At 57.8% G+C, this 57,671-nt stretch carries 49 protein-coding genes and 2 tRNA genes (1 of these 51 running past the window's edge); 17 read left to right on the top strand and 34 right to left on the bottom strand.

Annotated elements, in window-relative coordinates:
- Nucleotides 1-987, top strand: the 3' portion of a protein-coding gene (acs, locus tag C0039_RS14835; RefSeq protein ID WP_076002100.1) for an acetate--CoA ligase. The gene continues 945 nt to the left of window position 1, outside the view; only the last 987 of its 1,932 coding nucleotides appear in the window; the start codon falls outside the window, past its left edge; it ends in the stop codon at nucleotides 985-987.
- Nucleotides 988-1,107: 120 nt separating this feature from the next.
- Here acs and pnp read toward each other — a convergent pair whose 3' ends face one another.
- From pnp to rlmE, 15 genes are all read right to left on the bottom strand, one after another.
- On the bottom strand, nucleotides 1,108-3,255 hold the full coding sequence (gene pnp, locus C0039_RS14830) for a polyribonucleotide nucleotidyltransferase (protein WP_101518490.1): 2,148 nt from the start codon (nucleotides 3,253-3,255) through the stop codon (nucleotides 1,108-1,110).
- 60 nt (nucleotides 3,256-3,315) lie between these two features.
- Nucleotides 3,316-3,585 (bottom strand): 30S ribosomal protein S15, encoded by a 270-nt coding sequence (gene rpsO / locus C0039_RS14825; RefSeq protein ID WP_075999018.1) that lies wholly within the window; start codon nucleotides 3,583-3,585, stop codon nucleotides 3,316-3,318.
- 92 nt (nucleotides 3,586-3,677) lie between these two features.
- The gene (truB, locus tag C0039_RS14820) at nucleotides 3,678-4,607 is read right to left on the bottom strand and encodes a tRNA pseudouridine(55) synthase TruB (protein WP_101518489.1); all 930 of its coding nucleotides are present in this window, start codon (nucleotides 4,605-4,607) and stop codon (nucleotides 3,678-3,680) included.
- Nucleotides 4,608-4,610: 3 nt separating this feature from the next.
- Nucleotides 4,611-5,009: a 30S ribosome-binding factor RbfA gene (gene rbfA / locus C0039_RS14815; protein ID WP_101518488.1), complete on the bottom strand. Its 399-nt coding sequence runs from the start codon at nucleotides 5,007-5,009 to the stop codon at nucleotides 4,611-4,613.
- A gap of 24 nt (nucleotides 5,010-5,033) precedes the next feature.
- Nucleotides 5,034-7,709, bottom strand: a complete 2,676-nt coding sequence (gene infB, locus C0039_RS14810; RefSeq protein WP_101518487.1) for a translation initiation factor IF-2 — start codon at nucleotides 7,707-7,709, stop codon at nucleotides 5,034-5,036.
- A 53-nt stretch (nucleotides 7,710-7,762) separates the two neighbouring features.
- Complete coding sequence (gene nusA, locus C0039_RS14805) at nucleotides 7,763-9,256, bottom strand: transcription termination factor NusA (protein ID WP_075999022.1); 1,494 nt, start codon at nucleotides 9,254-9,256, stop codon at nucleotides 7,763-7,765.
- Between the two features lie 29 nt (nucleotides 9,257-9,285).
- A complete protein-coding gene (gene rimP, locus C0039_RS14800; RefSeq protein ID WP_076002101.1) occupies nucleotides 9,286-9,741 on the bottom strand; it encodes a ribosome maturation factor RimP in 456 nt (151 codons plus the stop codon).
- Nucleotides 9,742-9,866: 125 nt separating this feature from the next.
- A tRNA-Met gene (locus tag C0039_RS14795) sits at nucleotides 9,867-9,943 on the bottom strand.
- A 388-nt stretch (nucleotides 9,944-10,331) separates the two neighbouring features.
- Nucleotides 10,332-10,417 (bottom strand) — tRNA-Leu (locus tag C0039_RS14790).
- A 12-nt stretch (nucleotides 10,418-10,429) separates the two neighbouring features.
- Nucleotides 10,430-10,819 carry a preprotein translocase subunit SecG gene (gene secG, locus C0039_RS14785; protein WP_075999023.1) on the bottom strand — a complete coding sequence of 130 codons (390 nt, stop codon included), beginning with the start codon at nucleotides 10,817-10,819 and terminating at the stop codon, nucleotides 10,430-10,432.
- Nucleotides 10,820-10,858: 39 nt separating this feature from the next.
- The gene (gene tpiA / locus C0039_RS14780) at nucleotides 10,859-11,599 is read right to left on the bottom strand and encodes a triose-phosphate isomerase (RefSeq protein WP_075999024.1); all 741 of its coding nucleotides are present in this window, start codon (nucleotides 11,597-11,599) and stop codon (nucleotides 10,859-10,861) included.
- Nucleotides 11,600-11,668: 69 nt separating this feature from the next.
- On the bottom strand, nucleotides 11,669-13,018 hold the full coding sequence (gene glmM, locus C0039_RS14775) for a phosphoglucosamine mutase (protein WP_101518486.1): 1,350 nt from the start codon (nucleotides 13,016-13,018) through the stop codon (nucleotides 11,669-11,671).
- On the bottom strand, nucleotides 13,015-13,890 hold the full coding sequence (gene folP, locus C0039_RS14770) for a dihydropteroate synthase (RefSeq protein WP_480341217.1): 876 nt from the start codon (nucleotides 13,888-13,890) through the stop codon (nucleotides 13,015-13,017). The genes glmM and folP overlap by 4 nt, the downstream gene beginning before the upstream one ends.
- Before the next feature lie 7 nt (nucleotides 13,891-13,897).
- On the bottom strand, nucleotides 13,898-15,808 hold the full coding sequence (ftsH, locus tag C0039_RS14765; RefSeq protein WP_075999026.1) for an ATP-dependent zinc metalloprotease FtsH: 1,911 nt from the start codon (nucleotides 15,806-15,808) through the stop codon (nucleotides 13,898-13,900).
- Nucleotides 15,809-16,080: 272 nt separating this feature from the next.
- A complete protein-coding gene (gene rlmE / locus C0039_RS14760; RefSeq protein ID WP_101518485.1) occupies nucleotides 16,081-16,704 on the bottom strand; it encodes a 23S rRNA (uridine(2552)-2'-O)-methyltransferase RlmE in 624 nt (207 codons plus the stop codon).
- Between the two features lie 99 nt (nucleotides 16,705-16,803).
- Here rlmE and yhbY point away from each other — a divergent pair, with 99 nt between their 5' ends.
- Both yhbY and C0039_RS14750 read left to right on the top strand, forming a co-directional pair.
- Nucleotides 16,804-17,115, top strand: coding sequence for a ribosome assembly RNA-binding protein YhbY (yhbY, locus tag C0039_RS14755; RefSeq protein WP_101518484.1), 312 nt, complete (start codon nucleotides 16,804-16,806; stop codon nucleotides 17,113-17,115).
- A 107-nt stretch (nucleotides 17,116-17,222) separates the two neighbouring features.
- The gene (locus C0039_RS14750) at nucleotides 17,223-17,564 is read left to right on the top strand and encodes a hypothetical protein (protein WP_075999029.1); all 342 of its coding nucleotides are present in this window, start codon (nucleotides 17,223-17,225) and stop codon (nucleotides 17,562-17,564) included.
- Between the two features lie 21 nt (nucleotides 17,565-17,585).
- Here the strand turns inward: C0039_RS14750 and feoB are convergent, their stop codons facing one another.
- Nucleotides 17,586-19,421, bottom strand: coding sequence for a ferrous iron transporter B (feoB, locus tag C0039_RS14745; RefSeq protein ID WP_207796461.1), 1,836 nt, complete (start codon nucleotides 19,419-19,421; stop codon nucleotides 17,586-17,588).
- Nucleotides 19,414-19,662 (bottom strand): FeoA family protein, encoded by a 249-nt coding sequence (locus tag C0039_RS14740; RefSeq protein WP_075999031.1) that lies wholly within the window; start codon nucleotides 19,660-19,662, stop codon nucleotides 19,414-19,416. Before C0039_RS14740 ends, feoB begins: the two co-directional genes overlap by 8 nt.
- 172 nt (nucleotides 19,663-19,834) lie before the next feature.
- On the opposite strand from C0039_RS14740, the gene C0039_RS14735 reads away from it, so the two are divergent.
- Nucleotides 19,835-20,407: a YSC84-related protein gene (locus C0039_RS14735; protein ID WP_101518482.1), complete on the top strand. Its 573-nt coding sequence runs from the start codon at nucleotides 19,835-19,837 to the stop codon at nucleotides 20,405-20,407.
- Between the two features lie 53 nt (nucleotides 20,408-20,460).
- Here the strand turns inward: C0039_RS14735 and greA are convergent, their stop codons facing one another.
- The 3 genes from greA to carA are packed head-to-tail and all read right to left on the bottom strand — an operon-like array spanning nucleotide 20,461 to nucleotide 25,316.
- Complete coding sequence (gene greA, locus C0039_RS14730) at nucleotides 20,461-20,937, bottom strand: transcription elongation factor GreA (RefSeq protein ID WP_075999033.1); 477 nt, start codon at nucleotides 20,935-20,937, stop codon at nucleotides 20,461-20,463.
- Nucleotides 20,934-24,155, bottom strand: coding sequence for a carbamoyl-phosphate synthase large subunit (gene carB / locus C0039_RS14725; protein WP_101518481.1), 3,222 nt, complete (start codon nucleotides 24,153-24,155; stop codon nucleotides 20,934-20,936). The genes greA and carB overlap by 4 nt, the downstream gene beginning before the upstream one ends.
- 6 nt (nucleotides 24,156-24,161) lie before the next feature.
- The gene (gene carA, locus C0039_RS14720) at nucleotides 24,162-25,316 is read right to left on the bottom strand and encodes a glutamine-hydrolyzing carbamoyl-phosphate synthase small subunit (protein WP_101518480.1); all 1,155 of its coding nucleotides are present in this window, start codon (nucleotides 25,314-25,316) and stop codon (nucleotides 24,162-24,164) included.
- A 411-nt stretch (nucleotides 25,317-25,727) separates the two neighbouring features.
- Between carA and C0039_RS14715 the strand changes: the two genes are divergently transcribed.
- Together C0039_RS14715 and C0039_RS14710 are read left to right on the top strand one after the other, a co-directional pair.
- Complete coding sequence (locus C0039_RS14715) at nucleotides 25,728-26,546, top strand: SDR family NAD(P)-dependent oxidoreductase (RefSeq protein ID WP_101518479.1); 819 nt, start codon at nucleotides 25,728-25,730, stop codon at nucleotides 26,544-26,546.
- A gap of 63 nt (nucleotides 26,547-26,609) precedes the next feature.
- The gene (locus tag C0039_RS14710) at nucleotides 26,610-27,446 is read left to right on the top strand and encodes an acid phosphatase (RefSeq protein ID WP_101518478.1); all 837 of its coding nucleotides are present in this window, start codon (nucleotides 26,610-26,612) and stop codon (nucleotides 27,444-27,446) included.
- 4 nt (nucleotides 27,447-27,450) lie between these two features.
- Here the strand turns inward: C0039_RS14710 and C0039_RS14705 are convergent, their stop codons facing one another.
- Nucleotides 27,451-27,885, bottom strand: a complete 435-nt coding sequence (locus C0039_RS14705; RefSeq protein ID WP_101518477.1) for an acyl-CoA thioesterase — start codon at nucleotides 27,883-27,885, stop codon at nucleotides 27,451-27,453.
- Nucleotides 27,882-29,048 carry an iron-containing alcohol dehydrogenase gene (locus C0039_RS14700; protein ID WP_101518513.1) on the bottom strand — a complete coding sequence of 389 codons (1,167 nt, stop codon included), beginning with the start codon at nucleotides 29,046-29,048 and terminating at the stop codon, nucleotides 27,882-27,884. The genes C0039_RS14705 and C0039_RS14700 overlap by 4 nt, the downstream gene beginning before the upstream one ends.
- Nucleotides 29,049-29,171: 123 nt before the next feature.
- On the opposite strand from C0039_RS14700, the gene C0039_RS14695 reads away from it, so the two are divergent.
- Nucleotides 29,172-30,317, top strand: a complete 1,146-nt coding sequence (locus C0039_RS14695; protein ID WP_165787145.1) for an aromatic ring-hydroxylating oxygenase subunit alpha — start codon at nucleotides 29,172-29,174, stop codon at nucleotides 30,315-30,317.
- A 67-nt stretch (nucleotides 30,318-30,384) separates the two neighbouring features.
- On the opposite strand, the gene C0039_RS14690 is transcribed toward C0039_RS14695, so the two are convergent.
- Nucleotides 30,385-31,641, bottom strand: a complete 1,257-nt coding sequence (locus tag C0039_RS14690) for an acyl-CoA dehydrogenase family protein (RefSeq protein WP_101518475.1) — start codon at nucleotides 31,639-31,641, stop codon at nucleotides 30,385-30,387.
- 186 nt (nucleotides 31,642-31,827) lie between these two features.
- Nucleotides 31,828-34,080 carry a TonB-dependent receptor gene (locus C0039_RS14685; RefSeq protein ID WP_101518474.1) on the bottom strand — a complete coding sequence of 751 codons (2,253 nt, stop codon included), beginning with the start codon at nucleotides 34,078-34,080 and terminating at the stop codon, nucleotides 31,828-31,830.
- 290 nt (nucleotides 34,081-34,370) lie between these two features.
- On the opposite strand from C0039_RS14685, the gene C0039_RS14680 reads away from it, so the two are divergent.
- The gene (locus C0039_RS14680; RefSeq protein ID WP_101518473.1) at nucleotides 34,371-36,443 is read left to right on the top strand and encodes a TonB-dependent receptor; all 2,073 of its coding nucleotides are present in this window, start codon (nucleotides 34,371-34,373) and stop codon (nucleotides 36,441-36,443) included.
- Between the two features lie 13 nt (nucleotides 36,444-36,456).
- On the opposite strand, the gene C0039_RS14675 is transcribed toward C0039_RS14680, so the two are convergent.
- From C0039_RS14675 to arsM, 6 genes are all read right to left on the bottom strand, one after another.
- Nucleotides 36,457-37,383 carry a cation diffusion facilitator family transporter gene (locus C0039_RS14675; protein WP_157516065.1) on the bottom strand — a complete coding sequence of 309 codons (927 nt, stop codon included), beginning with the start codon at nucleotides 37,381-37,383 and terminating at the stop codon, nucleotides 36,457-36,459.
- 12 nt (nucleotides 37,384-37,395) lie between these two features.
- Nucleotides 37,396-38,037, bottom strand: a complete 642-nt coding sequence (locus C0039_RS14670; RefSeq protein ID WP_075999041.1) for a PaaI family thioesterase — start codon at nucleotides 38,035-38,037, stop codon at nucleotides 37,396-37,398.
- A gap of 38 nt (nucleotides 38,038-38,075) precedes the next feature.
- Entirely contained in the window at nucleotides 38,076-39,110 is a 1,035-nt protein-coding gene (locus tag C0039_RS14665) for a glycosyltransferase family 2 protein (protein ID WP_133126008.1), read from the bottom strand.
- 12 nt (nucleotides 39,111-39,122) lie between these two features.
- Complete coding sequence (locus tag C0039_RS14660; protein ID WP_207796460.1) at nucleotides 39,123-39,854, bottom strand: hypothetical protein; 732 nt, start codon at nucleotides 39,852-39,854, stop codon at nucleotides 39,123-39,125.
- A 105-nt stretch (nucleotides 39,855-39,959) separates the two neighbouring features.
- Nucleotides 39,960-41,570, bottom strand: coding sequence for an acetolactate synthase large subunit (locus C0039_RS14655; protein ID WP_075999044.1), 1,611 nt, complete (start codon nucleotides 41,568-41,570; stop codon nucleotides 39,960-39,962).
- A 165-nt stretch (nucleotides 41,571-41,735) separates the two neighbouring features.
- On the bottom strand, nucleotides 41,736-42,611 hold the full coding sequence (arsM, locus tag C0039_RS14650; protein ID WP_101518471.1) for an arsenite methyltransferase: 876 nt from the start codon (nucleotides 42,609-42,611) through the stop codon (nucleotides 41,736-41,738).
- A 143-nt stretch (nucleotides 42,612-42,754) separates the two neighbouring features.
- On the opposite strand from arsM, the gene C0039_RS14645 reads away from it, so the two are divergent.
- From C0039_RS14645 to C0039_RS14635, 3 genes are all read left to right on the top strand, one after another.
- Nucleotides 42,755-43,540 (top strand): SDR family NAD(P)-dependent oxidoreductase, encoded by a 786-nt coding sequence (locus C0039_RS14645; RefSeq protein WP_101518470.1) that lies wholly within the window; start codon nucleotides 42,755-42,757, stop codon nucleotides 43,538-43,540.
- A gap of 509 nt (nucleotides 43,541-44,049) precedes the next feature.
- A complete protein-coding gene (locus C0039_RS14640) occupies nucleotides 44,050-44,511 on the top strand; it encodes a DUF3429 domain-containing protein (RefSeq protein ID WP_101518469.1) in 462 nt (153 codons plus the stop codon).
- A 23-nt stretch (nucleotides 44,512-44,534) separates the two neighbouring features.
- Entirely contained in the window at nucleotides 44,535-44,855 is a 321-nt protein-coding gene (locus tag C0039_RS14635) for a DUF6482 family protein (RefSeq protein WP_101518468.1), read from the top strand.
- 87 nt (nucleotides 44,856-44,942) lie between these two features.
- Here C0039_RS14635 and C0039_RS14630 read toward each other — a convergent pair whose 3' ends face one another.
- From C0039_RS14630 to C0039_RS14615, 4 genes are all read right to left on the bottom strand, one after another.
- Nucleotides 44,943-46,442 carry a GMC oxidoreductase gene (locus tag C0039_RS14630; RefSeq protein ID WP_101518467.1) on the bottom strand — a complete coding sequence of 500 codons (1,500 nt, stop codon included), beginning with the start codon at nucleotides 46,440-46,442 and terminating at the stop codon, nucleotides 44,943-44,945.
- Between the two features lie 567 nt (nucleotides 46,443-47,009).
- On the bottom strand, nucleotides 47,010-48,656 hold the full coding sequence (locus C0039_RS14625; RefSeq protein ID WP_084179212.1) for an AMP-binding protein: 1,647 nt from the start codon (nucleotides 48,654-48,656) through the stop codon (nucleotides 47,010-47,012).
- A gap of 25 nt (nucleotides 48,657-48,681) precedes the next feature.
- Nucleotides 48,682-49,410 carry a lysophospholipid acyltransferase family protein gene (locus tag C0039_RS14620; RefSeq protein WP_101518466.1) on the bottom strand — a complete coding sequence of 243 codons (729 nt, stop codon included), beginning with the start codon at nucleotides 49,408-49,410 and terminating at the stop codon, nucleotides 48,682-48,684.
- 13 nt (nucleotides 49,411-49,423) lie between these two features.
- Entirely contained in the window at nucleotides 49,424-50,488 is a 1,065-nt protein-coding gene (locus C0039_RS14615) for an NAD-dependent epimerase/dehydratase family protein (protein WP_101518465.1), read from the bottom strand.
- 441 nt (nucleotides 50,489-50,929) lie between these two features.
- On the opposite strand from C0039_RS14615, the gene C0039_RS14610 reads away from it, so the two are divergent.
- The 6 genes from C0039_RS14610 to C0039_RS14585 all read left to right on the top strand — a co-directional run bounded on the left by C0039_RS14610 (nucleotide 50,930) and on the right by C0039_RS14585 (nucleotide 57,607).
- Entirely contained in the window at nucleotides 50,930-52,057 is a 1,128-nt protein-coding gene (locus C0039_RS14610) for a saccharopine dehydrogenase family protein (protein ID WP_075999052.1), read from the top strand.
- A gap of 15 nt (nucleotides 52,058-52,072) precedes the next feature.
- The gene (locus C0039_RS14605; RefSeq protein ID WP_101518464.1) at nucleotides 52,073-53,302 is read left to right on the top strand and encodes a thiolase family protein; all 1,230 of its coding nucleotides are present in this window, start codon (nucleotides 52,073-52,075) and stop codon (nucleotides 53,300-53,302) included.
- A gap of 1 nt (nucleotide 53,303) precedes the next feature.
- Nucleotides 53,304-54,890 (top strand): AMP-binding protein, encoded by a 1,587-nt coding sequence (locus tag C0039_RS14600; protein WP_101518463.1) that lies wholly within the window; start codon nucleotides 53,304-53,306, stop codon nucleotides 54,888-54,890.
- 33 nt (nucleotides 54,891-54,923) lie between these two features.
- Complete coding sequence (locus C0039_RS14595; RefSeq protein WP_101518462.1) at nucleotides 54,924-56,165, top strand: acyl-CoA dehydrogenase family protein; 1,242 nt, start codon at nucleotides 54,924-54,926, stop codon at nucleotides 56,163-56,165.
- 108 nt (nucleotides 56,166-56,273) lie between these two features.
- Complete coding sequence (locus tag C0039_RS14590; protein ID WP_101518461.1) at nucleotides 56,274-57,239, top strand: NmrA family NAD(P)-binding protein; 966 nt, start codon at nucleotides 56,274-56,276, stop codon at nucleotides 57,237-57,239.
- Nucleotides 57,239-57,607, top strand: a complete 369-nt coding sequence (locus tag C0039_RS14585) for a hypothetical protein (RefSeq protein WP_101518460.1) — start codon at nucleotides 57,239-57,241, stop codon at nucleotides 57,605-57,607. Before C0039_RS14590 ends, C0039_RS14585 begins: the two co-directional genes overlap by 1 nt.
- Nucleotides 57,608-57,671 lie beyond the last annotated feature (64 nt).

Genomic DNA, 57,671 nt, shown 5'->3' with positions numbered 1-57,671 from the left:
CCGCTGGCCAACGGTGCCATTACCCTGATGTTTGAGGGCGTGCCAACCTACCCGGATGCCGGCCGCTGCTGGGAAATCGTGGACAAGCACCAGGTGAACACCTTTTATACCGCGCCGACAGCCATTCGCGCACTGCAGGCCGTGGGCGACGAACCGGTCACCCGCTCCTCCCGCGCCAGCCTGCGACTGCTGGGCACCGTGGGCGAGCCCATCAACCCGGAAGCCTGGGAGTGGTACCACCGCGTGGTCGGCGACGGGCGCTGCCCCATCGTCGACACCTGGTGGCAGACTGAGACCGGGGCACACATGATCACTCCCCTGCCCGGCGCCACGCCGCTTAAGCCCGGATCGGCCACCTTCCCGTTCTTTGGCGTCAACCTGGCACTGCTCAACGAAGACGGCTCGGAAATCGAGGGCCCCGGCGCCGGCTACCTGGTGGTAAAGGCCTCCTGGCCCAGCCAGATCCGCAGCGTCTATGGCGATCACCAGCGCATGATAGACACCTACTTCAGCAACTACCCCGGCTACTACTTCACCGGTGACGGCGCCTCGCGCGACGAGGACGGCTACTACTGGATTACCGGCCGGGTTGACGATGTACTCAATGTGTCCGGCCACCGCATGGGCACAGCCGAGGTGGAGAGCGCCCTGGTGCTGCACGACGATATCGCCGAAGCGGCGGTTGTCGGCTTCCCCCACGATATCAAGGGACAGGGGATTTACGCCTACGTGACACCGATGCAGGGTGTAGAGCCCAGCGAAGAACTGCTCCAGGAACTGATACAACTCTGCGTAAAAGAAATCGGGCCGATTGCCAAACCCGATGTCATCCAGTGGGCACCGGGCCTACCCAAGACCCGCTCCGGTAAAATCATGCGCCGCATCCTGCGCAAGATCGCCGAGAATGAACTGGACAGCCTGGGCGATACCAGCACACTGGCGGACCCGTCGGTGGTGGAGAGCCTGGTTGAGAACCGGCCTGGGTAAGCAGGCCTTCCAATACCGGGGGTACTCGCAGCATAGCGACTCGACGAATTTTTGAGTTCGTCAAAGCACAAAAAAGGGGAGTGCCCTGCGGCACTCCCCTTCGCTTTTGCAGCAGTAAGGCTAGTCAGCAGAGCCTTCAGCCTTGGCCGGTTCTTCAACGATTACTTCCTCGTCGGCAACCACTTCGTCTTCCAGCAGTTCCTTGATGGAAAGCTTGATGCGGCCGCGCTGATCCACGTCCAGCACCTTTACACGAATCTCATCGCCTTCGCTGAGGTGATCGGAGACGTTCTCCACACGCTCGTTGGCAATCTGGGAAATGTGCACCAGCCCGTCTTTGCCTGGCAGGATGTTGACGAAAGCGCCGAAGTCGACGATACGCGCCACCTTACCGGTGTAGATCGCACCCACTTCTGCTTCAGCCGTGATTTCTTCAACCATGGCAACGGCTTTGTCGCGGGCCATCTGGTCCTGGCCGAAGATGCGCACGGTGCCATCGTCGTCGATATCAACGGTGGCGCCGGACTCCTCGGTGATGGAACGGATGGTTGCACCGCCCTTACCGATGATGTCGCGGATTTTGTCGGAATCAACCTTGAGCGTCACCATGGAAGGTGCGTTCTCGGAAGTCACCTGACGGCCTTCGGCAATGACTTCATTCATCTGGCCGAGGATGTGCAGGCGAGCCTGCTGGGCCTGTTCCAGCGCAGTTTCCATGATCTGGGAGGTAATGCCCTCGATCTTGATGTCCATCTGCAGGGCGGTTACACCCTCGGCGGTACCCGCTACCTTGAAGTCCATGTCGCCCAGGTGGTCTTCATCACCCAGGATATCGGTCAATACAGCAAACTGGTTGCCATCTTTAACCAGGCCCATGGCGATACCCGCCACCGGTGCCTTCAATGGCACGCCAGCGGCCATCAATGACATGGAGCCGACACAGACAGAGGCCATGGAGCTGGAACCGTTGGATTCGGTAATCTCGGACACGAGACGCACGGTGTAGGGAAACTCTTCGTTGTTCGGCAGTACCGCAGCCAGACCCCGGCGCGCCAGGCGACCGTGGCCGACTTCACGCCGACTGGTGAAACCAACACGTCCGGCCTCGCCCACTGAGTAGGGAGGGAAGTTGTAATGCAACATGAACGGATCACGACGCTCACCTTCCAGGGCATCGATAATCTGCGCATCGCGGGTGGAACCCAGCGTGACCGCACCAATCGCCTGGGTCTCGCCACGGGTAAACAGGGCGGAACCATGCGCCTTGGCCAGTACGTCAACTTCACAGGCAATGGGGCGAACGGTGCGGGTGTCGCGACCGTCTATGCGTGCCTCACCGGCGAGAATGCGCTTGCGTACCAGGTTTTTCTCAACCTTTTTGAACAGGTCCTTCACGTCGTCCTCTGAAGGGCCATTTTCAACGGCCAGAGCAGCTACCGCGGCATCGCGGATTTCACCGACGCGAGCATAGCGCTCGGCTTTCTCGGTGATGCGATACGCTTCGCCCAGCTCGGTCTTGCACTGTCCTTCAACAGCGGCCAGCAGTTCTTCGTTGACCGCGGGTGCCTCCCAGTCCCAACGGGGCTTGCCTGCTTCAGCAACCAGTTCATTGATCGCCTGAATAACCACCTGCATTTCCTGGTGGGCAAACAATACGGCGCCCAGCATCTGGTCTTCGGTCAGTTCCTTGGCTTCAGACTCAACCATCAGCACGGCGTCTGAGGTGCCGGCTACGACCATGTCCAGCTTGGACGAACCAAGTTGCTCATAGGTGGGGTTAAGCACGTAACCCTGGGCTTCATTGAAGCCGACACGCGCTCCGCCGATAGGACCGTTGAAGGGCGCACCTGAAATCGCCAGGGCTGCCGAGGTGCCAATCATCGCCGGGATATCGGGGTCGATGTGCTTGTCGGCAGACATGACAGTACAAACTACCTGAACTTCGTTCATGAAACCGTTGGGGAACAGCGGGCGGATCGGACGGTCGATCAGGCGGCTGGTCAGGGTTTCTTTTTCACTGGGGCGGGCTTCACGTTTGAAGAAACCACCGGGGATCTTGCCCACTGAGTAGGTTTTTTCAACGTAGTGCACGGCCAGGGGGAAGAAGTCGCGACCGGGGCGCTGGGTCTTTTCAGCGACAACGGTGCACAACACGGATGTATTTTCGACGGTAACCAGAACCGCTCCGCTCGCCTGCCTGGCGATACGACCGGTTTCCAGAGTGACCGTCTGGTCACCGTACTGGAATGTTTTTGTTACTGGATTCACTATATTTCTCCAATTCTAGATATGACAACCGGGGCCTTTGGCCCCGGTAGTTGGTAAAGCTTATCGACGCAGACCCAGTCGCTGGATCAAACCGCTGTAGCGCGTTACATCTTTGCGCTTGAGATAATCCAGCAGCTTGCGGCGCTGGTTTACCATGCGGATCAGGCCGCGGCGGGAATGGTGGTCGTGCTTGTGCGACTTGAAGTGCCCCTGCAACTGCTCAATATTTGCGGTCAGCAGTGCTACCTGTACTTCCGGGGAACCGGTGTCGCCTTCACCCACCTGGTAATCTTTTACGATTGTTGCTTTCTGTTCAGCATTCAAAGCCATTTTCTATTCCTCTTGAATAATCTGCCTCGGGTGGAATACCACCCTTCATCAATAAAAGAGCCTGTCCGTGCAGATTAACAGACAGGTTCGCGTCACCCTCCGGTGACAATCAGTCGACGCGGCGCTACGCGCCCATCGTCCAATATCTCTCCAACACCCAGAAACTCACCGCTTTCCAGGGCGATGCGCACCATACCATCACAGGGCGCATTTGGCACCAGCAGCGGTTGCCCCTGGCGCATGTAAAAACCGCCTGACTCGCTCAGCTCCACCAGGGGAAGCGCCTTCACTGCGGTATCTGCCGGCAGCAGCAGGTCATCCATCTGCGCCAGTTCCTCATTCTGTTTCAACGCCTCCAGTGTGGACAGCGTGACACTGTCTTGCAGGCTGAAGGGGCCTGCCCTGGTGCGTCGCAGTGCACTGACATGCGCGCCGCAGCCCAGTGCCTCGCCGAGATCCTCGGCAATAGAGCGCACATAGGTGCCCTTACTGCATTCGAGGTAAACATCCACTTCCGGCGCTTCACCGCCCCGGAAGTCACGCAACTCAAGTAACTTTACGACAACCCGGCGTGATTTGCGTTCCACCTCAAGCCCCTGGCGAGCCAGCTTATACAGTGGCTGACCGTCCTGCTTGATCGCCGAGAACATCGACGGTACCTGCTCAATTTCGCCTCTAAAGGCCGCCAGCGCCTGCTCCACATCGGCTTCACCGATATGCGAGGCATCGCGCTGCTCGCGGATCTCGCCTTCCGCATCGCCACTCGCTGTCGCCGTGCCCAGTACAAACGTACTTTCATAGGCTTTATCCGCGTCCAGCAAGTACTGGGAGAACTTGGTCGCCTCACCAAAGCAGAGCGGCAGTACCCCTGTTGCCAGGGGATCCAGACTTCCGGTGTGGCCCGCCTTCGCCGCAAAATACAGGCGCTTTGCGGTCTGCAGGGCCTGGTTGGAGCTCAATCCCCGGGGTTTATCCAGGACCAGGATGCCATCAACTGGGCGACCCCGGCGGCGCCGGCCCACTGCTCAGTTCTCCTCGGCGCTGTCGTCGCGCAGACCAAGGTCCCGGTCTGCATCGGCAGCACGGCGGATCAGGTCTTCCAGCTCCCGGCCACGGCCAACACTGGCATCAAAATAAAAACGCAGGTTGGGCACACTGCGCATGTTGCTGTCTTTGGAGAGCTGGCTGCGCAGGAAACCCGCCGCACGATTGAGGGCTTCGGAGGTTTCATTCGCATCCTCCGCCGAGTCAGTCCCCATCTTTGTATAGTAAACACGGGCGTAGCCAAGGTCACGACTCACATCCACGCCCGTGATGCTCACCATCCCCACCCGGGGATCGCGCACCTCGTGCTGGATCAGCGCCGCCAGTTCGCGTTGCAGATAGTCCGCAACGCGCTGGGTTCTGGCATACTCTTTGGCCATTGCCTTGTTTTCGCCAGCCGCTGATTACAGCGAGCGAGCGATCTCCTTCACTTCAAATACTTCGATCAGGTCACCGACCTTCACATCCGTATAGTTCTTCACGCCGATACCACATTCGGTTCCACTACGTACTTCGGTGGCGTCATCCTTGAAGCGTCGCAGTGACTCCAGCTCGCCTTCATAGATGACCACGTTGTCACGCAGCACACGGATAGGTTTGGAGCGGTAGACAGTGCCCTCGGTGACCATACAGCCCGCAATCTGGCCGAACTTGGGCGAACGGAATACATCGCGCACCTCGGCGATGCCGACAATTTCCTCGCGCAACTCTGGCGCAAGCATGCCTGAGAGTGCGGATTTGACGTCGTCGATCAGGTCATAGATGACGTTGTAATAACGCAGGTCGACGCCTTCGTTCTCAATCAGCCTACGTGCGGCGTTGTCTGCGCGCACGTTGAAGCCGAAGATGACCGCACTGGAGGTAATTGCCAGGGTTACGTCAGTTTCGGCAATGCCGCCTACGCCGCCCGACACAATGTTCACCTGTACCTCCTCATTACCCAGATCAAGCAGGGCCGATTGAATCGCTTCCAGGGAACCACGCACGTCTGCCTTGACCACCACATTGAGCGTCTTCTTCTCACCGGCAGTCATACTCTCGAACATGTTATCCAGCTTGGCCGCCTGCTGACGGGCGAGCTTGGTATCACGGCTCTTTTCCTGGCGGAAGTCGGCAATTTCCCGCGCACGTTTTTCACTCTCAACCGCAGCAAACAGATCACCGGCATCGGGTGTACCGTCGAGGCCAAGAATCTCTACCGGAATGGAGGGGCCCGCCGTATCAACAGGCTGGCCATTTTCATCGAGCATGGCGCGAACACGACCGGACTGCAGCCCGGCAAGAACGATATCGCCTTTGCGCAGGGTTCCGCTCTGTACAAGCAGGGAGGCCACAGGACCACGTCCTTTATCAAGCCGGGACTCAATCACGATGCCCTGGGCAGGCACATCGCGAGCTGCCTTCAGTTCCAGCAGTTCAGACTGCAGCAAGACCGCTTCCAGCAGCGCATCAACACCATCACCGGTGTGCGCAGAGACAGGAATAAACTGTGTATCGCCGCCCCAGTCCTCGGGAATAACGTCCTTCGCGGACAATTCGTTCTTCACCCGGTCAGGATCAGCGCCTTCCTTGTCCATCTTGTTGATGGCCACGATCAGCGGCACACCGGCAGCACGTGCATGCTGCACAGCCTCTTCGGTCTGCGGCATTACGCCGTCGTCTGCTGCAACGACCAGGATAACGATGTCCGTGCTCTTCGCTCCCCGGGCGCGCATCGCGGTAAACGCGGCATGGCCAGGAGTATCCAGGAAAGAGATCATGCCGTGATCGGTATCCACATGGTAGGCACCGATATGCTGGGTGATGCCGCCGGCTTCGCCCGAGGCCACGTGACTCTTGCGAATATAGTCGAGCAGTGAAGTCTTACCGTGGTCTACGTGACCCATAACGGTAACAACCGGGGCCCGAGACTCCTGGGTGCCTTCGTCGGAGTGCTGGGCCAGCGCCTCTTCCAGGCTCTCTTCCAGCGCGTCGGCGCTGACTGCTTTAACCTTGTGACCCATTTCCTCTACGACCAGCGTAGCGGTGTCCTGATCAATCATCTGGTTGATGGTAGCCATCACACCCAGCTTCATCAGCTCCTTGATCACCTCACCGGCCTTCACCGACATCTGCTGTGCGAGCTCGCCGACAGAAATCATATCGCCCACGGCCACTTCCGCTGACTTTTTCTCGGTGGGCATCTCGAAGCCATGCCGGCCATGCTCTTCGTGCGTCGCCTTCAACTTCTTGCGATTCCGCCGGCGTGCCATGCCCGACTCAGCGCGATCCAGGTCGGACAGCGACAGGTTGTGGCCGCGCTGCTTACCGCGACCCGCGGGGGAGTTGCGGTCCAGGCGACCTTTGCTCTTCTTACGCTGATCGGCAGCTGTGGGGGCGACCGGGGCATCGTGCAGGCGCTTGGGACGCTTGATCGTATCGCCAGAAGCCTCGGTCTTCGCCGCGGTGGCGGCGGCAGCCTCAGCTTTCTTACGCTCTTCCTCGAGCTTGCGCGCTTCCACAGCAGCCTTGCGCGCAGCAGCCTCCTCTGCCTCACGGACCTTGCGACGTGCCGCGGCACGTTGGCGCAACACTTCCGGATCCATATTCGCAAGATCTTCTTCCGTTTCAGGCTCCGGCTCCGGCTCAGCCTGGGCGGCAGCCTCTTCAGCGGCCTTGGCAGCGGCCTCAGCGGCGGCGGCCTCTTCGGCGGCTGCAGCGGCTGCAGCCTCCTCGGCCTCGCGCGATGCTTTTTCCGCGGCGGCAGCTTCGATTACCTGCTCTTCATCAGCCAGTTCTTCGGTATCGCGCTTCACATAGGTGCGCTTCTTGCGCACTTCCACGTTTACCGTTTTCCTGCCCTGGGAGCCGGCTGTTTTCAAGGTACTAAGCGTCTTACGCTTCAACGTGATGCGTTTAGGCGCGTCAGTTGACTCACCGTGACTACGTTTCAGATAGGTCAGCAGTGTCTGCTTGTCCTCATCAGACACAGCTTCTTCCGCAGCACCGTGAGGCAGACCCGCTTCCTTCATCTGTGTTAACAGACGTTCTACGGATGCACCCACTACTTCTGCGAGTTGCTGTACTGTCACCTGCGCCATGCAATCTTCTCCTTGCTACCCTGTTTCTGTATGTCTGCCCTACCGCGACCGGCTTACTGCTCGGCCTCGGCAAACCAGGGTGCGCGTGCGGTCATGATCAACTCACCCGCCCGCTCTTCTGTCATGTCTTCAATATCCATCAGGTCTTCTACACCCTGTTCTGCAAGATCTTCCATGGTGACGATCTCGCGACTGGCCAGAATGAAAGCCAGGTGACGGTCCATGCCGTCCATCGTGAGCAGGTCTTCCGCCGGCTCATTGGCGCCAAGCTGCTCCTCTGACGCAATCGCCTGGGTCAGCAGAGCATCCTTCGCACGGGCGCGAAGTTCTTCCGCGATATCCTCGTCGAAGCCCTCGATCGCCGTCATTTCCTCAAGCGGCACGTACGCCACCTCTTCCAGTGTGGTAAAGCCTTCTTCAACAAGGATCTCGGCGACTTCCTCGTCCACGTCAAGCTGCTCGCAGAACACGCCTATAACCTGCCCTGCTTCAGCTTCGTGCTTGTCCGCAGCTTCTTCCAGACTCATCACGTTGATGGTCCATTTGGTCAGCTCACTGGCCAGGCGCACGTTCTGGCCGCTACGGCCGATTGCCTGGGCAAGGTTATCTTCAGACACCGCTACGTCCATGGTGCCGGAGTCTTCATCTACCACGATAGACTCCACTTCGGCGGGGGACATGGCGTTAATCACCAACTGTGCGGGGTTGTCGTCCCAGAGCACGATATCGACGCGCTCATTGTCCAACTCGTTCGACACTGCCTGTACGCGCGAGCCGCGCATGCCGACGCAGGCGCCAACCGGGTCGATACGCTGGTCGTTAGTCTTCACCGCGATTTTGGCGCGCGAACCGGGGTCACGCGCAGCAGCGCGGATCTGGATCACCTCTTCGGAGATCTCCGGTACTTCAATCTTGAACAGTTCGATCAGCATTTCCGGGCAGGCGCGACTCAGAATCAACTGCGGGCCACGGGACTCGGTGCTGATTTCCTTGAGAATGGCACGCACGCGATCGTTCACACGGAAAGTCTCGCGTCCCACCAGTTCGGAGCGGGGCAACAGGCCTTCCGCGTTGTTGCCAAGGTCAACGATTACGTTGTCACGGGTAACCTTCTTCACACTGCCGGCAACCAGTTCACCGACACGATCCATATACAGCTCGACTACCTGCGCGCGCTCTGCGTCACGGACGCGTTGCACGATGACCTGCTTGGCGGTTTGCGCAGCAATGCGCCCGAAACCTATGTTGTCGATGACTTCTTCGTAAATATCACCAGGCTGCAGGGAAGTGTCTTTCTCCGCGGCTTCTTCGGTAGTGAACTGTGTACCCAGCAGGGCCAGTTCATCGTCGGGCACAACCAACCATTTACGTCGCGTGACGTAATCACCGGTTTCGCGGTCGATAGTGACCTCGATATCCGACTCCTCGTCGTAACGTTTCTTGGTTGCTGTTGCCAGCGCCAACTCTATCGCTTCAAAGATAATATCCTCTGATACGCCTTTCTCGTTGGATACCGCTTCCGCTACCAGCAGAATTTCCTTTGTCATCTCTAACCTCGCCAGTTCACAAACCGCATTCAGATGCGGGGTTGCACACGTGCCTTCTCAATCACGCTGTGGGGTAACAGGTACTCATGGTCGTCTACGTGCACCACGACATCCTCACCCTCGATGCCCTTGATTATTCCCTTGAACTTGCGCCGCCCCTCAAAGGCACTGCGCAAACGCAGTTCAACCCATTCCCCGACATAAGCAGGGAATTGCTCCAGTTTGAACAGCAGGCGGTCCATACCCGGGGAAGATACTTCCAGCGTGTACTCGCCGGTTATCGGGTCTTCCACATCAAGCACACTGCCTATCTGCTCACTCACCGCGGCACAGTCGTCCACGGTGATGCCCTTGTCGCTCTCGATATAAACACGCAACACGCTGTGCCTACCCTGCGACAAATACTCCACGCCCCATAGATCAAAACCCAGGGCCGCTACCGTCGGCTCCAGCATTTGCTGAATCTGCTGCTCTTTACTGGCCACGCCGGTACATTTCTCCAAGTGTGAAAAAGCCCCTTTTCGAGGGGCTTAGGTCACAAACGAAAAAGCCCCTTGAAAAGGGGCTTTTTCTTCTACACGTCGCTGTCTTGGAGCAGGCGACGTATTGTTGGTAGCGGGGGCCGGATTTGAACCGACGACCTTCGGGTTATGAGCCCGACGAGCTACCAGGCTGCTCCACCCCGCATCAATACTCTCTCGTAGTGAAAGCCCCTTGGCATCCACATTGGGTCGGTCTCGTCATCTCGACCCAAATTCGAGGCTGTGCATTATAGGTACCGACCCTAGCCGGGTCAACCGTATTCCACTGCCTTTTTATCGGTAAATTCTGCGTAAAACAAAAGCAGGACTCAGGGAGACCCGCAAGGTCCGCACGAGCACTTCACGACAGTGAAGCCTCGTCTTTTCTAAGCTGGTGCCGAAGGCGGGACTTAACGCGGCCCGCACGGTCCGCACGAGCACTTCACGACAGAGAAGCAACGTCTTTTCTCAGATGGTGCCGAAGGCGGGACTTACCGCGGCCCGCAGGGTCCGCACGAGCACTTCCCGGCAGTGAAGCCTCGTCTTTTCTAAGATGGTGCCGAAGGCGGGACTTGAACCCGCACGAGCATAGCTCACTACCCCCTCAAGATAGCGTGTCTACCAATTCCACCACTTCGGCTAATTCGTTATATCAATCCAGCGCAGGGAGATCGCCTTCCACTGGTTCAGTCCCGGTGCTTGTCGCGGCAGGGATCTCGTCATCCAACACCGGCAATTCCTCTTCCACCGCCGGCTGGGCCTGCATCGTCATCGGAGGAATATCGATACCCAACTCGTTGACAGGCTGGGATGCATTCTTGGCGATCAGCGCCAACCCGAAGCTAGTGGCAAAAAACAAGGCAACCAGCCAGGCTGTGGAGCGGGTCAATATGTTACCGCTGCCGTCTGAACCAAAAAGGGTCTGCGAGGCCCCGGCACCGAAGGACGCACCCATGTCAGCGCCCTTACCCTGTTGCAGCATGATCAGGGCGATAATAGCAAGAGCAACCAACAGGTGCCCTATAAGAATAATCTGTTCCATTTGTTTTCAGTCCCTCCGAGGGACGTTCACCATTTCGAATCAGGTTGCCGCGTCGACAATTGCCTGAAATTCCGCGGCCACCAGAGCCGCACCGCCCACCAGGGCGCCATCTATATCGGGCTGGGCGAACAGCTCCGCCGCATTACCCGCCTTTACGCTGCCGCCGTAGAGCAGGCGTGTATTAACGGCATCTACCCCAAGCGCAGCCAACTCATCGCGGATGAAGGCGTGCATGGCCTGGGCCTGCTCCGGCGAAGCCGTAAGGCCAGTGCCAATCGCCCACACCGGTTCATAGGCAACGACCAATCCCTTCAAGTCGGGCTGGCTTCGCAGCGCCCCTGACAACTGGAGAGCCACAACGTCTTCGGCCTTATCTGCCTCGCGCTCTTCGCGGGTCTCACCCACACAGAGAATCGGCTTTAATCCTGCTTCCGCCGCTGCCGTCAGCTTCGCCGCAATCGCCTCATCACTCTCGCCGTGATAGGCGCGTCGCTCAGAGTGGCCAAGGATAACCCACTCACAACCAACGTCAGCAATCATTGGCGCCGCCACCTCGCCGGTGCGCGCCCCCGTTGCAAGGTGACTGCAATCCTGCGCGCCCACCGCAATCGGCGAATTAGCGCAAAGGCTTACTGCCTGGGCCAGGTGCACATAAGTCGGGCACACCGCGACATCAGCCGATTCACCGGTACTGCCGGTGACCAAACTCGTGAGCAGTTCGGCAACGCTTTCCCGGGAGCCGTGCATTTTCCAGTTCCCGACAATCAGTGGCTGACGCATGTTATCTCCCGGGCAAAAAAGCGGCCGCAATCTTAACGAAGTTACAGGGCATAGGCAAGGTATGGCAGATCAAGCGAGGCAACGCTCGACATCACCCGCCAGTTGCTCACAAAGGCGCTGCACTTCCGCGCCATCTTCGCCTTCAACCATCACCCTGACCACAGGCTCGGTGCCGGATGGGCGCAGCAACACTCTCCCCCGCTCCCCAAGCGTCGCTTCCACGTCAGCTACGGCAGCCGCCACCTGGGGATAGTCATCCAGGTCAACCTTGCCGTTTGCGCGCACATTGATCATGGTCTGGGGATACTTGCTCATCCCGGAGCGCAGCTTGCCCAGTGATTCGCCGGAGTCACGCACCGCGCGCAGAACCTGCAGCGCAGCCACGATACCGTCACCGGTTGTCGTGATGTCGCTACAGATTATGTGGCCGGACGACTCACCGCCCAGGTGCCAGCTCTGTGCCTCCATCATCTCTTTTACGTAGCGGTCGCCGACCCTGGCGCGACCCAGTTGCAGACCAGCCTCCCGCAAGGCCATTTCCATACCGAGATTGGTCATCAGGGTGCCGACCACACCGGCCTCAATGGTGCCACTGACCAGTCGATGCATGGCAATCACGTAAATAAGCTCATCGCCATCGACCAGTTCACCGTCCCCGTCGACGAACAGTACACGGTCGCCGTCACCATCAAAGGCAATACCCAGGTCGGCCTGCCGTTCGCGGACCAGCGCGGCCAGCGCGCGTGTGTCCGTGGAACCTACGCTCTCGTTAATATTGAAGCCGTCAGGCTGCACTCCCAGGCTGATCACTTCTGCACCCAGTTCAGCGAACACGCTGGGCGCGATGTGATACGTGGCGCCATTGGCACAGTCAACCGCAATACGCATGCCGCGCAGATTGAACCCCTCGGGCACAGTGGACTTGCAGAACTCAATGTACCGGCCCGCCGCATCCACCACGCGCAACACCTTGCCAATCTCACGGGAGCTTACAGTGACCAGGTCCTGCTGCAATTCCGCCTCGATAGCCAGTTCCACCTCGTCAGCCAACTTGGAACCGCTCGCGGAAAAAAACTTGATGCCGTTGTCGTGGAAAGGGTTGTGGGAAGCACTGATAACAATGCCGGCATCCGCTGACTGCGTTTGCGTCATCATCGCCACAGCCGGTGTGGGCATAGGCCCGAGCAACTTTACATCCACGCCCGCGGCCACCAGGCCCGCCTCCAGGGCAGACTCAAACATGTAACCAGAGACCCGCGTATCTTTGCCGATAATCACCAGGCAGCGGCCCTCGCCACCGGCCTGCCGGGAGAACACGCGCCCACAGGCCCAGCCCAGCTTGAGCATAAAATCAGGCGTGATGGGACCCTTGCCCACCTCTCCACGAATTCCGTCTGTGCCAAAATACTGTCTTGTCATGATTCCTTCCGTTCAATCAGTGCGGCATACATGGCCAGGGCATCAGCAGTTTCGACCACGTCGTGGGTACGTATGATGACAGCGCCGCGCTCGGCCGCCAACACCGCCAGTGCCAGGCCGGCAGGCATACGTTCGTGCACCTCTCGGCCAATCAGTTTGCCAATCAATGACTTGCGTGAAAGCCCCGCCAGCAGAGGCAGGCCCAGTGCCTTCAACTGCGGCAGGCCAGCGAGTAAGTCCAGGTTATGCTGCACAGACTTACCAAAGCCAAAGCCGGGGTCCAGCAACAGTCGACTGCGGGCTATACCTGCAGATACACAGGCCTCGACCCTTGCTTGCAGGAATGCCGCTACTTCCTCGACAACGTTCTCGTAGCAGGGAGCGTCCTGCATGGCAGCAGGCTCGCCCTGCATGTGCATCAGGCATACCGGCAAGCCGCTGGCAGCAGCGGCCTCCAGCGCGCCGGCACGGCGCAGTGCGCGAACATCATTGATCAGGCCCGCCCCACACGCGGCCGCCTCGGTCATCACCGCTGGCGAACTGGTGTCGACAGATACCACCACATCCAGCTCTGCCGTGATGCGCTCTACCAACGGCAGGACACGATCCATCTCCATTGCCGTGCTTACCGGCTGTGCACCGGGGCGAGTAGATTCCCCACCCACATCCAGGATCGCCGCTCCACCGTTGACCATTTCCACGGCGCGGCGCAGAGCGCAATCCAGATCAAGGCTCTCTCCACTGTAGAGTGTGCCTCCATCGGAAAACGAGTCAGGGGTGGTGTTAATCACCCCCATAACGCGGGGGCGGGAAAGGTCCAGTTGTGTCCCGGCGCAGTTCAGCACCGGGGACAGGGGGTCGGGCGGGGACAATGGCGGCTCAGTGTTCGCCGGCGGGGCCACCAATTGGACTGCTGGAGTCCTGGCTATCATCAGCGGTCGTCTGTGCGCCGCCGCCTGACGAGTCGTCCCAACCACTGGGCTGGCGCGGCTTACGCCCTGCCATGATATCTTCGATCTGCTCCGCGTCGATGGTCTCGTATTGCATCAACGCTTCGGCCATCACATGCAGCTTATCGACATTTTCCTCAAGAATACGCTGAGAAGTCTCGTAGCACTCGTCGATGATACGGCGCACTTCCTGGTCGATTTTGCGGGCTGTATCGTCTGAAATGCCCTGGTGGGTCTGCCCTGCACTACGCCCGAGGAACACCTCTTCACCACCCTCGTCGTACATCAGCGGGCCCATCGTCTCCGAAAGCCCCCACTGGGTGACCATCTTGCGCGCGATTTCCGTTGCTCGCTGAATGTCATTGGAAGCGCCGGTAGTGATGCCGTCACGCCCCAGGGTCATTTCCTCGGCAATGCGTCCACCGAATAAACTGCAGATCTGACTGATAATGTGACGACGGCTGTGGCTGTAGCGGTCTTCCTCAGGCAGGAACATGGTCACACCCAGGGCACGCCCACGGGGAATAATGCTCACCTTGTAAACCGGGTCATGCTCCGGCATCAGGCGGCCGACGATGGCATGGCCCGCCTCGTGGTAGGCCGTATTACGTTTTTCATTTTCAGACATGACCATGGACTTGCGCTCTGCGCCCATCATGATCTTGTCCTTGGCCAGTTCAAACTGCTGCATGCCCACGGTGCGCACGTTGGCCCGCGCTGCGAACAGAGCCGCCTCATTGACCAGGTTGGCCAGGTCAGCTCCGGAAAAGCCCGGTGTACCGCGTGCAATCTTGGATGGCTCAACGTCTTCCGACAGCGGCACCTTACGCATGTGTACTTTAAGAATGTGCTCACGGCCACGGATATCGGGCAGACCCACCACAACCTGCCGGTCGAACCGGCCCGGCCGCAACAGCGCGGGGTCCAACACATCCGGCCGGTTGGTGGCGGCGATAACGATCACACCGTCGTTAACCTCAAAACCATCCATCTCCACCAACAACTGGTTGAGGGTCTGCTCGCGCTCGTCGTGACCGCCGCCCAGCCCCGCACCACGGTGGCGACCTACCGCATCGATTTCATCGATAAAGATAATACACGGCGCCTGTTTCTTGGCCTGCTCAAACATGTCACGCACACGCGATGCACCGACACCCACGAACATCTCGACAAAATCCGAACCCGAAATAGAGAAGAAGGGCACCTTCGCTTCACCGGCGATGGCCTTGGCCAACAGGGTTTTACCCGTTCCGGGCTGGCCCACCATCAGCACACCACGAGGAATACGTCCGCCCAATTTCTGGAAGCGACTGGGGTCGCGCAGGAACTCCACCAGTTCCTGCACGTCTTCCTTAGCTTCATCTACACCTGCAACGTCGGCAAAGGTCGTGGTGATCTGGTCCTCACCCAGCAGTCGCGCCTTGCTCTTGCCGAAACTCATCGGGCCGCCGCGACCGCCGCCACCGCCCTGCATCTGGCGCATGAAGAACATAAATACGGCAATAATAATCAGTATGGGGAATGAGGCCACCAGAAGCTGGGTCCAGACGCTCTGTTGCTCGGGCTTCTTACCCTCTACAACCACGTTGTGCTCCAGCAAGTCGTCCATCAGCTTGGGATCTTCGACCATGGGACGGATGGTCTCGAAGCGACTGCCATCGAAACGCTCACCAGAAATCGTCAAACCATCCACGGTGACTTTCTGCACCTGGTCGCTCTGTATTTCCTGGATAAAATCGGAGTACTGCAGCTGCTCCGTAGGGCTCTGCATATTGAAGTTGTTGAAAACCGACAACAAAACTGCGGCTATAACCAGCCACAACAATAAATTTTTTACCATATCATTCAATGCTGCATCCTCACGGAGACACCTTTGCAGGCCGGCCAGACATCTGGCCTAAACAGCCTTACTCCTTAATTATAGCCTGTCGCCCGACAAGCGAGTGGGGTGGTAGAAATATACGCGCCCCCGGCTGAAGTGGACCTACGTTAAAAACAGGGCGATTCCGGGTGCAATGTACTACAAATGGGGGCACGCGGCCATGTTTCAAGGGCGCGAGCCACGATTGCCGTCCCGCCGGAAACACCACAGCAACGCCAGCCAACAGTCGGTTAGCCCTTGAAGCCGCTGGCCACCAGGTACACCTCTCGCGAGCGGGGCCGCGATGCCTTTGGCTTGCGCGTCAACACACGGTCGAAAGTGCTGCGCGTGTCGCGAAACAGTTCATCAAACCCCTCTCCCTGGAACACTTTGGCGACAAATATGCCACCTGGCGCCAGCACACGGCGCGCCATATCCAGAGCAAGTTCAACCAGATACATGGACTTTGGCTGGTCCACGGCGGTCACGCCGCTCATATTGGGGGCCATGTCAGATATCACCATATCGACCGGAGCCCCCTGCAGGGTCGCCAGAATCTGCTCGAACACTGCATCCTCAGTGAAGTCGCCCTCAATAAATTCCACTCCCGCAAGGCTGTCCATGGGCAAAATATCCGAAGCCACTACGCGGCCATGGTGACCGACCAGTTCCACGGCCACCTGTGACCACCCCCCGGGAGCGCTACCCAGGTCGACGATGGTCATCCCCGGCTTGATCAGGCGGTCTTTTTCCTGCAATTCCAACAACTTGTAGCAGGCACGACTGCGGTAACCCTCGCGCTGCGCCTGCTGCACATAGTGATCTTCCCGGTGCTCCTTTAACCAGGCCTTGCTGGATGAGCGCTTCTTTGCCATAACGTTAGATTCTTGCCGTGTGAGTATCGGGGCCGCTGGGCCTTGTGTAGAATACGCGCCCCCGAGAGGCGCAGGCGCCCATTGTACCGTGGATTTACTATGAGCAAGAAAAGCAATCAGAACATCAAACAAATGCGGGCTATTGGCCACAAGCTAAAGCCCGTGGTGACGGTAGCCGGCAACGGACTGACGGAAAACGTCATCGCCGAAATTGAGCGGGCACTGAGCCAGCATGAGTTGATCAAGGTGAAGCTGGCGGTTGGCGACAGGGAAGCTAAAGCTGCCGTCACTGAAGCCCTGTGCGAGACCTGCGGTGCAGAACTGGTGCAGAGCATAGGCAATATGATCCTCATTTTGCGGCGCGCTCCGCAGCCCGATCCACGGTTGTCCAACCTGCTTCGCCCGCAATAGCGCCAGAGCACAACCGGCTTGCACCCCACACGCCCGCCCGGTATTCCTCTGCCACCGACTTTCTGGTTATGATGGTCCCTTCATCAGGGAGCGAAAGGTAGCAGAGCATGGGAGACGTTCTCGAGTTCCCGTCACAGCAGACCAAGGGTCTGGCCTTTCTCGACCGTGAAATACGGCAACTCCTGCTCACCAAGGGCGCTGATGACGAACTCATGGACTTCGCGGCGCAGCAGCTGAAAAAAATCTACAGCCGCATCAAGGATTCCGAGCAATACTGCTTTTCAATCCGCTTGCCCGAAGGACTCAATGCCGACCAGCAGGCCGACCTGCAAGCGGATATAGAGGCAGGGCTGGAGGGTGTTCGCAAAGACAACCACCGCCTGCTGGTGGAACTGGTCGCAGAACTGGTGCTGGCAGAAGTGAAAGGCTTCCAACTGGCGCGCCGCTGAGGGCAACACCTGTCGGGGCGATCAGCCCACAACCCACCCGGTTACCTGATACACCAGAACTGCCGCAACATAGGCCAGTAGAAAGTAGCCGACGAACATCTTCATGGTGAGACTGCGCGACGCACTCTCCTTGGCCAGAATGGCCACGGTTGATACACACTGCAGGGCGATAGCAAAGAACACCAATAGCGCCAATCCCGAGCCCAGTGCAAGGTCGCTAGCCTGTATATGCTCTACCAGGGGAATCATATTCTCGTCGGCCCCTTCAATGCCGAAGATCGTACCCAGGGTCCCCACAAACACCTCGCGCGCCGCGAAGGAGGTGAAAATCGCAACGCCATAGCGCCAGTCCAGCCCCATAGGCGCGAACACCGGCTCCACAATGTGTCCCAGATAGCCCAGCCAGGACTCCCCGAGATCAGCGCCATAGTTGGGGAAGTACCCCAGCACCCAGATCACCACGGTCACCGTGAAAATAATCTTTCCCGCCTTGGTGACAAAGTGCTTCGCGCGGTTCACCGAGTTGCGCAGAATAGGTATCAGCCCCGGCATCCGGTATGGCGGTAGCTCAAGCACAAAGGGCAGATCGGTGTAATGGTCCTCGGCGGCCCTTGACACTATTCCGGTAATAAGTAGTCCACAGAACATACCGAAGAAGTAGATGCCAAACATGGCCAGGCCCTGCCAGCCAAGCAGCCCTCCCATGGAGGTCTGGGCAGGTATAAAGGCCGCAATCAGCAGGGTATAAACCGGCAATCGCGCGCTGCAGGGCATCAGCGGAATAGCCATATAGGTCAACAACCGCTTGCGCGGGGAATCGATAGCACGGGCTGCGTAAATAGCAGGAATGGCACAGGCCGTACCGGAGAGCAGCGGAATGAAACTCTTGCCGGTAAGCCCGAAAAAGCGCAGGGGCTTATGACAGATCAGGGCCGCCCTGGCCATATAGCCGGAGTCTTCCAGCAGCCCGATAATAAACGTCAGCACAAAAATCTGCGGCACGAAAACAAGGAAAGCGCCAATACCGCTGAACAGGGCATCCGCGGTGAAATCTGCCACAACGGTATTGCCCAGCATGGGAACCACCCGGTCCGCCGTCCACGCCAGGGCGGTTTCTACTGCATCCATAGCAGGGGCAGACCAGGTAAAAATGGACTGAAACAACAGGTACATGATGGCAAAGAAAGAAACGCCGCCGGTGAGCGAGTGCAGGAAGAAACTATCCAGCCTGGTCTGGGTCCTGACCAGGATATCGCCCTTGGGGCCGTAGCGGTGCGCCAGGGCGTGGGCCTCCCCACGCAGAATAGCGTCCGCCGTATCGATGAGGTGCTTGCGCGGCTCCCTCTCCGCGGCCGCTGGCTGCGCCAACAGTGAAATGAGTGTGTCGACCCCCTTGCCGGTGCGCCCCGAGATAGGCAGCACAGTGGTGTGCAGCGCCTTTGCCAGCCCCTCCACATCCAGTTCCAGGCCATGCTTGTCGAGTATGTCGATCATATTGGCCAACACAATCACGGGCTTGCCGTGGCGTTCGCAATCACGAATGATCTGCAGCGTAAAGTACAGGCTCTTTTCCAGGCGCGTGGCATCAATCAAGCACAGCACCTGCTCCACTTCCGGGTCGGTTAACGCATCTTCAAAGTAGCCGACGGCGACCTCTTCCTCCGCGGAAATCGCCTGCAATGAATAGGTGCCCGGGAAATCGACCAGCCGCTTGCCGGGTAAGCCCTGCAGCTCACCGCTACCGACGTCGACAGTAATGCCGGGGAAATTGGCCACTTTGTGGGAGAGCCCGGTAAGGCGGTTGAATAAAAGGCTCTTGCCGGAATTCGGGCTGCCAATGAGAATAATCTTACTCACGCAAACTGCCCGTCCTGACCAACACATGGGTGGCCACCTCGTCATCGAGGGAATAAATGGTATTGCTCACCTGGTAAACCTTGGGCGCGCCGAAGGCGGGTGATTGCAGACAGGTGACGCATTCGCCCACATGGAATCCAAATTCCATCAACCGAATACGGTACTTTTCAGCCAGGGCATCGTCATAGCCCAAAATTTCGCATCGGTCGCCTGCCTTGAGGGACCACAGGGTTGGGTTCACGGTTGGGAAGAGTCCATAAGTGCTTGAATTTACACGACGAGCATAGCACTAATGAGAACGATTTGCATTAAATCCCGGGGCAAATTCGTCGCCGTGAATAGCAGTGGACAAACACCCGGGGATGTACCACCTTATCTACACCTAACCCTGACGACCCGCGAGGAACTGCGACATGACAAACACCCTGATATCCCTACTGGCGACTGCGCTGGTTCTATTCTCTTTTCACAGTGCCCAGGCAGATGAGTATACGGACACCAAGCAGGTCTTTATGAATGCCGGCGAAAGCGCAGCCTACTTCGAAAACGCCTACGGCTACGCCCTTTTCCCTACCATTGGCAAAGGCGGCATGGGTATTGGCGGCGCCCACGGCTCTGGCCGTGTATTCGCTGGAGGAGCACATGTAGGCAACACTAAAATGACCCAGTTATCTATCGGTTGGCAGCTGGGTGGCCAGGCCTACAGCCAGGTAATCTTCTTTGAGGACAAGCGCGCTTTCGAGGACTTCACTTCCGGTAACTTTGAGTTCGGCGCCCAGGCCACGGCTGTCGCCATTACGGCCTCCGCCGGCGCACAGGCTACAACGGGAGGCGGCGCACAGGCCGGCGCTGCAGGCGGTAAAAACGACGCCAGCACTGTATCGGGTGGTTACCGCAAAGGCATGGCTGTGTTCACGGTTGCCAAGGGTGGGCTGATGTACGAGGCCACTGTAGCCGGCCAGAAATATAGCTTCACGCCGCTATAAAACGCCTTTCCCTCGTCGTCACCGCTGCCTGCGGCGGCGACGAGAGACAAGCTTCAGATATGGTGTACCTGGTCAATTTCGTATTCGATTTCACCGCCCGGTGCTCTCACAACCACCACATCCCCTTCTTCCTTGCCAATCAGCGCCCTGGCGATAGGTGAACCCACAGAGATCAGGTTGTTTTTCACGTCGGCCTCGTCTTCACCGACGATGCGATAGGTCACGGTTTCGTCGTTGTCGATATTGACCAGATCAACAGTGGTGCCGAAAATCACCTTGCCGGTTTTGGTAATCTGGGTCACGTCTATAACCTGGGCACCGGCGAGCTTGCCTTCGATCTCCATGATCCGGCCCTCGGCAAAACTCTGTTGCTCACGAGCCGCATGATATTCCGCGTTCTCTTTGAGGTCGCCGTGTTCGCGCGCGTCGGCAATGGCTGCGCTGATGCGCGGGCGGTCAACTTTTTTGAGTTGCTCCAGTTCTTCACGCAGGGCCGCTTCCCCCGCCACTGTCATCGGAACCTTGTTCATGCACTTATGCTCCCGTGCAGATCCTGCAATCTGCGTACTTTTTTATCGCCTTCCTGCTGCAGCGACATGGTGATCGCCTCCGCTGCCGCCAGCGTGGTGGTATAGAACGCCCGGTGCGCCTCGGCGCTGGCCCGGATTGGCGCAGAGTCCTCGATGGCCCTGCGCCCCTCTGTGGTATTGATAATAATATCGGCTTCGTCGTTTTTGATCATGTCGACGATATGCGGCCTGCCCTCCAGAACCTTGTTCACCCTGCGCACCTCAAGGCCCGCTGCTTCCAGAGCCGTGGCCGTGCCGCCGGTCGCCGCCAGCTTAAAGCCCAGAGCGACCAGGTCCTTCGCCACCTTGACCGCACCGGGCTTATCAACGTCACGCACACTCATCAGCACCGTGCCCGAGGAAGGGGGAGCTGAGCCACCGCCTAACAGTGCCTTGGCAAAGGCGGTGGCGAAGCTGTCTCCGACACCCATAACCTCTCCGGTGGAGCGCATTTCGGGGCCGAGAATCGGGTCAACGCCGGGAAACTTGTTAAAGGGCAGAACGGCCTCCTTCACACTATAGTAAGGCGGCACAATTTCCCTGGTATAGCCCTGGGATGCCAGGCTCTGCCCGGCCATACAGCGGGCGGCAACTTTAGCCAGGGAACGCCCGATACACTTGGAAACAAAAGGCACTGTGCGCGAGGCACGCGGGTTCACCTCGATAACGTAGATCTCGTTATCCTGCCAGGCCAACTGCACGTTCATCAGGCCGCGTACGCCAAGTTCCAGCGCCATTTGCCTGACCTCCTCCCGCATCTGGTCCTGGACGGCGGGGTCGAGGCTATAAGGTGGCAGGGAGCAGGCCGAATCACCGGAGTGCACCCCGGCCTGTTCGATATGCTGCATGATAGCCCCGATGACCACTTGCTCACCGTCTGACACCGCATCGATATCGACCTCTACCGCGGCTGAGAGGAAGCTGTCCAGCAACACCGGGGCGTCGTCGGAGGCCTGTACCGCGTGGGTCATGTAACGCAACAGGTCCTCTTCCCGATACACAATCTCCATGGCCCGGCCACCCAGCACGTATGACGGGCGCACCACCAGCGGATACCCGATCTTTGCCGCCGCCTCGATGGCCTCACCCGTACTGCGCACGGTGGTATTGGCAGGCTGCTTCAGGCCAAGTTTTTCAATCATCTGCTGGAAGCGTTCGCGATCCTCTGCGCGATCGATAGCGTCCGGAGTGGTGCCGATAATGGGCACACCGGCAGCCTCCAGGGCCCGGGCCAACTTTAGCGGGGTCTGCCCACCGAACTGCACGATGACTCCCTTGGGCTGTTCCAGCTCGACAATAGCCAGCACATCCTCAAGGGTTACTGGCTCGAAATACAGCCGGTCAGAGGTATCGTAATCGGTAGAGACCGTCTCCGGGTTACAGTTCACCATAATGGTCTCGTAACCGTCTTCGCGCATGGCCAGCACGGCATGCACGCAGCAGTAATCGAACTCAATCCCCTGGCCGATGCGGTTTGGACCGCCCCCCAGCACCAGTATCTTGTCCCGGTCTGAGGGCGCCGCCTCGCACTCCTCTTCATAGGTCGAGTACATATAGGCTGTGGCAGATGCAAATTCGGCAGCACAGGTGTCAACACGCTTGTATACCGGTCGAATACCCAGGGCATGGCGATGGGCGCGCACCGCATCTTCAGAACTGGCGAGTAAAACGCCAAGGCGCTCATCAGCAAAGCCCTTGCGCTTGAGGCGGAACATCATGTCCGCGTCGATATCTGCCAGTTCAACGGTTTTCAGGCTGTTCTCGGTGTTGACGATGTCCTCGATTTGCACCAGGAACCACGGATCGACACCGGACAGTTTGTGCACTTCGTCGATGCTCATGCCAGCGCGGAAGGCATCGGCGATATACCAGATGCGGTCGGCACCCGGGTTGACCAGTTCAGAGATCAGCTCATCACGCAGGTCGGGGTCGTCAACGTCAATCTTGTGCTCGAAACCCGCTGAGCCCACTTCCAGGCCGCGCAGGGCTTTCTGCACTGACTCCTGGAACGTGCGACCGATAGCCATCACTTCCCCCACCGACTTCATCTGCGTGGTCAGTCGCGCATCGGCGCCGCTGAATTTTTCAAAGGCGAAACGCGGGATCTTGGTCACCACGTAGTCGATAGAGGGCTCAAAAGAAGCCGGTGTGGCACCGCCGGTAATGTCGTTCTGCAGCTCGTCCAGCGTATAACCGATCGCCAGTTTCGCGGCCACTTTGGCGATAGGAAAACCGGTTGCCTTGGAAGCCAGGGCAGATGAGCGCGATACACGCGGGTTCATCTCAATGATGACCATGCGGCCCGTTTCAGGGTCCTGACCGAACTGCACGTTAGAACCGCCAGTCTCTACGCCGATCTCGCGCAACACGGCCAGCGAGGCATTGCGCATGATCTGGTATTCTTTGTCAGTCAACGTTTGCGCCGGCGCAACAGTGATGGAATCACCCGTATGCACGCCCATGGCGTCGAAGTTCTCAATGGCGCAGACAATGATGCAGTTGTCGTTCTTGTCACGAACGACTTCCATTTCAAATTCCTTCCAGCCTATCAGCGACTCGTCGATCAGCAGTTCGTTGGTGGGCGACAGATCCAGGCCGCGCGTGCAGATCTCCTCGAATTCCTTGCGGTTGTAGGCGATACCGCCACCGGAGCCCCCCATGGTAAAGGAAGGCCGGATAATGCAGGGAAAGCCGATGCTGTCCAGCACCTGAAAAGCCTCTTCCATGCTGTGGGCAGTGGAGGCCCTTGGCGTCTCAAGGCCTATCCGCTTCATCGCCTCGTCGAATAGCTGGCGGTCCTCTGCCTTGTCGATGGCCTCCTTGGTCGCGCCGATCATCTCCACACCGTACTCTTCCAGTACGCCTTCCCGGGCGAGGTCCAGTGCACAGTTCAGGGCTGTCTGGCCACCCATAGTGGGCAACAGGGCATCGGGCCTCTCATCGGCGATGATGCGGGCCACGGTGCGCCACTCTATCGGCTCGATGTACGTCGCATCTGCCATCGATGGATCAGTCATGATGGTCGCCGGGTTGGAGTTCACCAGGATGACCCGATAACCCTCTTCACGCAGTGCCTTGCAGGCCTGGGCTCCGGAATAATCGAATTCACAGGCCTGGCCGATGACAATGGGGCCGGCGCCGATAATCAGGATGCTTTGAATGTCGGTTCTCTTGGGCATGGCGTTCTACTTTCCTGTTGCTGCTGCATTTCGGCGGGCTTCGATCAACTCGATGAAATGATCAAACAGTGGCGCGGCGTCATGGGGGCCGGGGCTGGCTTCCGGATGACCCTGGAAGCTGAAGGCAGGCTTGTCTGTGCGATGAATGCCCTGAAGGCTGCCGTCGAACAGTGACTTGTGTGTAACCCGCAGCGTGTCCGGCAGGCTCGCTTCATCTGCGGCAAAGCCGTGATTCTGGCTGGTGATCAGCACCGTGCCATCGTCGAGGTTCTGTACGGGATGATTGGCGCCGTGATGGCCGAACTTCATCTTCATGGTGCTGGCGCCAGAGGCAAGGGCCAGCAGCTGGTGACCAAGGCAGATACCGAAAACCGGAATCTCAGTGTCGAGTATCTCGCGAATGGCTTCAACGGCGTAGGTGCAAGGCTCAGGGTCACCGGGGCCATTAGAGAGGAAAATACCATCCGGATTCATGGCCAGCACCTCTGCCGCTGGCGTCTGCGCTGGCACAACGGTCAGGCGACAGCCACGGTCCACGAGCATGCGCAGAATGTTGCGCTTTACGCCATAGTCGTAGGCGACGACGTGCCAGCCAAGCTCCTCTGCGGGGCGCTGGGCGTGCCCCTTATCCCATTCCCAGCTTCCTTCAGTCCAGCTGTAGGCCTCGGCGGCCGAGACTTCCCGGGCCAGGTCCATGCCCTTCAAGCCCCCGCAACCTTTTGCCAGCTCCAGAGCCTTGCCTTCATCGAGCTCTTCGCCGGCCATCAGGCAACCGCTCTGGGCGCCCTTTTCACGCAGGATGCGGGTAAGGCGGCGGGTATCAATGTCAGCAATGCCGATAATATTGTGACTGCAAAGATACTCCGACAGGCCCTGGGTGTTGCGGTAATTGCTGGCCATCAGGGGTAAATCACGGATAACCAGACCGGCGGCCCATATCCCTCTGGACTCTTCGTCCTCGGCATTGGTACCTGTATTACCGATATGCGGGTAGGTCAGGGTGACAATCTGGCGTGCATAGGAGGGGTCGGTAAGAATTTCCTGGTAACCACTCATGGCCGTGTTAAACACCACCTCCCCAACGGACGTTCCGCTGGCTCCGATCGCTAAGCCCTTGAAAACGCTACCATCTTCAAGAACCAATATGGCAGGACTGGACAAGCAAAACCCTCCGTCAAAGTCGCGCAAACAACTGTTTTATGGGCCCGATTCGGGCGCTCGCAAAAAGGCGAGATGGGTAACCACATCTCGCCTTGTCGCATTAATCAACTCTGGTTTTCACTGGGATACACGGTGCCCGTTGCGCAGTACGGGCAGGTGAAATCTAGCGGGTGATTTTAGGTGAATGGGCAATTCCTGTCCAGTTAGTTTGCAGTTCGATAAGCGGACTGGCCGCAGTTGAGGACGCCGGCACCACTTCCGGACCGGCTCCGTGCGCCAGGCAGTGTAGCGAAGCCGTCGTTTCTCTCACCTGGCGCGCAAAAGTCGTGAAAAGTCTCCCTTCGCGCATTACCATACAGGCCATCGCAAGGCAGCGACGATGCACCTCAACAGGACCAATAAGGACAAAGCATGGCCTATACCAGCGGCAGATGTGCAGTGATTACCGGCGCCGGCTCGGGGATTGGCAGGGCACTGGCCCTGCAACTCAACAGGGAGGGCTGCGAGCTTTTCCTCTGTGATATCAATGAAACCGCATTGCAAGAGACCGCAGATCAGCTGACACGCAGTGACGTGCCCTGCTCCGTACAGAAGCTGGATGTCGCGGACCGCCAGGCCATGCATGACTGGGCCGGTCGCATTGATGCAGCCCGCGGCCAGGTAGACATTGTGGTAAATAATGCCGGAGTGGGTCTGGGCGACCGCGTAGAGGAGATGAGCTACGAAAACCTGGACTGGCTGATGGGTATCAATTTCTGGGGGGTGATCCAGGGGAGCATGGCTTTTCTACCCCTGCTGAAGAAATCCGAGCAAGGGCACCTGATCAACGTCTCTTCACTCTTTGGCATTATCGCCGTGCCCAGCCAGTCCGCGTATAACGCCGCCAAGTTCGCCGTGCGCGGGTTTACCGAATCCCTGCGCCAGGAAATGAAAGGCAGCAACGTTCACGTCTGTTGTGTACATCCGGGCGGAATCGCCACCAATATCGCCCGCAACTCACGTGGCGGCGACAGCAGCCCGGATGACCGCGATGCCCTCTTTCAGAAGTTCGCCCGCACCACCGCGGAGTCAGCCGCCGCACAGATCGTGCGCGCAATAGAAAAACGCAAGCCCAGGCTGCTGATAGGAGGTGATGCCAGGTTCGTCGCGTTTCTTTCGCGCTTGTTCCCGGTGCGTTATCCTGAGATATTGCGCCTGGATGCCATTATCGACCAGGGCAGTCCGGACTAGAGCCGCTGCCGCCACCAAGTGGATTAATTCAATAAGATCGAACCCCCTTCGGAGAACAGCACTATGCCACACGCTTTACAGATCACTTTCATCGCCCTTGCGGCCTCTATACTGGTTGCAGGTTGCGCCAGTTCGGGGAAGCAGGCGACATTTGAAGACGTACCGGAGGTTCGCCCCGGCATCCTTCAGGGCTATCTGCCGATGAAAGATCCACTGCGCACCGTGGAGATCGTGCCCCCTGCTCCGGAGGCCGGCTCTCCGCGCCAGGCCCTGGATGACGAAGTCGCTCGCCGAGCCATTGCGCTCAGGGGCACAGCCCGCTGGGACCTGGCAACCAAGGACGCCCACCTCGCCTTCCCGGGTGCCCAGGACGCGTTTACGTGCGCCACCGGCATCCCCATCAGCGAAGCGACAACGCCGCAGCTCTACATGCTTATGCGGCGCACTCTTGCCGACGTCGGCCTGGCCTCATATTCCGCCAAGAATGCCTACCAGCGAGTCCGTCCCTTTATGGTCAACGGTGAGCCCACCTGCACGCCTGAAGAAGAAGGTATGCTGCGCAAAGACGGTTCTTATCCCTCCGGCCACACGTCTATCGGCTGGGGTTGGGCGCTTATCCTGGCAGAACTGATGCCCGAGAAAGCCGAGGCCATTCTTGCCCGGGGCCGCGCCTTCGGCGAGAGCCGCAATGTTTGCAACGTACACTGGCACAGTGACGTTGTGGCCGGCCGCATGGTCGCGGCGTCCGCCTACTCACAATTGCACAACAATGAGGACTTTCTCGCTGCCATGGAGGCAACCCGGAAGGAGCTCGCCGGCCTGGACATGGCCGCCCTGTCACCCAGTCGCGATTGCGAAGAGGAAGCAAAGGCCTTGTCAATCACCACCCTGGGAAAGTAGGTCCCTAGGCCAGAATTTTTTCCAGGGCCGCGCGCAGGCCGGTCGGTACCGCTACTGACCGGTTCGCTGCCCGCTCAACAAAAACATGGACGAAATGGCCGTGAGCGGCGGCTTCTTCTTCTCCGCGCCTGAAAATAGCGATACCGTACTGCACAGAACTGCCGCCCAGACGATCGACCCTGAGACCCGCCTCCAACCCTTCTGGATAGGCCACTGGCGCATGGTAGTCACAACCTGAGCTGACCACATAGCCGACGACACTGCCGTCGTTGATGTCCAGCCCGCCCTCCTCGATCAGGTAGCGATTTGCCGCACTGTCGAAATAAGCATAATACGTGACGTTATTGACGTGCCCGTAAATATCGTTATCAGACCAACGTGTGTCGATCGGGTAGAACACCTTGTAGTCACTGCGCAGGGGTCGCTTTGGCTTGCTCATCGGACTTCTCCATATGCGCTGCGATAAATACCCAGTGCGTCCTCGTAGGCTACGTCCCTGGGGTTGTTGACCAACAGGCGCTGCTGCAACATGGCGTCCTGCGCAAGCATCTCAAGATCACGCTCTGCGACACCGGCCTCACTCAACGTGGACGGCAGGCCCAGCTCGTCAATGAGCTCAATGAGCGCCGCGATCAAAGCCGCAGTGGCCGCTTCCTCACTGCCGGGCACGGGCCGTCCCACTACCAGCTCTGCCAGTTCCGCGTAGAGCGGTGCCGCGCTGTCTGCATTAAAACTGAGCACCGAAGGCAGAACCAGCGAATTACTCAGACCATGAGGAATGTGATAGTGGCCGCCCAATGGGTAGGCCAGCGCATGCACTGCCGCGACCGGCGCATTGGCGAAAGCCTGTCCGGCAAGACACGCACCCAGCAACATGTTTTCCCTTGCCTCGCGGTTGTTGCCGTCAGACACCGCGCTGCGAATATTGGCCGCCAGCAGTGACAGTGCCTGCCTGGCCAGATTGTCGGAGAGCGGGTTCTTGCGATGCCGTGATGTATACGCCTCGATCGCATGCACCATCGCATCCACCCCGGTCATGGCCGTGATTGCAGGCGGCAGCCCCAGGGTGAGGCCTGCATCCAGTACTGCGACATCGGGCAACAGCACAGACGACGACACACCGGCCTTGGTCGTCTCTCCCGTGGTCACCACCGCCACCGGCGTGGCCTCGGAACCGGTGCCGGCCGTCGTCGGCACCAACACCAGCGGCAGACGCGGGCCGGACACCTGATCCACCCCATAGAGCTCAGCAAGTGGCTGGTTGCCACCCAGCAGCACACTGACAACCTTGGCGACATCCAGTGAGCTGCCACCGCCGACGGCGATCACCCCGTCTACACCCTGCACACGGCCCAGCTCCGCCGCTGCCAGTACGGTTGCTTCCGGAGGGTCCTCGCGCACCGCGTCAAACAGGGTGACGTGCGTACCCGCCGCAGCAAGGGCCTCAATAACCGGCTGCACCAGGCCTATGCTCACCAGCCCGGGATCGGTCACCAACAGGGGGGAACGCACGCCCAAACGGCGACACTCCTCCGACAGCTCAAGTGCGCTGCCGAATCCGCTGACAATCCTGCCAACAGTACTGAATTCGAAACCCTGCATCGCGTTCTCCATTAGGTTCAATGCCAGCTGCGAAGCTAATGCATGCCCGCAAACGCCGCAACTGTTTTACCTGAGCCACCGCCCTGCTATGCTCAAGTGCGGTTACGGACGTATGAAATCATCATGAATTCTTCGCATCCCCGGCAGATGGTACAGCAGTTAGCGCAGCGCTTTGCAGGACGCGCCAGTGGCCCCGCCGCCATGACTGAGCGCGTACCGGTCAGCCATTACACTGACCCGCAGCACTTCCAGCGTGAACTGCAAACGCTGTTTCTACAGCGTCCCCTGGTATTGTGCCACGAAACACAGCTGGCGCAGCAGGGCGACGCCATTGTGCAGGACTGGCTCGGCATCCCCATGATTACGGTTCGCGACAAGCAAGGCGCTATCAACACCTTTATCAACGTCTGCCGCCACCGGGGAATGCGCCTGGTGCCGGAGCAGGGCCAGGCCTGCCTGCGGTCACTGGTCTGCCCCTACCATCAATGGACTTACGGTCTGGATGGTGCGCTGCGAAACATCCCCAGACAAGAAAGCTTTGCGGATCTGGACAAGAAACAACTCGGCCTGGTTACGCTACCCACCGCCGTGCGCAATGGCCTGGTATGGGTACAGCCCACCCCCGGCAAAACAATGGATATCGACACACACCTGGCGGGGTTGGGCGAAGACCTGGATTTCTTTCAGCTGGGCGCGTTCAGCTACTGCCAGCAAAGTGTGCGCAACGTGGACGCCAACTGGAAGCTGATTCAGGATGCCTTTCTCGACGGCTACCACGTCGCTCGCCTGCACAAACATACCGTGGGCCCTTTTTTCCCCGATGCACTGGCGGAGTCGAACTTTATCGGCGACCACCTGCGCAATGCGGTGGCACGCAACGAGATCGAGGAGGCCGTGGACCTGCCTGCGGAGCAGTTGGGGGACCTGCGCCGCTACGCCACCTTCTCCTACACCACTTTCCCGAACTCCGTGCTGATCTTCCACCCTGAATACATCAGCATCATTGCGCTATTCCCCCAGTCCGCAGATAGCACCGTGTTCGTGCATACCATGCTCACGCCAGACGTGCCGGCCGACGAGGCGCAGCGCGATCACTTCCTGCGCTCGTTCCAGCTGATTGATGAGGGGGTGTTTGCGGCAGAGGACATTTTTGCCGCCGCCGGCACGCAGCAAGGGCTGCGATCAGGCGCCAATGACGCCTTGATCTTCGGGGGACTGGAAGAAGCTGCGGTGCGCTTCCATAACCTGATCGCCAGGGAACTGGCCTAGCGACCTGGGTTCAGGGGCAAGGCAGCGGCCCGCGGCCGGCCGCCCTGCCCTGACCACCAGTCAGCTTTCAACCATCGCGGAAAGTGGCATTGACGCTGTCCATCGCACTGGCCATATACGGTTTCAATTCGTTGCGCCCTACCACCATACGATGCACCTCGTCCGGGCCGTCCGCGAGGCGCAGCGTACGTTGCGCCATGTACATGGTTGCCAGTGGCGTATCCTGGGAGACGCCCAGCGCACCGAACATCTGAATAGCCTGATCGACGATGCGAATAGAGACATTGGGCACAGCGGTCTTGATCATGGAGATCCACACCCGCGCTTCCTTCGCATCCACGTTGTCCATCATCCACGCGGTTTTCAGCGTGAGCAGCCTCGCCTGCTCTATGTCCATACGCGCATTGGCAATAATATCCACATTGCCGCCGAGGCGGGCCAGCTGCTTGCCAAAAGCCGTGCGTGAAACAGACCGCTCGCACATCAGCTGCAGTGCTTTTTCCGCGGCGCCAATCGCGCGCATGCAGTGATGGATGCGCCCCGGGCCGAGACGGCCCTGTGAAATTTCAAAGCCACGACCCGGCCCGAGGATAATATTGTCTTTGGGTACGCGCACATTTTCGAACTTCTGGTGCATATGTCCGTGGGGCGCGTCGTCCATGGAGAAAACATTCATCGGCCTGACATTGGTGAACCCCGGGGTGTCTGTGGGCACCAGAATCTGTGACTGCTGCACATGCTTTGCCGCATCCGGATCCGTTTTAACCATGACGATCATGATTTTACAGCGTGGGTCGCCGGCACCGGAGACGTAGTGCTTTTCACCATTGATAACCCATTCATCGCCATCCAGAACGGCAGATGTGCAAATATTAGTGGCATCAGACGAGGCCACGCCGGGCTCGGTCATCGCGTAGGCGGAACGAATTTCGCCATTCAGCAACGGTTTCAGCCACTGTTCTTGCTGTGCAGGGCTGCCGTATTTGTGTAGCACCTCCATGTTGCCAGTGTCCGGTGCAGAGCAGTTGAACGCCTCGGCGGCGATATGCGACTTGCCCATCTCTTCGGCGAGGTATGCATATTCAACGGTGTTCAATCCGGAGCCAGCCTCACCGTCGGTGAGGAAGAAATTCCACAATCCGCGAGACCGTGCCTCCTCCTTGAGAGCGGCCATGATCTCACTCTGCCTCGGCGTAAACTGCCAGCGGTCGCCGTTACCCACCTCGGCCAGATACTCTCCTTCTACCGGCAGCACTTCTTCCGCCACAAAGCGTTTTACTTCGGCAAGTAGTGGCGCCAACCGTTCGCTGATACCCAGATCCATCATCTTTTCCTTATTGCGTTACACATCAACCTGCATTCTAGCAGGCGAACAAGCACCAGTGTGTCGCGCGGGCGACAGCGCGGGTGGTATCTACCACAGGGCGATGCCCGGCAAACTCAACCTCCGCTTTTTAAGGACAAAAAAAAGCCCCGCGCTGCGGGGCTTTTGCCTAACGACTGTCAGGACCTAGAAGTTCAGGCGAACGTCAAAGCCGTAAGTGGCCGGGTTGCCAAAATAGGAAGCCGTCCAGAAACCAAAGGGAATCGTGTGTTGGCGATACTCCTCGTCGGTGATGTTCTTGCCCCATAGACCGAACTGCATGGTCATGTCGGCACCGATCTCAACATCACTCAGAATCAGGCTTGCGTTGACAATCTCATAGCTGTCGATCTGGCTGGTGGCATTCTGTGACTTCTCGATATAGGGCACGTAATCATCGTTGAAGTTGTAGTCCACATGGAGGCCGAGGTTACCCCAGTCTCCGGAATACACGTTCCAGTCCAGCGCCAGGCTGTAGTTGTTCTCTGGCGCGAAAGGCAAGTCTTTCGAGTCCCGCACGTCCTGGCCAAGCTCCGTGAACTCGTCGTATTCGGCGTCCAGATAGCCGTAGTTCGCCGACAGGCGAAGGGCATCCACCACCTGCCAGATAAACTCCACTTCAAGGCCCTGGTAAGTTGCCTCACCCGCGTTCTCTACGTTGGAAGCAGCACCGCCTGAACCCTCAAGGAACACGGAAACCTGCATGTCCTCGATATTATTCTGGAATGCGGCAACGTTGAGCTGGATGCGGTCATCCGCAAGACGTGACTTCAGGCCAATCTCGTAGGACAGGACCTGCTCCTCGTCGTAGCTATCGCGAAATGCCTCCAGGTTGGGAGCCTCGCCATTGAAACCGCCTGACTTCCAGCCCTGGGCTACGCGGCCGTAAATATTAATGTCATCGGTCAAGTCCCAGGCGGCGGTAAAGGCCCCGGAGGTATTATCCCAGCTGTCGTCATCTTCGCCGGCAAATGCATTCGCGCCACCCATGGAGGTATCGGGCCTGTCTATATACTGCTCCCGGTCTTCCTGGGTGTAACGCAGGCCAAAGGACAGAGTCAGCTGTTGCACGGACTCCGGTGTCCAGTCCGCCTGTCCGTATAAAGCGATGGATTCGTTGTCCAGGCCATAGCGGTTGACGTCATCCGGTGCACCGAACAGGCCAAAGAACGTGATCGGGTTGATCACGTCAGCTTCTTCGCTGAAGTAGTAGGCACCCAGCACGTAGTTCAGGGTATCGGTTGTGCCCACCAGTTGCAGTTCCTGGCTGGTCTGCTCGTACTCAACATCCCTGGAGGAGTGGAACAGGTCCATGTTGGTACCATCAATGTCGATGTAATCATCCCAGTCCAGCTCACGATAGGATGTGATGGACTTCAGGGCCACGTCGCCCATGAAGCCCCAGCTGCCTGCATCCCAGTCCAGGGTCAGCGCGTGCCCCTGCGTATCTGATATTTCGTACTGTGATGAATCATTGCTGATTTTGCTGGCGTTCTTGTCTTCAGAAACCACGTAGGGGCTCATCAGGTCAGCGAGGAATGCCAGCTCTGGCCCCAGTTGCGCGGCGAAGAGCTCCGCGTTGACATCGGTCAACTGAGCCTTGGAGGGCTCCTGATCGCTCTCACTGGAATCGTAGGCATAGCGTGCGCGGAAGCTGTCTGTTACATCCCAGATGGCGTCGACGCGCCAGGTTTCGCTATCGAGGTTGCTGAATTCATCGCTTGAGCGAGGCATAACAAATGGGTTGAAGCCCCCGCTGGGATCCGCATCCACATTGTCGTAGAAGCCGTCGCGCTCTGCCATGGCGTAAGCTATCGAGGCACGGAAATTGCCCAGGGCGCCGGTATCGATACGCAGTTTGGCTCGCTGATAACCCTCGTTACCCACAGAGACATCGGCCTGACCGCCAAACTCCTCGCCTGGCTGCCGGGTAATCAGGTTTATTGCGCCGCCAACCGTGTTTTTACCGTAGAGCGTGCCCTGCGGCCCCCGCAGTACCTCCACCCGCTCCAGCTCGGCGATATCAAAAATTCCCCCCAGGTTCTTTCCCAGGAAGACTCCGTCAAGGTACAGGCCTACAGTCGGCTCCCAGGTAATTGCCGGGTTGATGGTGACCGCGCCACGAATGGCAACGGTAGCGCCCGTGGTGCCACCGGGAGACTCGACAATCAACGTATTGGGGACAAATTGTGCGAGGTCCTTCACATTGAATATACCCTGGGTGTCGATTGCTGATTTGTCGAAAGCAGTGACAGCAATGGGCGTATCCTGAAGGGATTGTTCGCGCTTCTGCGCGGTTACAACCACTTCTTCCAGTTGGGCCATGGCATTGCCGGCCAGGATGCTGGACGCAAGTAACACTGCGGTGGGCATTAGTTTGCGAGCGCGGTAACAAGGCATGATGTTTCTCCGTACGTTATCAGAATAGTTATTTCTTGCGGGTGATCCCTGTCGCCAACTATACGAAATCCCTCATCCTTGCGGGTGTGAATTAATCACAAGCACGATGGGTTTACTTTCCCCTATAAAAACAACAGGTTGGCAAATCAGGAATACCGGCAGGCGCGCTGGTCAGCATATTTATACCGCGCTGCGACCGCCGGGGTGCGACATCTTGTCCCACGCCAGCACTCACTCCCTTCTATACAATGCGCCCGGCAAAACGACAGGATTAAACCGGAGCCGCCACAATGCGCAGCAATCTCTATCTGGGCCTCGCCGCCGCCCTTGTTTCCCTTCACTCCCAGGCGGACCACATCGAAGAACTGGTGGTTACCGCCAGCCACGAAACCAGGACCATCGACATCACCGACGAACTGGTCATATCGCCAGATGTCGCCCAGTTGCTGAAAAAGGCGCCAGGCGCCAACGTAAACGCCAATGGGCCGATCACCGGGATACCGCAGTACCGCGGTATGTATGGACCGCGGATCGCCACATCCCTGGACGGCACACAGTTGGCCCCTGCCGGACCAAACTGGATGGACCCGCCTCTGTCTTATGCCCGCAACGGACACCTGCAATCACTGGAAGTCTACCGCGGCATCGCCCCGGTGAGCGTTGCCCAGGAGTCCATTGGTGGCGCCATTGATGCACGCACCAATAAGGGAGAGTTCACCACGGGCAAGGACTTTACGCTTAGCGGCCGGCTGATAGGCAGTGCGCAGTCAGTAAACAACGGCCAACAACTTAGCGGCGCACTGTTCGCCACCAATAACACCCACAGACTAAAACTGGCGGGCGTTATCGAACAGGGCGACGACGCAAAGTTCCCCGGGGGCGACCTGTTGCCCACCGAATACCAGCGACAGCGCTATGACCTGGGCTACGGCTTCAGGACGGGCAATCATAGCTTGCAGCTTGGGTATGGTTATAACGATACCGGTGAGTCGGGCACTCCCGCCCTGCCTATGGATATAGACTATTTCGACGGCGACCTATACGACCTCACCTATCGCTTCGAACTCGCGGGAGAACTTGAGATTACCGCGGCAGTTTTCGCCAGCGAACTCGACCATGGCATGACCAACTACCTGATGCGCGCTGCCCCGGAATCCGGCGCGCGCTGGCGCCGTAATATCGCCGACAGCGACAACGTTGGCTTTCGCCTGCATAGCGAGCTCTTTGATAACCAGGGCAGTTGGGTATTTGGCTTCGACGGCATCCAATCGACCCACAACTCGGATATCGATAACCCCAACAGCCCGATGTTCTTCGTCGATAATTTCAACGATGCTGAACGCGAGGTGCTGGGCGTTTTTCTCGAGCGCCAGCATGACATCAACGACCACTGGCGCGGCGAATTCGGCCTGCGTTACAACCAGGTACAGACTGACGCGGATGAAGTGAACGGCACCCCGGCAATGATGATGCCGCCAGCCCAGGTGCTACGCGACAACTTTAACAATGCAGATCGCGCCCGGACAGACAACAATGTCGATCTGGTTGCGAAAACCTGGTACGAAGCTTCCCCCACCACCAGTTGGTATCTCGGGTTTGCGCGTAAAAACCGCTCCCCCAGCTACCAGGAGCGCTATCTGTGGCTGCCTCTGGAAGCAACTGCGGGGTTGGCCGACGGCAACACCTATACTGGCAATATTGACCTGGACGTGGAGGTCGCAAACCAGTTCGAGGTCGGCGTGGACTTCAGCAACGACTCCCTGACCTTGTCGCCACGTTTCTTCTATAACGACGTGCAGGACTACATTCAGGGCACACCCAGCGATATCACACCCGCGGTGATGTTTGTGCGCATGATGAACCAGGTGAACGGTACGAATAACCCCGATCCGCTGCAGTTCAGTAACGTGGATGCCAGGCTCTATGGCTTTGACATGGACTGGGCCTGGCGCCTGGGAGAGCACTGGTCAGTATCAGGTATCGTCAACTATGTTCGCGGTAAGCGCGACGATATCGACGATGAGCTCTATCGAATTGCGCCGCTTAACGCGTCATTTCGTCTGGACTACACCACGGCGTCATGGTCAGTGGGTGTAGAAAACGTTCTGTACAGTGCACAGAACCAGGTTTCAGCAACCAACCGCGAACAGGAAACCTCCGGTTATGGTCTGCTAAACCTGAGTGCGACCTGGCAGGCCACCGCCAATCTGCAGTTGGCAGCCGGCGTGGACAACGTGCTGGACAAGGAGTACCAGGACCACCTGGCGGGATACAACCGGGCGAAAAACCCGGACATCGCGTTGCGCGAACGCCTCTACGGCACGGGCATGAATGTGTTTGCGCGGCTGAGTTATAACTTCTAGCCGCGCGGCGAACTCAGAACCGCTGGCGAGCCCCCTCGCCCACGATTGAAACCGGGTCAAGGTGAATGATCACCTCAGCTTCCGGATAGGCCGCGACCACAGCGGCCTCCACTTCCTCGGCAATCCTGTGCGCATGCATCAGCCTGAGATCATCATCGAGCTCAATATGCATCTGCATAAATGTGTCGATTCCCGAGCGCCGTGTGCGCAGGTCGTGGACCCCGAGGACCTCGGCGTGTTCCAGCGCGATCTTCTGAATCGCTGCACGGTCCGCATCGGGCAACTCCCGGTCCATAAGATGATCAAAGGCCTGGGTAATAATCTCCCATGCGCTATAAAGAATATACACAGCGATAGCGGCAGCAAACAGCGCATCAAACCCTGGCCACCCCCAACGGGACAACGCCAGGGCGAGCAGAACACTGGCATTAACCAGCAAATCTGTGCGGTAGTGCAAGGCGTCAGCACGAATAGCCGTGGAGTCGGTCTGCATAATCACATGACGCTGAAATGCGAGCAGCAACAACGTCATGACAATGGAAAACACCATCACCCCCATACCGTACACGTGGCCCTGGATCTCCACCGGAGACAGCAGGCGTTGTATGGATTCAGACATGAGAAAGAGCGCAGAGCCCGTGATCAGCGCGGCCTGACCCAGCCCGGCCAGGGCTTCTGCCTTACCATGCCCGAAGCGATGCTCCTTATCCGCCGGCGACAAGGCGTGACGTACCGCAAGAAGATTGACCAGGGAGGCCAGTACATCCAGTACCGAGTCCACCAGGGTAGCGAGCAAACTGACCGCTCCCGACTGGCTCCAGGCCAGCAGTTTGACCAGAATAAGTATGGTTGCCACGGACACCGAGGCATAGGTGGCGATCCGCATCAGACGACCGGCTTCTTCCGGCGTTACCCGGGAGGGAGATGTATCCTCACGCATGCGCCAAAACCATCAGCTGCGCCGCGATGAGGCGGGGAGTATGAACAAGCCCTCGGCACTGGCAGTCACTTTTCCGTCGACGCGCATTTCGCCGCGGCTCAACTGTTTGCGCCCCGTGTTCCTCTCGTTCACCGCCCAGAGTTCAATCGGCCGGTCCAGTGGCGTGCGGCGGTGATACCTTATCGTCAAGGTCCCGGTAAACCCGGCTGCGCCGGAGACCACATTGGCCATGGCCAGCAATTCGTCAAATACCGCAGCAATAACACCGCCATGCACGCTGTTGGGTGGACCGGCATAGGTGGGTGAAAACGTGGTTTCCCCGCGCACTTCGTCGCCGTCTCGCCACAAGCGTATGGGCGGTGCTACCGGATTGCGTCGCCCGGATACCGGACTGAACGGCATACAGCGGGTAAGATCCTCTTCCAGCCAGCCCGGCCCGGGCGTATCGCTGGCAATAGAAACTGCTGACCACTCCTTTCCGTGCTGCAAATAAGGAGACAGTATCTCCATGGCAGCCTGGATATGATGGGTGGCATCGGCCAGCGCTGAGTCAGGGGCATCACTGCAGCGCAATAGTTCGATGAGTTTGCCCGCCTCCTGGTTGACCGCCTCAATCAACGCCTCTTCGCCGCGCTCTGTATCCTGCTTGAACATTGTCTTCTCGACCCTGGTAGCAATACCGCGTGGCGACCCTAGCTACGAGCGGTTTTTTGGGGGAACAGTGGAACCGGCGGCTCTGTCGAAACCGGCGGCGACTGCTGCAGTAGCGGCTCCGCCGAAGAGTGCACGAAGCGCAGCACCTGACGCGGGAACTCACCAAGGTAGACGGGCCTGGTCTCAGGGCTCTGGTAAGGCTCTCCACGGATTTGCTGATACTGCTCCTGCATTTCTTCAATCAACAGGGCACGTACGTCGCGGGCTTCGCCGCCGGTGGTCACACCGCCATGGAACTGGTGAAACGTTCCTTCACCAAGCAGTACGACATGCTCGACCCCATTGTATTCACAGGCTCGCTTATAAAGATCGAGATTGACCAGACCGCCGCCACGAAGATTGAAGCGGGTGTCCAGCCCCCCTAGAGACGCCCAGATGGCCCGGGGAATACTGATACAATTACTCTCACTATTGGCCCGGAAAAAGCCAGCCGCGCAGGAGCCGCTGAAACAGGCAATATCAAAAAGCCCGTAACCGTTAGCCGGCCAACCACAGGACGCGATCAGCGCCTGATCCTGTTCCACGCCATAGCCCTGGTCTACTGCTTCCTGCTGCAACTGCTCCCCAATATGATAACCGGGAACCGTAACCACCGCGGTATCCTGAAGGCGATGCCCCCTGATGATGTTACGCACTACACCGGGCGTAACCATTCGCGCGCCGTCTATCATCACACACAGATAGCGCCCCCGGCTGATGCCCGCGCCATGATTGATAGCGTGCACCGGTGTGGGCTCACGCTCTGCACGCAGGTGATAACTGAAGTTGGCAGGAAGTTTGGCAATGAACTCGCGCGACAGCGTGTTGGCTGACTCATTCTCTACGACGATGACTTCGTAATCTGACGCATCGACCCCCTGCTGATACTCAGGCATCAGCGAATAAAGGGTTTTCTCCGCCTGCTTGGGCATATCGTAGAGGATGACAATAAAGCTTACCGCCGGTCCGTCAACAGCCATGGGTTGCGGCGTACTGTTACCTGCACTCATCATTCTTCTGATATGCGTCAGCATAATATCCCTACCTCACACAGCCAGTCGCTGCAATTTGCGATACAGGCGGCGAATGTGCCAGGGCAGCTGATCTGCCGCATTCAGCTGCGCGGAACGCAGGCCCTCGTCGTAGAATTCGCCCCGCCACTCACTGCTGTCAAAACCAAGCGAGGCGAGCACGCCCTGCAGCTTTTCCTGAAACAAAGACTGCTCGTCATCGAAGCACAATATTGGCAGCGGGGCCCTTCTGTACTCCTGCAACAGCCTACGGTTATAGGCAAACCAGAGATTCAGGCCCTGCGCCAATGGCATACCGCTGCGCTTGTGCAACGATCCGGCTACAGCCAGTGGATGGCGAAAAATACCGACGTACTGCATATGCGGGAACAGGCACTGCCAGCCGGACAACACCAGTAAGGTTCTCGGGTCCTTGAAACCAAAAGGTGAGTGCTGTGCATAGGCTGCGAACAGCACTCGCGCCGCCGCCAGTTCGTCCTGCGGCCACGCCACGCGCCCGGATGGCGGGTTGTCCCAGGCGCTATCGACAGCACCAAGTACACGGTCGTTGATATCGACAATCTGCTGGTTCTCGCGATTACCCTTGAGGTTATGCGGATTCCAGGTATGCCGGTCCCCCAGGAAAAGACCTGCTTCTTCCAATGAACCGGTCAGGCAACTGGTCCCGGACCGGTGCATGCCCAGTACGCAAAGTATGCGTTCGGGGGCCGGGACAGGTTCAGCTTCGCTCTGTATGCTTGATGTCACGCAGCTAGGCACTCGTTCCCGCCCTCATAGGGGCGAGAATCTTATAATTTCAACTACTTAGAGCACCGAGTATATAGATTGAGCGAGAGGGGTGCCAGCGGGAGCCTAGGCGCCCCGCTGCTGTGCCAGAATCAGGTCTACCACCGGCTGGAGGTTCTGGGCAATGGTCGCTTCGATCAGCCTTGGTCCTTTCACGGCCATTGCCTGCTCAAACTCGCGATGGAAGTCTTCTGCAGTCTCCACTGCCACGGCGGGAACCCCCATTCCCTCAGATATCTTCACCCAGTCAATACTGGGGCGATCCAACTCCAGCATCGACAGCATTTTCGCAGTAGGCTCGTCCTCGCGGACACGCGCTAACTCAATATTCAGCACTGCATAGGCATCATTCTTGAGAATGACGATGGTGACATCGCATTCCTCCCTGGCAATGCTCCACAAGGCCTGGTTGGTGTACATCCCACTACCATCCGCCTGCAGTGCAACAACTTTACGCTCGGGGGCAGCGATGGCTGCGCCAAGCGCCACCGGCAGGCCGTTGCCGATAGCCGCTCCGGGGATGGCATAGAGATATTCATGCTGGCGCGCACCTGCGGTGTGCATGTACAGATCCAGCCCGGCAGTGGCACCCTCATCGACCAGTGCTGAACCCTCCGGCATCAGCAGACTAACGCTCTGGCCGATGCTTGCCGCTGTCAGCGTGCCAGCAGGCAACTCTGGTTCAATGCGAGGGCTGCGACTAACCTCCTCTCCGCTCGCACCCAATGCCGCCTCCAGGTCGCGCAGACCGGCCAGGACGTCGTGGTCAGGGGAGGCAAACACACTGATGTCACAGCTCGGGGGTACCTTCGATGTCGCAGAGTGCTGGTAGGCGAAAGTCGACACCGGAGGCATGGCGCCAACCAGGATAATTTGCTCATATTCGGCAAAGAACCCCTGGGCCATCTCCAGAAAATACGGTACCAGTTGCACCGGCACACACCCCTCACCGCGAGCCAGTCGCGCGGGGAACGTTTCACCCAACAGTTGTACGCCTGTCCTGGCTGCAATACGGCCAGCTATCTCCAGGCCGTCGTTGCGCAGAGCGTGATTGCCCAGCAGAAGCCCCGTTTTGCGACCATTCGACAACAGTTTGACCGTCGCCTCGACTGTGTCAGGTGCAACACAAGGCGTAGCGATAGGGGTGACATCAACCGGGGCGTCAGGAGCAGGATCCCAGTGACAATCCGTGGGCGCGATCAAGGTACTGATTTTTCCACAGCCGGTCATCGCCTCGCGTACCGCCTCCGCTCCCAGCAGTCCCATCTCCGAGGAAGACTTTGCCTCCCGGGTCCAGTGAGACACAGCCCTGGCCACTTCGGTGATCTTGCCACCAATAAACTCATGTTCGGGGAAATTAGGCTGATGATAGGTGGCGTTGGCACCAACGATGTTGACGATGGGGGTGTTGGCGCGCCCGGCATTATGCAAATTGGCGATGCCGTTGGCGAAACCGGAGCCAACGTGCAACAGGGTAAACGCCGGTTTTTCCGCCATGCGCGCATAGCCGTCCGCTGCGCCGGTCACCACGTTTTCCTGCAGACACAGAATCGGCCGTACCGCGTCAGATTTACCCATTTCGTAAACCAGTTGCATCTCGGATGTGCCTGGATTGGCAAAGCAGGTATCCAGACCTGCACTGGTCAATGCGTTAAAAAGTGCCTGTGCTCCATTCATGGGAGATCCTCTGAAAAATGATTCTGACGCAAGTATAGCCGCTCACCGCGCCAGTGATTGTCGGCTAGTTGTCAGTTGACAAAGAATCTCACCCCAGCGCGCATATTGGTGGTGGAGCTTGCCTGACATTCGGATGCGGAGGTGCTGCGAACAGCGGTGCCGCCCCTACTGCTTGATAGCAAAGATTTTCACACTGGCCGCGTAATCATTGGCGTCAATGCTATCCAGCAGCTGACTCATGGTCTCGTGAAAATTGGCAGGCGCCTCGTCAGGCTCCACGCTGGCGGCGTCACAGCATGAAGTCTGTAGCTTTACGCTGGATGGGGCGGGGCCACAGCAAGCCGCACTGCCGCCCTCTTTGTAGATATTGAGATCCGCATTACTGTCCTGAATGACGACTTTGGTGAAACCCGCGCGTTCCAGTGCAGCAAAATTTTCGTCTATCGTCAGTGCGCCGCCTATACAACCATTCCAGGCTGCCACCTCATTGCGGAACTCCTCGGGCAAAGCCCTTTTCAAGGCAATATCCGAAATCGCCAGGCGCCCGCCGGGTTTGAGCACGCGGAAAACCTCAGCGAGTGCGGCATCCTTGTCGGCACAGAGGTTGAGCACACAGTTGGAGATCACGCAGTCTACTGACCCACTATCAATGGGCATGGATTCTATTTCTGCCAGGTGAAATATCACATTGGCATAGTCACCCTTCTGTGCATTAGCCCGCGCCAGTTCGACCATATCGGCGGTCATATCGATGCCTATGGCAAGGCCTGCAGGGCCCACTTCCTTCGATGCCAGAAACACATCCAGACCACCGCCTGAGCCCAGGTCTACGACGGTTTCACCGGGACGCAGCGTGGCCAGCGCAATAGGGTTGCCACAAGACAAGCCCATATTGGCCTCATCCGGAATACTGGCCAGTTCCTCGGCAGAGTAACCGAAAGCACTCGCGATGCTGCGCATACCTTCCTGATGCGACCCAAGACCCTGACGGGCAACGCCGCCATAGCCATCGCGCACGGCATTCTTTATTGAATCAGACATTTCAGACTCCCAGGCAATGTGTTGTGAGATTACGTCATGAAAAGTCGCAGCACAAATCCCCCGCCGCAAGGAGATGTGGGTACGTCATCCATCGCGCAACGTCAGTCGTAACAAATACACCCCTGTACAGAGACACATCACCCATGCTCGCCACACCACCCGAACAATCGCGATCGGCGCAGGATAAGACGGGCTGCCTGCACCTGCCTGCTTTCAACGCTGTGATAGTGGGCAATGGAGCCATTGGTGGGGCACTCCTCGAATGCCTGCTGGCGAACCCCCGCCTCAACCGGGTAATGGTACTGGGACGGCGTCGCAGGCCTGCCGATATAGACGCCAGCGTTGACTACCTTCGTTTCGACGCGCTGGACCCGAACTCCATCTCCAGCGCTGCCGCAAAGGTGCACCAGCAACTGGATCATGTGCATTTACTCATCAACACCGTGGGCATGCTGCACAGCACGGAGCAGCAGCCGGAAAAACGGTTGCGCGATGTCAGCGCGAAGAGTTTGCAGCAGTCATTTATGACCAACGCCGTCTTGCTGCCCCTGCTGGCACAGTCCTTTTCACCGCTGATGCGACACGCCGATCCGGCTGTATTGGCGTCCCTGTCCGCACGCGTTGGCAGCATCGCTGATAACAGACTTGGAGGCTGGTACAGCTATCGTGCATCCAAGGCGGCCCATAATATGCTACTGCAGACCCTGTCCAGGGAGTGGAGCCTGAGCCACCGTAATGTCAGTGTAGTGGCCCTACACCCGGGAACCGTTGAGTCACCCCTGTCTTCGCCCTTCATATCGACAACCTACGGCAAGCGAGTTCTAAGTGCCAAAGAAAGTGCATCTGCGCTGCTTGCGGTAATAGAGGGTCTGCGGCCTGGGGAGACCGGTGCCTTCTATGATTGGCAGGGACACTCTATCCCCTGGTGACCAACGGGATTCAAACTGTGCCTAACAATCACTTTAAGTACGCAACAGCCTCGCAGGCCAAGGAAAAGATGATCGACAATACCCTCCAGGGCCATTCCAGAAAAAGAGCGCTTCTGGCTGGCCTCAGGGGGTAAATCTTCTTGATTTTCAGAAACGCTTACGCAAGCCAAAGCCAGCCAGTTCAGTGCGCGGACTCTCCCGGCAGGAGAGTAAAAGGTCGCAGGCCTGGCCAATGCACATTGCCTACGTGAATTGCCCGGACGGGAAGTCGGGCCGGTACACGTGAACCGTGGCAAGGGCTCAGCCGTAACATCTTGTAAGTACACGCGGAGCAGTAACATGAAACACACGCTTTCCAGACTCTGGAACAGATTCAGACAACAGCCCGAGAAACTGCAGAATGCGGGTCATCGCCCGCACAGCACGGCGCGTCCTTTGAGTGCCGCCTCGCGCTGCGTCTGGCAGTTGGACAGCGAGGCCTGAGCGCCTTACGAACCCCAACGGCAACTATGACAACCAACCGTACAATGGGTCACCTTGAGCTTCCCACCATTGCCACGTGGCTGGCCCGAACTGGTCTGTTGCCTTTCATCACGCTGCCATTTTTGATCGCTTTTGACCTGACGCGAGCAACACTGTGGTTAGAATTGCTGCGTTCTTACAGCCTGGGCATTCTGTGCTTCTTGCTCGGAGCCTGGTGGGGCCTGGCATTGATACGCCGACACACCTCAGCACTCTGGCTCAGCAACGCGTTGTTCCTGGTAAACTTCTTCGGCTACCTGATTCTGCCAGCGAGCGGCTACCTGGTTTTGGCCGCGATGCTATTCATTGCACTTGTCATAATTGAAAAGCGACACCCATTGTTCCACTTACAACCCCCTTACTATGCCCACTTGAGGTTGATGCTCAGCGCAACAGCCAGCCTGGCGCTGTTAGCAGGGGCAGTCCTCACCGGCGCGGCCATTGACTGAAACCAATACCCGAAGAGACACCGATGAAACTGACGTTCACTGAATTTGCAAAACTGAAAGAGCCTGCTGACGTGGTGATACATTCGCTGGAGCAGGCGCTTTATCAGGTGACGGTTGATATCGCCGGCAAGCGTCACCTGTTAATTGAGAACTCCGGCAAGACGTTTCGCTGTCACAGCTTGCAGCAGGCGCGAGAGGCACTGCAATTGCTCCCGGTGGCGTCACTCACCCTGCGCCAGCAGTCGGCTTATGATGAGATGGTAGGCCAACCTGTGAGAGAACAGGGCAACGCCCTGCAGGTGCCTCTGTCACTGAAGCAATACCCATCACCGGTTATACACTGACTCATAATCAGATAGATAAAAGGAAAACTTACTGAATTGACCCTGGTCCCGCGTCCTGCCTGAACGGGCGCAGGCAAGGTCAGGGCCCTAAACTACTGAGTTGATGTGATCTGCCAGACGCAGCGTCATTTGAACAATAGTTAACGTTGGGTTGGCGTGGCCACCTGTTGTAAAGACACTGGATCCCGCCACATATAGATTTTTTGTCCCGAAGACTTTCTGGGTCGAGTCCACAACGCCTTCGCGAGGAGACTCCCCCATTCTCGTTGTGCCCATGTGGTGGTGAACAGGCCTGACCCGGGCAGCTATTTCGTCCGTAAGCAGCCAGTCTGTCATCTTGATTCGACCTAATTCAAGCCTGGCGAATGCTTCCCCGAACCGGATGATCCCTCGCCTGATGGTTTCGATGTCTAGCGCTGAAACCTTCCAATCCAGCTTAACCCTGCGCATGCCAAATTGATCAAGGTCATCACCAAGCATAATTCGGCTGAGAGGGTTGGGGGCCTGCTCAGAAGACATAATTATTCTGCCGTCCGTCAACTCGCCATGACCCGGTGTGCGCACGCGCATACGCACGTTAAAATTCAGCACCCGCTCTGCCTCCAGTAACTCAAGCGAGGGAGAAAAGAAATTTCGAACGCTACTCAAGCAATCTATATCTCGCTCCCGTAAGTCATCTATCACGTCACGAATCCACTGATTTTCGCAGATATGCTGTCGCAGCCGCCCCTTGAAGGAATCGCCAAAAGGATTACTGTCGACATACTCGCTAAAAGCATCTTCGAAAATAAACTCTGCAGGATCACAAAACAGGTGATCCATGAAATACCGGCCCACAAGTTGGTTCTGGTTACCCACACCACCGGGCACCTGCCGGTCAGAGTTCAACAGCAGGCGTGGATTCTCGATGCCACCCGTCGCCAGTACGAATATGCGCGCCTTGGCTTGAAATTCCTTTCCTGCGTAATTGCGCACCCTGAAATGATCAAGCGAGGAAGGGTCCTCTGACAACTGTAAGTCAAGGACGCTCGCATTCAGATAGCACGAAATATTCGACCGCTGCTCCAGCTCGCTACGATATCTGGTCCCGAAACGGGTAGGAGGACTTACCTTGAAATTGATGCTTTGGAAGCTCGGTGAGGCATCAAGCCTTTCCTGAAGTGGCCCGCTGGGCTCAACCCAGGGATCATCATGCGAGAGCTCCAGCATCGTTTCAGCCGGCTTAAGGTAAGGCTTGAGATCTGATGCCTGAATAGGCCAGCCACTATCTGGCAAGTAAGCTTTTGGCTGAAAATCATAACTATCGAGCGGCCTACAATCGCCACCCCAATGATTGGAAGCGCCACCCAGAAAACGCAACCTGCCTATGCTCGGGTCAACATAGTCATCGCCTACGTTTTCTCCCTGGTACACTGACTGTGATTCCGATGAATAATCAAACCCGCCACCCTCCAAAAGCAATACATTTAATCGCTTGGACAGTTTCAGCGCCAGGGTGATACCTGCAACCCCTGCACCGCAGATGCAAACATCATAGTTGGAACCTGCAAACGGATCCTGCAGCGCATCATTGAGGTCGGCGATCACTGCAGAACGTCCTCAAGGTCAGATTTCTTCAAAATCCACCCATTGACGATGACACAGTCATTGCTCATATCGGGCTCCGCGAGTACTTTGCGCGACAACAACGACCCGCATGAAAATAAGGGAATTAACGAAAGAAACCGAATAAACTGCCGGCGGGAGTTTTGCAAAACCAATACCTCGAATTAGTGGCCTTATAGCGGACCTACCCCGGTGAGACATGGACCCTCCGGGGTGACCAATGGCGAACTCCATCACTAACCAGCCCCGCCCGTGCAAGCAGGGGGAGCCGCGCATCCAGGCCGCCGTTTTTAAATACTCCCATCAAATTTCGGGTCGAACAAGTAAAAACCAGCAACTGCTGACATTGACGTTAAGCTCACAGCAGGTCGGCTCATACCATGTGGGTCACCGATCTCAGCTCACTCAACAGGCATGCCCGGGCCGTAATCTGCCTGTGGACAACTCTTGAAGTATAAAGAAGACCCCCGGCACAGCGTTCCATGAACGCTGCCGTAACCGGGAAAAATGGAACGGGTGTGCCTCAGGCTCGAATTTGGTAAGCGCCACTCATGTAAACTCCAATACGTCGGCCCTACCCCGCTCGGCAAACTCCCGCTCCCATTGCTCGATACTCTCTGCCGTCATCAAGCCCCAGGGAGCCGACTTGTTCGACTGCCACCAGATGGGATCAGCGCAGCGCCATTTCTCCTGTCGCAGGGGTTGCTTGATCACTTTCGATGTTTGCGTCAGTGGCAGCGCATCGGCGATCCTGAAAAAGCTTGGCATCCATTTGCTGCCGAAATCATCCTGGTCGCGCAGGAATCCCGCAAAAGCGCCCGCGTCGAATTCAACACCCTCGCGCAACTGTAACGCCGCCATGACCCGGTCTCCCAATACCGGGTCCGGCACCGCATAAACAGCCGCAATGACCACATCGGGATGCCGGCTCAGCACCTGTTCGACCTGCGAGGTACCAATGTTTTCCCCGTCCACACGCATGCCGTCACCGTCCCGACCGACAAAATAAAAGTAACCGTCCGCATCCCGATAACCACGATCGCCCATCCAGATGACACCGCCTCGAGTACGCTTGGCGTTGGCCTCTTCATTTTTCCAGTACCCTTCGAAGGCGGGCACTCCGTCGGTATTGACCAGTTCACCAATCGCTTTATCAGCGTTGAGCAGACGCCCTTTTTCATCCACTTGGGCCCGCTCGCACTCCGTCATGGTTTCGGGATTCATGACCTTCATGCCGGAGGTCATCGCCAGCCCCAGGGAGCCCGCCGGCGTGTCTCGATCACGCACAGTAGCCACCCCTCCTTCGGTGGAACCGTAGGCATCCCGCAATGCGCAGGCGAAGCGACGCTCGAACTCCTTCAGGTCGGCGTGAGCGGCCTCATTGCCCAAGCCGCGCCGCAGCGTATTGTCAGCATCATCGGGTTGCTCCGGCGTTGCCAGTACATAGGCAAGCGGTTTCCCGACATAGCAGAAATACGTTGCGCCGAAGCGGCGTACATCAGGCAGAAACCCCGATGCAGAAAATTTGCGCCGCAAGGCGATGGGTACACCCGCCCCCAGTGAAGGCAACACGCCGGTCATCAGCGCATTTGAGTGGAACAGCGGCATGGATATATAAGTGACGTCCCCGGAGGTGAGCACATGGTCATCGATTACACGTTGCACGTTCGCGGTTACTCGACCGTGAGAGCAGATACAGGCTTTGGGCGCACCCGTGGTACCCGATGTAAATATCAGGCAAAACATGTCTTTAGGAGACACTTCCACATCGGGCAAGCTGGCGTTTTCGAACGTTAACAGCCCTTCACGGTACGCCTGCGAATCGGTGTTAAGACAACGCGCCCCACCCAGATCCAGAGGCTGCAATTCATCCCAGTAGTTGTCGTTACTGATGAGAAACTGGCATTCAGTGTGACGGATGTCCCGCGCCAGGTCGTCCCCACGACGAGTAGGATTGACACCCACCAGTGTCGCCCCCGCCACCGCACAGGCACCCAGCCACATCAGGTACTCCGGCTCATTATCGAGCAGCAAGCCGACATGGAATGGCCCATTGCGAGGTTGATCCAGCAAAAAGGCTGCACGCTGGGCGCAGGCCTGCACGAACTGGGCATACGTCCAGCTCTGATCCTCAAACAACAGGCCAGAATTGTGATTATTGACCTGCGCGCGTATCAATTCAGCTACCGTACTCATTATTATTTCCTCTGAAAATTGATTGCTATCGACTCAAGAGACGCCGGATAAAGCTGTCATTGCGTTTTTCCTGCGCTCGCAATACCAGCATATCTCGCAACATGGTATCGATACTGGCAGCGGTTTCATCACGTACACGGTTCAGGACAGATTTAGGAACGGTTTTGCCATCCGGGTAGTGAGGTACCGAAACCGGTTCGCCAAAGGCGAGATAGCAATGCTGCGGTTTGGGCAGCAGTGTAGACAGTGCACCTTTGGGTATAAAGGGCATCATGTCGTCGCGCCAATCGTCCGTGAGCACGCCGGCCTTTCTCAGCAGTTTGCCTGGCAAACTGTCGGCGAATTCTCGGCTCTCTATCACCTGGTCGTAGAACTCATCAGCACCGACCAGTGCGAAGGGTGTAATGGGGTAACCATGCCTGGCCGCCATGCGCACAAAGCCGTACCGTTCCTTCCACAGCAGGGAATATTTGTCCGCCTCAGACTTAATCGCCTCATGCGCGCCACCGGGAAACACCAGCAGGTCTACGCCGTCTTCCATCATGGCACCGCACACTTCGGGGTGAGCAGGAATCATCCCGCTTTTTATCAGCAGGTCACCCACTTTGGGATTCTGCAGCAGGGCATTATCACCCATGGCGCGGACGAATCGGCCGGCTTCATGGTAAAGGATGGGGCAGATCACGAAACCGTCCAGACCAAAACCACTGTGGTTACCCACGAATAGAGCGGCATTATGGATAAGGGCGCGCAACCGGGTTTCGGACCTAACTACTCCCGAATCGACCGCTGTCGACCATCTGCTGAAAGAAGTCGTTCATCGTTTCCGCAAGCGGGCGATAGGTCACACCCAATTCAAGGACACTTCTGGAACTGTCGCCCCTCCAAGGGTAGCCGAAGTTCCGCGACACGATTTTGCGGGTTATGCCCGGAGCCACCATTGGTGCCACCAGCCAGATCAGCCATTTCGGCAATAAACGCCGGGGGATCGGATAGTCATTACCGTACTTCGGCAACAGCGTTGCTGCCATTTCAAGTAAAGTCGTGTCGTGAGCGGATATGATATAGCGACCTGTTGCTCCAGGGGTATATGCTGCCCCCACATGCGCTTCAGCCAGGTCTCGCACATCCACAACGCCAACACCCGCGTCAGGTGTACCTCTTTTTTGGGAGCCATCTCCCATTTGCATAATCATGTTGAAGCTTTCCGAGGTCGCGTTGGGGTTCAGGCCCGGCCCCATAACCAGCGACGGGTTGATCGTCACCAGTTCCCATTGGCTTTGGCTGCCGGCGATCTTCCACGCTTCTTTTTCGGCTTCTGTCTTGGAATAGGAATAAGGGTTGTGAGTGAGCGATGATGTCGTGTTCCAGTCGTCTTCGGTGAAAACGCCGCTTGCTGTGCTTTCTATATCCGCGTTGTCCCCGTAAATCGCAGCGCAGCTACTGGTGACTACCACACGCCTGACCGACGGCGTCTCGCCTGCCTGGGCGAGTACGTTGCGGGTACCGAGTTTCGCCGGGTCGACCAACTCGCTCTGCGGGTCGTTGACATCAATCACAAAGGGGGATGCAGTGTGGAAAACCACCGAGCAGCCCGCCATCGCCTCGGCATAAGTCCCCTCGTCCAGCAGATCCGCCTTGAAATACTTGATCTCACCTGGCGCTGAGGCCGCGATTTCATCGAGATGCCGACATTTTTCGGTTTGGGAGGGGTCTCGCACGGCAGCATGCACCGTTACGCCGGCTTCCAGTAAAACCTTGACGATCCACCCGGCAACATAGCCGGTGGCACCGGTCACCAGAACCGGGCTAGACGTGTCGATTTCGTACATGATAACTCTCCTGCGGTCATTTCAGCGCTCTGAGGAACCTGAAGCGTGACAGCACCGGGCGCCTGAATTTGGAGCACCTCCGATATTATTATCGCAATATCTGACGATAGTCCCAGTGTAATGTAACAGATAACTCCTCTGCTTCCGCTCACCGAAACCTGGAGAACTACCGAATGCGCGTCCTAACCCATTGTGGAGGGGATGGCATTATCAATCGCGTTTAGTGGATTCCGGTCCATCCCCAGTGTAGGAGGCAGAGGCGCAGAGAGGCGAGGAACGGCAGTAGCCGGAACTGCCCAGCACCTTGCCCATGGCCTGGGGGGGCGAATGAAATGACCGACTTTCATAAGTAAACGTCCGAGGAACACATTCTCCGCAAGCAAATCCTCTACTACAGTCGATACTGTTAATCCTTCGAACGCATGGGATGGGGTGAAAAGCATGACGACAGAGCGCAGAGTGTTGGTGTACGGAGCGAATGGCTATACCGGAAAGATCGTCTCCGAGAGCCTGGCCAACCGAGGTATTCCTCACTATTTTGCAGGCCGCAACAGGGAAAAACTTGAGGCAGCGCTAAGCATCGTGGCCGAGCGCTTTGGCAGCCCGGTAGACGCCGAGATCGCGGTAGCCTCGAATAACCCTGACGAATTGCGCCCACTGTTTGCAAAGGTGGATGTGGTGATCAACGTGGCGGGGCCCTTCATGCAAATGGCGTGGCCGGTGGTGGAAACCGCACTGGAGTGCGGCTGCCATTACACCGATACCACCGGAGAGCAGGACTGGAGCCGGGCTATCGCGGAACAATACGGCCAGGCATTTGCGGACAAGGGCTTGCTGCTGGCACCCGCAACGTCTTACATGTGGTCTGCCGGTGCCCTGGCGGCCGAAATTGTCCTGGAGAACAAAGGCGTCGACAGCCTGGATATCATCTACCAGATCGATCGCGGTCTGCCGTCAGAGGCTTCTACCAAATCCTTCCTGCGCATGGTCTGTAATGACCAGCTCTACCTGGACCTCAACGAGTATGCAGCCTGGGATTGGGACACGCTGGTTGATGTCCATGTGCCCTATCGCGGCGCAAGCATCCGTGCCTTTCCCTGGGGTGGTGCCTGCGAGCCGATCTGGTACAAAGATGACCCGCGTGTGCTGAACTGTAAAGTACTGACCGCAATGGGTGAGCACCTGATTGATGGCGTAAAAATGGCCATAGACAAGTTCCACGAAGAGGCTCTCTCGCTGTCACAGGAAGAACGCGAAGCCTGGACCAACACCGTCGGAGACACCATGCACCAGGGTGAGCCCCCGAAAGATAATGTGACCGCACAGCGCAGCTGCATCATTGTCGGTGGACAGGGCCAGACGACTACCGTGCAATACGTAATGAACCTGTCTGCGCCCTACACCTGGACCGGTGAGGTCTCTGCAGAAGCGGCAAAGCAGCTGCTGGCCGGCAAGTTACTGAAACCGGGTTTCCAGTCCGTCGCCACCGCATTCAATCACCGCGAACTCCTGCAGACGTTCCACGAGCTGGGGTTCACCAGCGCGCCGCCTGCGCCAGGCACACTCTAAAAACGAGGCTAGCCGATGAAAATGAACGCTTATGTCGCTGGAGTGGGAATGACCCGTTTTGGCAAACACATGGACCGTACGCTGAAGTCACTGGCTGGCGAAGCGATCCAGGCGGCTATTGATGATGCGGGCATTGATAAGCGCGATATTCAGGCGGCCTGGATGGGCAATGCCGCAGGGGGTGTGGTGCAGGGCCAGGAGATGATTAGCGGCCAGGTTGCACTACGCGAACTGGGCATAGGCGCGATTCCAGTGGTCAACGTGGAAAATGCCTGCGCCACATCCGCTACCGCATTTAACCAGGCATGTGCCATGGTCACCGCCGGCCTCTACGACGTGGCGCTGGCGGTCGGTTTCGAAAAACTGTTTCATCAGGACAAGCTGCGTACGTTTGCCGCTTTTGACGGAGCCGTGGATACCGAGGCGCCGGACGGGCCGATGGGCGCACTGCAGGAACTGGCGAAACGATCCAGCGAGCCGGTTGACGAGGAAAACGCCGGTAAAACACGCTCCCTATTCATGGATATCTACTCCCATATAGCCATCGCGCACATGAAGCAATACGGCACCACCGTGGAGCAGTTTGCCGGCGTTACCGCCAAGAACGCTTACCACGGAAGCCTCAATCCCAAGGCGCAGTTTCGCGCAGAAATGACGGTAGAAGAGGTACTGGCCTCCCGCAACATCATCTATCCGCTAACCCTGCCCATGTGCTCCCCGGTAGGTGATGGTGCCGCGGCAGTGATCGTTGTCAGTGAACGTAAAGCGCGGGAGTTGCAGCTTGCGCAGCGTATCAGGGTGCTATCGTCTGTGCTGGTGTCCGGCAGCGACGACATCCCCGACCTGTGCGGTTATGCCTCGGGTATTGCCTATGAAGAAGCCGGTGTTGGCCCTGAACAACTGAGCCTGGTTGAGCTTCACGATGCCTCCGCGCCTTCTGAAATTCTCGCCTATGAATACCTTGGGCTTTGCGCCAGGGGTGAAGGTGGTCGCATGATCGACGAGGGCACTACCCGGTTGGGCGGACGACTGCCGGTCAATGTGTCCGGCGGTTTGTTGCGCAAGGGACACCCGATAGGCGCTTCCGGCGCGGCCCAGATAGTTGAGCTTACTGAACAGTTGCGCGGCGATTGCGGTCCCCGTCAAGTGGACGGTGCCCGCGTTGGTTTGGCGCATAACGGGGGCGGCCTGATCGGCACTGATGCGGCGGCTACCGTCGTTTCCATCCTCGCGAGAGAGGGCTGACATGAATCCAGAGGACTTCATTATAGCCAACCTGGTCAAGGCCTGGACGAAAAAGAACCCCGACCTGGATGTCCTGACCTTTGTCGATATCGACGCAGACGGCAATTTTGTCGATGAAAAGCGTTCATATCGCCAGCTATGGGAAAACGGCCAGCGCCTGGCAGCCTGGTTGAAAACCCAGGGCCTACGTAAAGGCGACACCTTTGGCATGGTGATGATGAACCACCCGGAGTTTGTGGACTTGATGGTGGCCAGCTCGATACTGGGGACCATTTTTGTCCCCATCGACCCACGCATCAAGGGCGACAAGCTGCAGTACATGCTGGCATTTTCAGAGTGCAAGGGCGCCGTGGTGGCAACTTACGCCGCAGAAAGCGTGCACAGTGCATGGGGCGCAGCCGGTAGCGATGATCACTGGGTGCTGCCACTTCACGGCGACGAGAGCGTGGCTTCCATCCTCGCCGGCCCACGGCCAGATGTCGAGCTTCCGATAGCGAACACTGACCCCAATGCACCCATGCAACTGCTGTTTACGTCTGGTACCACCGGTGATCCGAAAGCCATTATGACGACCCATATTCGCCTGGCAGCGGTACCCGTTATTGCCGACATAATGGGCCTGGCAGAGGGAGATCGCCCCTACACCGGACTGTCACTAACGCATGCCAACGCGCAATTGATCACCCTGGGTGCCTGCCTGGTGCTGGGCTTGCGCGGCGTGTTCAGTCGTAAATTTACCAAGTCTCGCCTGTGGGACCTGTCTCGCGAATACGGTTGTACCTGGTTCAATCTGCTGGGCGGCATGACCAATGCCATTTTTGCAGAGCCCCAAAAGGAGAATGACGCCGACAATCCCGTACGCAAGGTGCTTTCTGCCGGCATGCCGGCAGCGATATGGAAGGATTTTGAACAGCGTTTTGATCTTGAGCTAACGGAGTTTTACGGCGCGGCTGAAGGCGGCCTGACCTTCAATCCGGCGGGAATCGGGCCGGCTGGCAGCTGTGGCAAGCCCCCTCCGAGCCTGGAGCTAAAGATTTTTGATGACAACGGTAACGAATGCGCCGCGGGAGAACCCGGTGAAATCTGTTTTCGCAACGCCGATGGTTCTTCACCTGTTGTCAGGTATTTCAAGAATCCGGAAGCCTCGGAACAGAAAACGCATGGCGGTTGGTTGCGCATGGGGGATATTGGCCATGTGGATGAAAACGGCTGGCTGTTCTTTCACTATCGCAAAGGCGGTGGCATCCGCCGCAATGGCGACTTTATCAACCCGGCCTTCGTAGAAAAGGCACTGGCTGAGAACGCTATGGTCGATGATGTGTTTGTCTACGGCGTGGCATTACCCGGTATGGCTCCAGGAGAGAAAGAAGTGGTTGCTGCAGTGGTAGCCAACCCGGATTTGGAATTTGACGCCAATGCGGTGTTTGACTCCTGCAAAAGCCAGCTCGCCGCGAGCTTTATGCCCACCTTTCTGCAGGTAGTGAAAGACATTCCGAAAACCGTATCGGAAAAACCCCAGGAGCGCTTCCTGCTGGAAGACTTCTCCGTAGACGCCGCGAATGTTCACAGAATTGCCCACAGACACTAGCTGTCCAGCCACTTAAGTATGGAGATTGCCTGAATGCATAAATATATCGACTTACCTGTTTCTGGACTGGAAGGCCCGCTGTCGGAAATGGAGCAAACCATACAGGACACGGCACACAAGTTCGCCGCAGATGTACTGCGCCCGGCAGCGGAACAAATCGACAAACTGACCGCGGAAGATGCGGTGGGACCGGATTCTCCCGTCTGGGAGGTATTGCAGCAGGGCAAAAAGCTGGGGCTGACCCTGTCGGCGATGGCCGAGTTGTCCCCGGCAGACGCCTCGCGGCTGATGTTGATCGCCGCAGAGGAGTTGGCCTGGGGTGATGCCGGTCTGGGTGGGGTATTGCTCTGCAATAACTTTCCCGCTATGTACTGCCATCTGGCGGGTCGCGATGATTTGATTCCCTACTGCGAACAATACCTGGGCTGCTGGGGAATTACCGAACCCGATCACGGTACTGACATGCTGGACGCCAGTGGCGAATTGCTGGCAGCGGATGGCGACTACGGCAAGCCCAACTGTACCGCGCGTATTGAGGGTGACAAGGTTGTCATCAACGGCCAGAAATCGGCCTGGGTATCCAATGCGATAATAGCTGAGCTCTGCGTTTTGTATTGTCACGTGGAAGTAGACGTTGAAACCCGCCCTGGCATCACTGTTCTGGTTCCGCTGGATCAAGCCGGCGTCAGCAAAGGTAAACCACTGGACAAGATCGGCTTTCGCGGCCTGAGTCAGGGCGAACTGTATTTCGACAATGCGGTTGCATCGGTGGAGCACATTATCGCCGGCCCGGATCGCGCCAGTTACGAAGAACTGGTCTATAAAACACTGGCCGAGGCCAACGTGCATGTGGGCAATATTGCCGTGGGCGTTGCCCGTGCGGCCTACGAGCATGCACTGGCCTATGCGCATGAGCGCAAGGCGGGCGGCAAAAAGATCATTCTCCACCAGAATGTGAATTACCGCCTGTTCCACATGTTCCGCAAGATTGAAGCGTCGCGGGCCCTGGTGCGCCGTGTCGCACAATACAACGCTACCGCGCCGCAGATGGCATTGCAGGGATCGACAGCCGCAAAAGTGAACGCTACCCAGGCGGCGTTTGAGGTCGCCAGCGATGCGGTACAAATTTTTGGTGGCAACGGCGTCACCCGGGAATACCCGGTTGAAAAACTGCTGCGTGATGCGCGCTCGGGTTTGATTGCCGATGGCTGTAACGAGATGCTCGCCCTGAAAGGCGGTGCGCAACTGATCAACCCCGAGTTGCTGCAGGGCTGAAGCGCAGGCTTTCGGTAATCCTGGAATGAGTACACGGGGTCATTCGATTCACCCCGGCATGAAAGCGACGCCAAAAACGTGACGAACAGACTAAAAGGAAGCCAGGACATGAAGAAAAGCGTTATGGTGTTCAGTGCGACGGGGGTGGCCGGTACCGCCTGTGTCGATGAAATGCTGCGTATGGGCAGCTACCAGGTCGTCATCCTGCAGCGGAGCAGTGGCCAGCTTGAGAAAACCTCTTACCGGCCGATCACGGACCAGGATAAAAAGCAGGCACAGCTGGACAAGTGGTTGGCTCAGGGGGTGGAAATTCGCACCGCCGATGCGACCAGCGTCCAGGCGCTTATTCCCGCAATGGCAGGAATAGATTATCTGGTGTCCTGCGCACCGATGACCGCGACAGAGTCTCAGTATCCGCTTATCTGGGCGGCGAAAGAAGCCGGCGTAGAGCGTTTTATTCCTTCGGAATTCGGCAATATCTATGAGTGGGAGCAGTACTTGCCGACTGACACCATTCACCGGCAGGTTGCCAGGCAGAAAGTGTTTATCAAGCGTGTCATTGAGCTGGCGGGGTTGGACTACACCATCATCCCGGCGGGCTTATGGCCAGAATTTTTTATGCTGGAACCCGTTGCCATAATTGGCGACGCAGATGCCAGAACCGCCTGGTCCACTGGTGCGGATCTGGGCCGTATTATTCCGCATGTACTGGCTCATCCAGCTTCCCGAAACGCCGTTTGCCCCGTTGCCGCTACTGCCTACTGTTCCTGGAACGAGCTACTTGATGCGCGGGAAAAAACGCTGGGGCGCAAGATCGAAAGGCATTCCCCAAGCCCGGAACAATGGCGGGCCGCTTATGCACAAGAGACCAATGAAGCAATGAAGATGTTACTGGGAATCGGTGTCGCCGGTACGGAATGCCCGGAGGGCATGCCATTGTCGGCAAACTGGAATGGACTCCACCTGCCCGAGTTCAAGGGGACGCCGCTGGCAATGCTGTTCCCGGAATACATAGAGCCTTTCGTGGCAGCGCTTAAAAGCACTCTGCAAGCCGACAGTGAAGCACAGGACTGATGAAACCCCTGTTCTACAGTGCCGCAGCATTCAACATGGTGATGTCTTTCCTGTTCGCCTTTTTCCATGTCGAGACATTTGCGTTCTTTTCTATAGTACCGGTACCGGCTCATCCGATGATGACCCAGCTGTTTGCCGTACTGGTGCTGGCCTTTGGTATCGGCTATTTCTGGATTGCACGCGACCCAGTGAAAAATCGCCAGATCATCCTGTTGGGTGCGCTGGCCAAGATTATGCTGGTACTGTTTGCGGGCTTTCAGGTTATCACTGGCATCGCCAGCTGGCAGCTTCTGATTCCGGTGTCTGCCGACCTGATCTATGCGGTATTGTTTGTGCTGGCCTACCGCACACTGCCCGCCTCAGTGTAGCGGTCTGGCGGGATAGCAAAAAAGCTAATCTTCGCTGCCGCAAAAAAAGGGGAAAATGGTGGGT

This window comes from Pseudohalioglobus lutimaris (assembly GCF_002866825.1).
Taxonomy (GTDB): Bacteria; Pseudomonadota; Gammaproteobacteria; order Pseudomonadales; family Halieaceae; genus Halioglobus; species Halioglobus lutimaris.
This window is presented reverse-complemented; position numbering and strand designations above follow the sequence as displayed.

Bases quoted from the DNA above. Each gene is read 5' to 3' on its own strand.
- rpsO (WP_075999018.1), bottom strand. From the start codon at position 3,585: ATGGCTTTGAATGCTGAACAGAAAGCAACAATCGTAAAAGATTACCAG.
- rbfA (WP_101518488.1), bottom strand. From the start codon at position 5,009: ATGGCCAAAGAGTATGCCAGAACCCAGCGCGTTGCGGACTATCTGCAA.
- infB (WP_101518487.1), bottom strand. From the start codon at position 7,709: ATGGCGCAGGTGACAGTACAGCAACTCGCAGAAGTAGTGGGTGCATCC.
- nusA (WP_075999022.1), bottom strand. From the start codon at position 9,256: ATGACAAAGGAAATTCTGCTGGTAGCGGAAGCGGTATCCAACGAGAAA.
- secG (WP_075999023.1), bottom strand. From the start codon at position 10,819: ATGGAACAGATTATTCTTATAGGGCACCTGTTGGTTGCTCTTGCTATT.
- tpiA (WP_075999024.1), bottom strand. From the start codon at position 11,599: ATGCGTCAGCCACTGATTGTCGGGAACTGGAAAATGCACGGCTCCCGG.
- glmM (WP_101518486.1), bottom strand. From the start codon at position 13,018: ATGACAAGACAGTATTTTGGCACAGACGGAATTCGTGGAGAGGTGGGC.
- ftsH (WP_075999026.1), bottom strand. From the start codon at position 15,808: ATGGTAAAAAATTTATTGTTGTGGCTGGTTATAGCCGCAGTTTTGTTG.
- rlmE (WP_101518485.1), bottom strand. From the start codon at position 16,704: ATGGCAAAGAAGCGCTCATCCAGCAAGGCCTGGTTAAAGGAGCACCGG.
- yhbY (WP_101518484.1), top strand. From the start codon at position 16,804: ATGAGCAAGAAAAGCAATCAGAACATCAAACAAATGCGGGCTATTGGC.
- C0039_RS14750 (WP_075999029.1), top strand. From the start codon at position 17,223: ATGGGAGACGTTCTCGAGTTCCCGTCACAGCAGACCAAGGGTCTGGCC.
- C0039_RS14735 (WP_101518482.1), top strand. From the start codon at position 19,835: ATGACAAACACCCTGATATCCCTACTGGCGACTGCGCTGGTTCTATTC.
- greA (WP_075999033.1), bottom strand. From the start codon at position 20,937: ATGAACAAGGTTCCGATGACAGTGGCGGGGGAAGCGGCCCTGCGTGAA.
- carB (WP_101518481.1), bottom strand. From the start codon at position 24,155: ATGCCCAAGAGAACCGACATTCAAAGCATCCTGATTATCGGCGCCGGC.
- C0039_RS14715 (WP_101518479.1), top strand. From the start codon at position 25,728: ATGGCCTATACCAGCGGCAGATGTGCAGTGATTACCGGCGCCGGCTCG.
- C0039_RS14710 (WP_101518478.1), top strand. From the start codon at position 26,610: ATGCCACACGCTTTACAGATCACTTTCATCGCCCTTGCGGCCTCTATA.
- C0039_RS14705 (WP_101518477.1), bottom strand. From the start codon at position 27,885: ATGAGCAAGCCAAAGCGACCCCTGCGCAGTGACTACAAGGTGTTCTAC.
- C0039_RS14700 (WP_101518513.1), bottom strand. From the start codon at position 29,048: ATGCAGGGTTTCGAATTCAGTACTGTTGGCAGGATTGTCAGCGGATTC.
- C0039_RS14695 (WP_165787145.1), top strand. From the start codon at position 29,172: ATGAATTCTTCGCATCCCCGGCAGATGGTACAGCAGTTAGCGCAGCGC.
- C0039_RS14690 (WP_101518475.1), bottom strand. From the start codon at position 31,641: ATGGATCTGGGTATCAGCGAACGGTTGGCGCCACTACTTGCCGAAGTA.
- C0039_RS14685 (WP_101518474.1), bottom strand. From the start codon at position 34,080: ATGCCTTGTTACCGCGCTCGCAAACTAATGCCCACCGCAGTGTTACTT.
- C0039_RS14680 (WP_101518473.1), top strand. From the start codon at position 34,371: ATGCGCAGCAATCTCTATCTGGGCCTCGCCGCCGCCCTTGTTTCCCTT.
- C0039_RS14675 (WP_157516065.1), bottom strand. From the start codon at position 37,383: ATGCGTGAGGATACATCTCCCTCCCGGGTAACGCCGGAAGAAGCCGGT.
- C0039_RS14670 (WP_075999041.1), bottom strand. From the start codon at position 38,037: ATGTTCAAGCAGGATACAGAGCGCGGCGAAGAGGCGTTGATTGAGGCG.
- C0039_RS14665 (WP_133126008.1), bottom strand. From the start codon at position 39,110: ATGCTGACGCATATCAGAAGAATGATGAGTGCAGGTAACAGTACGCCG.
- C0039_RS14655 (WP_075999044.1), bottom strand. From the start codon at position 41,570: ATGAATGGAGCACAGGCACTTTTTAACGCATTGACCAGTGCAGGTCTG.
- arsM (WP_101518471.1), bottom strand. From the start codon at position 42,611: ATGTCTGATTCAATAAAGAATGCCGTGCGCGATGGCTATGGCGGCGTT.
- C0039_RS14645 (WP_101518470.1), top strand. From the start codon at position 42,755: ATGCTCGCCACACCACCCGAACAATCGCGATCGGCGCAGGATAAGACG.
- C0039_RS14640 (WP_101518469.1), top strand. From the start codon at position 44,050: ATGACAACCAACCGTACAATGGGTCACCTTGAGCTTCCCACCATTGCC.
- C0039_RS14635 (WP_101518468.1), top strand. From the start codon at position 44,535: ATGAAACTGACGTTCACTGAATTTGCAAAACTGAAAGAGCCTGCTGAC.
- C0039_RS14625 (WP_084179212.1), bottom strand. From the start codon at position 48,656: ATGAGTACGGTAGCTGAATTGATACGCGCGCAGGTCAATAATCACAAT.
- C0039_RS14615 (WP_101518465.1), bottom strand. From the start codon at position 50,488: ATGTACGAAATCGACACGTCTAGCCCGGTTCTGGTGACCGGTGCCACC.
- C0039_RS14610 (WP_075999052.1), top strand. From the start codon at position 50,930: ATGACGACAGAGCGCAGAGTGTTGGTGTACGGAGCGAATGGCTATACC.
- C0039_RS14605 (WP_101518464.1), top strand. From the start codon at position 52,073: ATGAAAATGAACGCTTATGTCGCTGGAGTGGGAATGACCCGTTTTGGC.
- C0039_RS14600 (WP_101518463.1), top strand. From the start codon at position 53,304: ATGAATCCAGAGGACTTCATTATAGCCAACCTGGTCAAGGCCTGGACG.
- C0039_RS14595 (WP_101518462.1), top strand. From the start codon at position 54,924: ATGCATAAATATATCGACTTACCTGTTTCTGGACTGGAAGGCCCGCTG.
- C0039_RS14590 (WP_101518461.1), top strand. From the start codon at position 56,274: ATGAAGAAAAGCGTTATGGTGTTCAGTGCGACGGGGGTGGCCGGTACC.
- C0039_RS14585 (WP_101518460.1), top strand. From the start codon at position 57,239: ATGAAACCCCTGTTCTACAGTGCCGCAGCATTCAACATGGTGATGTCT.